This is a genomic window from Stenotrophomonas sp. STEN018 (genome assembly GCF_056760235.1).
Genome location: NZ_JBRREK010000001.1, coordinates 54,098 through 111,768 on the forward strand (window position 1 = coordinate 54,098; position 57,671 = coordinate 111,768).

Genomic DNA, 57,671 nt, shown 5'->3' on the forward strand with positions numbered 1-57,671 from the left:
ACGGGCCGAGTATAGCCCGCGTATTTACCCGTTCGGAACAGGCACTTGGATGCTGCAATGCGGTAGGCGGAAACAAAGGTGCAGGTACCCATGACTTTCGGGGCATGGTGTAGGCGTGGGGTGGTGCAATACTTTGCTACAACACCTGCCTACGCATCCCCAGGGACAAGACGATGTCGCGACTTTTCACTCTGCACGCCCGCACCGGAAGCTGCGCTGCTGCACTCCTGATCACCACTTCCCTATTGCTCGGCGGCTGCAAAGCCGGTGGCGAGGAAGCCAAGGCCAAGACGCCGGATGAGCAGAAGGCCAGCGACGCCGTACCGGTGGAAGTGGCCAAGGCCGAGCGCCGTGCCATTGCCGCCAGCTATGCCGGCACCGCTGCATTGGAGCCGCGTGCTGAATCCCAGGTCGTCGCCAAGACCTCCGGTGTGGCGCTGGCGGTGCTGGTCGAAGAAGGCCAACAGGTACGAGCAGGCCAACCTTTGGTACGGCTGGATCCGGATCGCGCCCGTCTGAGTGTTGCGCAGAGCGAGGCGCAGATGCGCAAGCTCGAGAACAGCTATCACCGCGCCGAGAAGCTGGTGCAGCAGCAATTGGTCAGCGCCGCCGATGTGGACCAGCTGCGCTATGACCTGGAAAATGCGCGGGCGATGTACCGGATGGCGACGCTGGAGTTGTCCTACACCACGGTGGTTGCGCCGATCAGCGGTGTGATCGCTTCGCGTGACATCAAGCCGGGCAACTTCGTGCAGATCAACTCGCCGATCATCCGCATCGTCGACAGTGCCCAGCTCGAAGCTACCCTCAATGTGCCAGAGCGCGAGATCGCCAAGCTCAAGCCGGGCCAGGCGGTGTCGCTGCAGGTTGATGCGCTGCCGGGCAAGCCGTTCACCGGCACGGTGGACCGCGTTGCGCCGGTAGTCGACAACGGCACCGGTACCTTCCGCGTGGTGACTACGTTCACTGGCGAAGACGCATTGCAGGCCGGCATGTTCGGCCGCCTTAGCATCAACTACGACCAGCGCGCCGATGCGCTGGTGGTGCCGCGTACCGCGCTGCTGGAAGATGGCGGCAAGCCGGCAGTCTATGTGGTGCGTGACGGCAAGGCCGTGCGTACCGAGCTTGCCCTGGGTTACGACGATGCCGGCTTCATCGAGGTGCGCAACGGTCTGCAGCACGGCGATGAAGTCGTCATCGCTGGCAAGGCCGCACTGCGCGAAGGCAGTGCGGTACAGGTGATCGGCAAGGAGAAGGCAGTGGCCGCGGCGACCAAGGCGCCGGCAGCTGCACAGGCGACCAAACAATGAGTGATCACGGACCGTCGGCTTCCGGCGGTGGCTTCGATCTGATCGAATTCGCCACCCGCCGCCGCGTCACCATCGCGATGATGACGCTGACCCTGGTGCTGTTTGGCCTGATCTCGCTGTCCAGCTTGAAGGTCGAACTACTGCCGGACCTGAGTTATCCCACACTGACCGTGCGTACCGATTACGAAGGTGCGGCACCGGCCGAGGTGGAAACCCTGATTTCGCAGCCGGCCGAAGAAGCGCTGGGCATCGTCAAGGGCCTGCGTAAGCTCAAATCGATCTCCCGCACCGGTCAGAGCGACGTGGTGCTGGAGTTCGCCTGGGGCACGGACATGCAGCAGGCCGGGCTCGACGTGCGCGACAAGATGGAGACGCTGCAGTTGCCACTGGAGGCCAAGCCGCCGGTACTGCTGCGTTTCAATCCCTCGACCCAGCCGATCATGCGTCTGGCACTGTCATCCAAGCAGGAAGCCGGCAACGACGCCGACGCCGTGCGTCGCTTGATGGAGCTGCGTCGTTACGCCGATGAAGACCTCAAGCGCAAGCTCGAGCCGGTCAGCGGTGTGGCCGCGGTCAAGGTCGGCGGTGGTCTGGAAGACGAGATCCAGGTCGATATCGACCAACGCAAATTGGCCGCGCTCGGTCTGTCGCTGGACACGGTGATCCAGCGACTGCAGCAGGAGAACGTCAACCTGTCCGGCGGTCGCCTGGAAGAAGGTTCGCAGCGCTACCTGGTGCGTACCGTCAACCAGTTCGCCACGGTCGAACAGATGCGCGAGATGCTGCTGACCACGGCCAGTGGCTCCAGTACCGCCAGCTCGGCCGGTGAGAACCGCCAGCTGATGTCGGCCATCCTCGGCAGCAGTGATCCCAATGTGATCGCGGCGATGCGCAGTGATGGCAGTAGCAGTGCGCCCAGCGTGCGCTTGAAGGACGTGGCCGAGGTGCGCCAGGGCTACAAGGAACGCGAGGCGGTGATCCGCGCTGGCGGTCATGAAGCCGTGGAGCTGGCGGTTTACAAGGAAGGCGATGCCAATACGGTTTCCACCGCCGATGCGCTGGAAGCCAAACTCGAGCAGATCCGCAAGGAGATGCCCAAGGACATCGAGATGACCATGGTGGAGGACCAGTCGGTCTTCATCCGCCACGCCATCAAGGACGTCAAGATCGATGCGGTGATCGGCGGCCTGCTGTCGGTGCTGATCATCTTCCTGTTCCTGCGCGATGGCTGGAGCACCTTCGTGATCTCGCTGTCGCTGCCGATCTCGATCATCGCCACGTTCTTCTTCATGGGCCAGCTCGGCCTGAGCTTGAACGTGATGTCGCTGGGCGGCTTGGCACTCGCCACCGGTCTGGTGGTGGATGACTCGATCGTGGTGCTGGAATCGATTGCCAAGGCGCGGGAGCGCGGCATGGGCATTCTGGAAGCCGCGATCAAGGGCACCCGCGAAGTATTCATGGCGGTGGTTGCCTCGACCCTGACCACCATCGCGGTGTTCCTGCCGCTGGTGTTCGTTGATGGCATCGCTGGCCAGTTGTTCCGCGACCAGGCCTTGACCGTGTCGATCGCCATTGCGGTGTCGCTGGTGGTGTCGATGACCCTGATCCCGATGCTGAGCGCGCTGAAGGGCCGTCCGCCATTGGAGTTCCCGGCCGAGGATCCGCGCGAACCGTGGCGTCCCGAGAGCCGTTGGAAGAAACCAGCTGCCTATGCAGGCCGTGGCATCGGCGCGATGTTCCGCTATGGCTTCTATTTCCTGGCCTGGAGCGTGGTGCGGATCTTCCGTGGCATTGCCGCGGTGGTCGGCCCGGTGATGCGCAAGGCAAGCGATCTTGCGATGGCGCCGTATGGCCGCGCTGAAGCTGGCTACCTGCGCGCGCTGCCGGCAGCATTGAAGCGTCCGTGGCCGATTCTGGGTTTTGCGACCCTGGCCTTTGGCCTGACCTTGGCGGCCTTGCCGTTGCTGGGTGTGGACCTGCTGCCGCAGCTGGCCCAGGACCGCTTCGAGATGACTGCCAAGCTGCCGCCCGGCACGCCGCTGGCGCAGACCGATGCATTGGTGCGCGAAGTGCAACGCAAGCATGCCGGCGAAGAAGGCGTGCGCCTGCTGTACGGCGTGTCCGGTACCGGTACGCGGCTGGATGCCAGCCCGACCGAGAGTGGCGAGAACATCGGCAAGCTGTCGGTGGTGATGAACGACACCAAGCTGGAGCCGGCACTGACCGAAAAGCTACGCGAAACCATGAAGGCCTGGCCGTCAGCGCAGGTGGACTTCGCCCGCCCGGAGCTGTTTGCGCTGTCGCCGCCGCTGGAAATCGAGATCGAAGGCAACAACCTCGAGGATATCCGCGTTGCCGGCAATCGCCTGGCCGGCATGCTGCGTGAGAACGCGCACTACGCCGATGTCAAATCGACGGTGGAGCAGGGCTTCCCGGAGATCCAGGTGGTGTTCGACCAGGATCGCGCAGCGGCGTTGGGCCTGACTACGCGGCAGATCGCCGATGCAGTGGTCAACAAGGTCAAGGGCAATGTCGCTACCCGCTACAGCTTCCGTGATCGCAAGATCGACGTGCTGGTGCGTGTGCAGGAATCGGAGCGTTCCTCGGTGAACGACATCCGCCGCTTGATCGTCAACCCGACCGGCGCCAAGGCGATCGAACTGGGCTCGGTGGCTGATGTGATCGCCACCACCGGCCCGAGCGAGATCCACCGCGCAAATCAGCGCCGTGTGGCGATTGTCTCGGCCAATTTGCGCGATATCGATCTGGGCAAGGCCATCACCGAAGTGCAGGACATGGTTGCCAAGAACCCGCTGGGCACCGACGTAGGCATGCACATTGGTGGCCAGGGCCAGGAGCTGGGCGAGTCGATCCGCTCGCTGCTGTTTGCCTTTGCATTGGCGGTGTTTCTGGTCTACCTGGTGATGGCATCGCAGTTCGAATCGCTGCTGCATCCCTTCGTCATTCTGTTCACCATTCCGCTCGCACTGGTTGGTGCAGTGGCGGCCCTTCTGCTGGCACGTTCGCCGGTATCGGTGGTGGTGTTCATCGGCTTGATTCTATTGGTCGGTCTGGTGGTGAAGAACGCCATCATCCTGATCGACAAGGTCAACCAGCTGCGCGAGGAGGGTGTGGCAAAGCGTGAGGCATTGGTGGAAGGCGCACGTTCGCGTCTGCGTCCGATCATGATGACCACGCTGTGCGCGGTGTTTGGCTTCCTGCCGCTGGCCCTGGCCTTCGGTGAAGGTGCCGAAGTGCGCTCGCCGATGGCGATCACGGTGATCGGTGGCCTGCTGGTCTCGACCCTGCTGACTTTGTTGGTAATCCCGGTGGTATACGACCTGCTGGACCGCAAGCCGGACGAGTACTATGCCGAGCGTGGGCGTCGTGCCCGTCAGGCGGCAGCCCAGGCCGGGCAGGTGCTGGCACATGAGCAGGACGCCGTCGGCGGCGTGAGGGACTGACCGGGATGAACATCACTGAGTTGTCCATCCGCCGGCCGGTCACCACCATCATGCTGTTCGTGTCGATGGTGGTGATCGGCCTGATCGCTGCGCTCAAGTTGCCGCTGGAGGCCGAGCCGGAGGCCACCATCCCGTTCTTCTTCGTCTCGCTGCCGTACCCGGGCTCGACCCCGGAAGAGGTGGAGCGCAACGTGCTGCGGCCAGTGGAGGAGGCCATCGCCACGATGCCCGGCATCAAGATGATGAACTCGCGCGCCAATGCCGATGGTGCACAGATCCAGGTCGAGTTCAGTGACTGGAACCGTGACATCGCGATGGCGGCGTCGGAGGCACGCGAGCGCATCGACGCGGTGCGTGACCAGTTGCCCGACGACTTCCGGCGTTATTACGTGCAGCGCTGGAGCACCAGCGACCAGGAGGCCATCAGCCTGCGCCTGAACAGCAAGGAGGACCTGACAACGCGTGCGGACATGATCGAGCGCACCATCAAGCAGGGCCTCGAACGCCTGCCGGGTGTCGCCCGCGTGGAAGTGGAGGGCGTGGCCAAGCAGGAAGTCTTGGTGGCACTGGACAAGGACCGCATCAGCGCCCATGGGGTTGCCCTGAACGAGCTGGTGCAGAAACTGCAGGCAGCCAATTTCGCGGTGTCCGCAGGCCAGATCACCGAGGATGGCCGGCGCCTGCGCGTGCAACCGAAGGGGGAGCTGCTCGAGGTCCAGCAGTTGCGCGACCTGCCGGTCAACAACCGTGGCACCCGCTTGTCCGACATTGCCGAAGTCAGCCTGCAGCCGCAGCGCATGAGCTATGTCCGGCGGATGGATGGCAAGCCCAGCGTGGGCGTGGACATCTACAAGGAACGTTCGGCGAACCTGGTGGATCTTTCGCATGCGGTGGGCGATGAGATCAAGGTGCTGGAGCAGGATCCGGCGATGCGTGGCATCGATATCGAGGTGGCGCATGATTCAGGCCAGGCGGTCACCAGTTCGTTGCTGGCACTGGCCGAGGCCGGCGCGATCGGCCTGCTGCTGTCGGTGATCGTGCTGTATGCCTTCCTGCGTCATTGGCCGTCGACGCTGATGGTGTCAACCGCGATCCCGATCTGTTTCATCATGACCCTGGGCTTCATGTACTTCACCGGCATCAGCCTGAACATCATCTCGATGATGGGCCTGCTGCTGGCGGTGGGCATGCTGGTCGACAACGCCGTGGTGGTGGTGGAAAGCATCTACCAGGAGCGGGAGAAGTTCCCCGGCAAGCCAGAGTTGGCCTCAATCGTCGGCACGCGCCATGTAGCCATCGCCCTGTCGGCCGGTACCTTGTGCCATTGCGTGGTATTCCTGCCGATGATGTTTGGTGAGAAGAACATCATCACCATCTACCTGACCCAGTTGGCGCTGACCATCTCGTTCTCGCTGCTGGCCTCATGGCTGGTGGCGGTAAGCCTGATCCCGATGCTGTCGGCACGGATGAAGACGCCGCCGGCGGTCAAGTCGCCGCTGATCAGCCGGTTGCAGACACGCTATGCCAGCATTCTGCGCTGGACGTTGCAGAACCGCGGCTGGAGCGTGCTGGGCATCGTGCTGGTGTCGCTGGTCAGTGTGTGGCCGATGACCCACACCACCGGTAGTGGTGACGACAACAGTCCGGACGAGGTTCGTATCTTCTACCAGTGGAAGGGCTCCTACTCGAAGGAAGAGATGGGCAGGGAGGTCCAGCGGGTCGAGGACTTCATCAATGCCAACCGTGAGAAGTTCCATGTCAAGCGTATCTATAGCCGCTACGCCGAGCAGGGCTGGGCACAGACTCGTTTGTTCCTGACCATCGACGACCGCGAGCAAAGCAAAAAGATCGAGGAAGAAGTCCGCAAGGGGCTGCCGCAGTCGGCACGCGCCAAGATCGGCATTGGTTGGCCGGGTGGCATGGGCAGTGAGGGGCAGGGCATCCGCTTCAGCCTGGTGGGTGATTCCACCCAGACCCTGCGCGAGTTGGCCGACGACATCGTGCCGATGCTCGCGCGCGATCCCAAGTTGCGCGACGTGCGCGTGGACATCGGGGATGCCAACGCGGAACTGGCGGTGCGGGTGAACCGCGAGCGCGCGGCATCCTATGGATTCAGCGCGCAGCAGGTGGCGCAGTTCGTCGGCATGGCATTGCGTGGTTCGTCGCTACGCGACTTCCACCGCGACGATGTCGAGATTCCCGTCAACGTGCGTTTCGCCGGCTCGGAGGACTATGGCATCGAGGACCTGTCCTCGTTCATGGTGCGCAGTTCCAGCGGCAAGGAGATTCCGTTGCTGGCCATGGTCGACGTCAACGTCAATCCGGCGGCCAACGCGATCCAGCGCCTGAACCGCCAGACCATGCTGCGCGTCGAGGCAGGTCTGGCCAAGGACGTGCCGATGGACCAGGCGCGCAAATCAGTGGAGGCGGCGCTTGATGGCGTGCAGTTCCCGCCGGGTTATGGTTACACGTTCAACGGCGCGAGCTTCAACATCAACTTCGATGGCATGGACCAGATGAAGAATGCCATCCTGATCGCGCTGGTCCTGATGGTGGTGATCATGGCGGCGGTATTCGAGTCGCTGCTGTTCCCGGCCGCGATCATGTCCTGCGTGCTGTTCTCCATCTTCGGCGTGTACTGGCTGTTCTGGCTGACCGGGACCGAGATGAACATCATGGCGGTGATCGGCATCCTGGTGCTGATGGGTGTGGTGGTGAACAACGGCATAGTGATGATCGAGCACATCAACAACCTGCGACGACGAGGGGTCGCCCGTACCGATGCACTGGTGGAAGGTAGCCGCGAACGCTTGCGGCCGATCATGATGACGATGGGTACGGCGATCCTGGCCATGGTCCCCATCGCATTGAATACCGATACCGTCGATGGCATGCCGCCGTACTACCCGATGGCGCGCGCGATCGCGGGCGGACTGGCATTCTCGACGGTGGTCAGCCTGCTGTTCCTGCCGACCATCTACGCGCTGCTCGACGATCTGCGTACCGGCACTGCACGCTTGGTACGTCGTGCACGTGGCCTGCCACCGGCAAGGGAGGCGGAGCCGCTGGTGGTGCAGGAGTAAGTTGTTCCTTGACGCTCCCCGCCATCGTGGCGGGGAGCGAACATTCCAGGAGAACGCGGATGGCCAACGCACTTGTCGACCACAGCCGGCTGCCCGGTTTGTTGTACCTGGTGGTGGTGCTTACCGGTGTGTTCTGCCTGGCGTATGTGCCAGCACAACTGGCCGGCCCCGATGCGCAGGCGGTGCTGGACAGAATAGTCGCCAGCCAGGTGTTGTTCCGCCAAGGTGTGGCGGCCTTCATCGTCGAGCAGGTGGCGTTTCTGCTGTTGGCGCTGGTGTTGTATCGCAGCCTGCGCGAGGTGAGCCGTATCGCTTCGGCGCTGATGCTGGGCTTCGTGGTGGTGGGCGTCCCGCTTGCGTTGGCGGCGGTGTCGCACCGGCTGCAGGCGCTTTCCCTGTTGACCGACATGGACAGTGCGCAACTGCTATCTCTGGAGCAGCGCCAGCAGGCGGCGCATGCGGCGATGAAGGCGTATCGCAGCGGCATGTTGCTGGTGCGTGTGTTCTGGGGGTTGTGGCTGCTGCCACTGGGCTGGTTGGTGCTGCGCTCACGGTGCGTGCCGCGCCTGCTCGGTGTGCTGCTGGTGGTGGGTGGGCTGGGTTATGTGCTGGGTGTGTTCGCGGAGCTGCTGGTGCCCGGCTACGACGACTGGCGGCTGGCGGGCTACATGACGCTGCCGGCCGCACTGGGCGAGATCGGCACCTGTTTGTGGTTGCTGTTGTTCGGCTTGCGCACCGGCAGCCCGGCCGCAAGATCATCCCCTGCCTCCTGAGGTGCTCATGCAGACAAATCCTTCCGACCACCATTTGTGCGATTCGCCGTTGCCGCAGCGTCTGAAGTTGTCCGCGCTCTGGGCCAGCTTGACCTTCTGCTATCTCTACGGCGACTACTTTGGTCTGTACCGGCCCGGAACATTGCAGCACATGCTGGAAGGCGTCGGCCCGATGGGGCCAACCAGCCAGGGCTCGCTGTTGTTCGTTGCACTGCTGCTGGCGGTACCCGGGCTGATGGTGTTCCTGACGCTGGCGTTGCCTGCACGCTTGGTGCGCTGGCTCAATATCGGGCTGGCTGCGTTCTATGCGGTGTTCGTCGGGCTCACCATGCCCGGTGCATGGTGGTTCTACCTGGCCTACAGCAGCATCGAGATCCTGCTGTGCCTGGCTATCGTGCGCGTTGCCTGGGCTTGGCCGCGCGCCCGCTAGTGATTGCGGAAAGGCGGCGTTACACCAGCTTGCCGTACACGCTGAAGCCGGTTAGCCACAGCCCCAGCATGCTGCCCAGATTGGTCAGCATGAAGGTCAGCACGATGCGGGTGACGCGGTTCTTGTACCAGCCCCTCACGTTCTGCGCATCATCACGCAGCTGCAGGAAGTCCTGGTAGGTCGGCTTGCGCAGCCGTGTTTCCACCAATGCTGCAAATGCACCAGTGGGGATGCTGAGGCGGAATGGCTTGAACGGCGCAACCACGATCGCGGTCAGAATGCTCAGCGGATGGCTGGCGGCAAGCAGGGCACCAAGGCCAGCCAATCCGCCGGTAAACATCGCCCAGGTCAGGAGCATGTCGGCACCCATGCCCATGCCGCCCTTCCAGAAGCCAAACCCAATACCACCCAGCACGATGGCCAGAATGCCCAGCGTGATCCACGGGATGTTGCGCTTCTTCGGCACCGACTCCAGCTGCTCGCGCAGCGGGCCGGGGGCATCGGTATCGGTTTCCAGATAGCGGGCCAGGCCGGCAAGGTGACCCGCGCCAACCACCGCCAGCACATTGCGCTGCTCGCTGTTGTGTTCTTCGCGCAGGCGCGTTGCCATGTAACGGTCGCGCTCGCCGATGATGGCCTGATACAGCTCCGGGCTTTCGTTGGCGAACTCGCCGAAGCTCGACTCCAGCATGTCGCCCTGCTTGAGCTTCTCGATTTCTTCTTCGCCCACATCCTCGGAGGAGAACAGGCCGGCGCCCAGACCCATCACCAGCTTCAGCTTGCCGAAGAAGCCCAGGCTCTGCGAGGCGCGGCGGAAGGTCAGGCCGACATCACGGTCTATCAGATGTACCGGCAGATTGTTGGCATTGGCCAGTTCCACCGCGCGCTTCAGTTCGGCACCGGGTTCGATGCCCAGCTGCTCGGCAAGGCGGCGTTGATAGGCGGCCAGGGCGAGGTTGGCGGCAAACAGTGCCACGCGGCCCTTGCGGATTACTTCGACCAGATCCAGCTGGGCAAGTGCATTGGGGTTGGTCAGTGCCTGCAGGCGTTGCGGGTCCAGCTCGACCGCGACCGCGTCGTATTGACCGCTGGCGATGGCCTGCTCGACGGCTTGTACGCTGGCTGCAGAAACGTGGGCGGTGCCCAACAAGGTGTAACGCACGCCATCGCGTTCAACCACGCGCACCGGCTGACCGGCCAGCAGTTCGCCGCCGGTTTCGATAGAGGAGTCAGTCATTGCTTCATTCATTGGAAGGGGCGCTGTCGGCACCGTCGCCGAGTGCGCGTTGCATCTGTACCGTGTCCAGCCAACGCCCGTGCTTGCGGCCAAGGCCGCGGAACACGCCAACCAGCTCGAAGGCGAAACGTTCGTGCAGCTTGATCGAAGCGGTATTGGTCGGCTCGCCGATCACCGCGATCATCTGCCGGTAACCACGCGCGGTGCATTCGTCGATCAAGGCCTGCATCAAGGCCTTGCCAACGCCTTGGCCCTGGAAGCGACCATCAACATAGACCGAGTTCTCCACGGTCCATTGATAGGCGATGCGGGCGCGGTAGCTGTTGGCATAGGCGTAGCCGGCTACTTCGTCGTTGATGGTGGCGACGAGGTAGGGGAAGCCGCGTGCAGTGATGTCCTGCATGCGCTGCGCCATGTCCGCTGCGCTGGGCACCTCGTACTCGTAGGTGTTGACCAGCTCGCGCACCTCCACCGCGTAAATCGCGGTGATGGCCGGGATGTCAGCAGGTGTTGCGGGGCGCAGTTGCAGGCTCATGTCGGGTCCGGTCAGTCGATGTAGCGCTTGAGCAGGTCGCCATACGCATCGATGCGACGATCGCGCAGGAACGGCCAGATGCGACGCACGTGCTCGCTGCGCTGCAGGTCGACTTCGCAGACCAGCAGGGTTGCGTCGGTGCCCGCTTCGGCAATGAACTCACCCTGTGGACCCAGTACGTGGCTGTTGCCCCAGAAGTTGATGCCGGATGCGCCCAGTGGCGAGGCTTCTTGGCCGACGCGGTTGCAGCTCAATACCGGTACGCCGTTGGCGACGGCATGGCCGCGGTGGCTCAGTACCCAGGCATCGCGCTGGCGGTTTTTCTCATCCTGCACGTCGTCCGGGTCCCAGCCGATCGCGGTCGGGTAGAGCAGCAGTTCGGCGCCAGCCAGTGCCATCAGGCGGGCGGCTTCCGGATACCACTGGTCCCAGCAGACCAGCACGCCAAGGCGGCCGACCGAGGTGTCGATCGGCTTGAAGCCGATGTCGCCCGGGGTGAAGTAGAACTTCTCGTAGAAGCCGGGGTCGTCGGGGATGTGCATCTTGCGGTACTTGCCCAGCAAGGTGCCGTCTTTTTCGAAGACCACGGCGGTGTTGTGGTACAGGCCAGCGGCGCGGCGTTCGAACAACGAGCCGACGATGACGACGCCATGCTTCTTGGCCAGCGCGCCGAGGTGTTCGGTGCTGGGGCCCGGGATCGGCTCGGCCAGGTCGAATTCGTCCACCGATTCGTGCTGGCAGAAGTACGCACCGTTATGCAGTTCCTGCAGCAGTACCAGTTTCGCGCCCTGCGCGGCAGCCTCGGCGACGCGTGCGTCGATCACGGCCAGGTTGGCGGCGGCATCACCGTGGTTTTGCTCCTGCACCAGGGCGACGGTAAGAGGGCTGCGCGAGTTCATGCTGCGATCCTGCGGGGGAAAACGCGCATGGTAACGCGGATGCGTGTCGGCAATGCGGTCTGGGCTGAACGGAGGGGGCTGTGGTGTATGCGTACGGCTGCTGGCGATTTTCAGGTAGAGCCGAGCCATGCTCGGCTCTACGGCTTGAGCCCCTCTCCCGCTCGCGGGGGGAGAGAGGCCGCTTGCGAACCATTGGTTCGCGGTCGATCGAGCGCCTTTGCGCCAGCGCAAAGGCCGGGGCGCGGAGCGGGGGTTGGGGTGAGGGTGGCTTTTCGCTCGTAAAGCTTCTGCCGAGCATGGCTCGGCACTACAGGTGCGACGTTTAGTTCTTGAGCAGGCTGGCTGGCAGTTGCATGGTGATGCAGTGCAGGCTGCCGTTCTGCCAGATCAACGAGCGGCAGGGGACCTGCACGATTTCGCGGTCCGGGAAGGCCTGGGCCAGTACGTCGCGCGCCGCATCATCGGCAGCATCGCCATAGGCCGGCATCAGCACCGCATCATTGACGATCAGGAAGTTGGCATACGAGGCTGCCAGTCGGCGGCCTTCGTCCAGCACCGGCTCCGCCCACGGCAAGGGGAACAGGCGGTAGGGCTTGCCCTCGGCGGTGCGCAGGGCGGCCAGTTCGGCGCCCATGGCCTGCAGCTCGGCGTAATGCGAGTCCTGCGGGTCGTCGCAGTTCTGGTAGACGATGCTGTCAACCGAGGCAAAGCGGGCGAGGGTGTCGATGTGGGCGTCGGTGTCGTCGCCTTCCAGGTAGCCGTGGTCCAGCCACAGCACGCGGTCCTGCTGCATCCAGGCGGCCATGTCGGTGCTGAGCGAGTCGCGGTCCCGCTCCGGGTGGCGTTCGTGCAGGCACTTCCAGGTGGTCAGCAAGGTGCCGGCACCGTCGGTGTCGATGGCGCCGCCTTCCAGTGCGAACGGAATACTGCGGACCTGCGCGTTGTTGAATACCTGCGCCTGGTCGAGCACGCCGACCAGCTGGTCATCGAGGCTGGCTTCAAACTTGCCGCCCCAGCCGGTGAAGCGGAAATCCAGCAGCTGGAAGCTGCCGTCGGCACGCTTGAGGGTGATCGGGCCGGAATCGCGCAGCCAGGTGTCGTCGTAAGGCGCGGTGACGAACTGCACGCGCTCCATGTCCACTCGGTTCGAGCGCAGGCGCATTTCCGCGTAGGTCTCGATGTCGTCATCGGCCACGCAGATCAGCACCGGCTGGTAGCGGGTGATGGCGCTGACCAGCGCGATGTAGGTTTCCTCAACCTCGGCCAGGCGTTCGGCCCAGTCGGTGTCGGCGTTTGGCCAGGCGATCAATACGCCGGACTGGGTTTCCCATTCGGCTGGAAAGCGGAGCGTGTCGTTCATTCTTCTCGGATGCGTTCGGCCCGGGTGGGCATTGGGGCAGCAGGGCAGAGCCTGCTGCCTGGAAAGGATTCAGCGGATCGGCGGCTTGGGCCCGACTTCATCCGGGCTGGCCTGACGGGCCACTACGTCGATCACGCGCTGCTTTTCGAAGTACACGGTAAACGCCGGGTAGACCCAGCGGTTGATGGTCGGCCACTGACGCTTCTGGCCGCCGCGCGGGTCCATGCGCTCGCTGGGTGCACCGAAGCGGGCTTCCACCTCGGCCATGCTCTGGCCGCGGGCCGGAATGGCCTGGGCTGGTTTTTCCTGCGCGCGCTCGATCAACAAGGTGTCAGCGTGCACTGCCGGTGCGGTAGCCAGTACGGCGATCAGGCTCAAAATCTTGAATGCGTGCTTCATGGTCACATCTCCCCAGAGGACAGGGTGCGATTACAGCAAAAAATGGCGAGGAAAGTGCAGTCCTGCGTCGGTATTGCTGCACGCACTCAGCAATGCGTCATCACCGCGCTCGGCCCTGTACGCAAAAAGCCGCCCAAGGGCGGCTTTTTGGCGTTGCCCGATCCTTGCGGATCAAGCGCTGGCTTGCGCCAGTTGGCTCAGCGCTGGCGAGCCTTGAAGCGCGGGTTCGACTTGCAGATCACGAAGATCTTGCCGCGACGGCGCACAACTTTGCAATCACGGTGACGGGTCTTCGCCGACTTCAGGGAGGACAGAACTTTCATGACATACCTCGGCGGATACTGGTAAGGAGATCTTAGGAGCGTGGCCGCGGATATGCAGGATAACGCCCGTTCAAGCCCGCCATTCTACTGGGTATTTCTGCGCCAGTTCAAGTGCTTGCGTGCAAGCGGGTGCAGGCAGGACGTTCCGGGGCGTTAGAATAGCCCGATTCTCGTTCCAGACAGGCCTTTAAATGAGCCAGCTGCCCCCCGTTCTCACCATTGATGGCCCATCCGGGGCCGGCAAGGGTACCGTCAGTCGCATCGTTGCCCGCCAGCTGGGCTGGCACTACCTGGACTCCGGTGCGCTGTACCGCGCGGTGGGCGTGGCTGCCAGCTGGGCTGATATCGATACTTCCGACGCCTCTGCACTGGTGCGCTGCACCTTTGATACCAAGGTGCAGTTCGTGGAGCAGGGTGAGAGCCTGCGGGTGCTGGTCAATGGTACCGATGCCACCGATGAGCTGCGCCTGGAGACTACCGGTGCGCTGGCTTCGGCTATTGCAGCCATTCCGGAGGTGCGGGCTGCACTGAAGGAGCGTCAGCGCGCATTCAGGGTTTTGCCCGGGTTGGTGGCCGATGGTCGCGATATGGGCACCGTCATCTTCCCGGATGCCCCATTCAAGGTTTTCCTGACTGCCAGTGCCGAGGAACGGGCCGAGCGGCGGCATAAACAGTTGAAAGAAAAAGGGGTTTCGGTTAACTTTGAAGACCTCCTGCGTGAGATCATGGCCCGCGACGCCCGTGATGCACAGCGCGCAGTGGCGCCCCTGAGGCCGGCCGAAGACGCCATCCTCATCGACACCAGCGGTATTGGCATCGACGACGTCGTTGCCAAGGTGCTGGGTCTGGTTTCGAAGGAAGCCTGATCCTCGCAGCGTTGAGTGCGATCAGTTGATCGATCGCAGTCGTAGCAAAGATGTTGCAACAACCCGCTGCGCAATGGTGCGTGGTGGGCTTTTTCATTCACATTCGGCCGCTGCCATGGGGTCGTCCAACAGGCTGGACAGTACGGGTTTTCGCAACAGATCCGCTGTCCATATGTTCAACTGAGTAAATCTAATGACCGAATCATTTGCAGAACTGTTTGAAGCCAGTCAGGCCAATCTGGCCAAGCTGAAGCCCGGTGCCATCGTTATCGGTACCGTCGTTGAAGTCCGCGGCGACGTGGTCGTGATCAACGCCGGCCTGAAGTCCGAAGGCATCGTGCCGATCGAACAGTTCCGTAACGACGCTGGTGAAATCGATGTGGGCGTGGGCGACCAGGTAAAGGTCGCACTGGACTCGATCGAAAACGGCTTCGGCGAAACCATCCTGTCGCGCGAGAAAGCCAAGCGCGCCATGGTGTGGGACGAGCTGGAAGAAGCGTTGGAAAAGAACGAAACCATCACCGGCCGCATCAGCGGCAAGGTCAAGGGTGGTTTCACCGTGGACATCAAGGATGTCCGCGCATTCCTGCCTGGTTCGCTGGTCGATGTGCGCCCCGTGCGCGACCCGGCCTACCTGGAAGGCAAGGAGCTGGAATTCAAGCTCATCAAGCTGGACCGCAAGCGTAACAACGTGGTCGTGTCGCGTCGTGCAGTTGTCGAGAGCGAGCATTCGGAAGAGCGCGAGCAGCTGATGGACAAGCTGCAGGAAGGCGCAATCCTGAAGGGTGTCGTCAAGAACCTGACCGATTACGGCGCATTCGTGGACCTGGGCGGTATCGACGGCCTGCTGCACATCACCGACATGGCATGGAAGCGCGTGCGCCATCCGTCCGAAGTCGTGAACGTCGGCGACGAGCTGGACGTGCGCGTGCTGAAGTTCGACCGCGAGCGCAACCGCGTTTCGCTGGGCCTGAAGCAGCTGGGCGAAGATCCGTGGGACAACATCGCACGTCGTTACCCGGCCAACAGCCGCGTGTTCGGCAAGGTCTCCAACGTGACCGATTACGGCGCGTTCGTTGAGATCGAGCCGGGCGTGGAAGGCCTGGTGCACGTGTCCGAGATGGATTGGACCAACAAGAACGTCAACCCGTCCAAGGTTGTCCAGGTTGGTGATGAAGTCGAAGTGATGGTGCTGGACGTTGATGAAGAGCGCCGTCGTATCTCGCTGGGCATGAAGCAGGTTGCTGCCAACCCGTGGGAAACCTTCGCCGCCATCTTCAAGAAGGGCGACAAGGTTTCCGGCCAGATCAAGTCGATCACCGATTTCGGTATCTTCATCGGTCTGGACGGCGGCATCGACGGCCTGGTTCACCTGTCGGACATCAGCTGGAACACCACCGGCGAAGACGTGGTTCGCAACTTCAAGAAGGGCGACACCCTGGACGCAGTGGTCCTGGCCGTCGATCCGGAGCGCGAGCGCATCTCGCTGGGCGTCAAGCAGCTTGAGCAGGACCCGTTCGGTCAGTACATGGCTGCCAACCCGAAGGGTTCGAAGGTCGAAGGCGTTGTCAAGGAAGTGGATGCCAAGGGCGCAACCATCGAGCTGGCTGACGGCATCGAAGGCTACGTTTCGGCACGTGACGTTGCCAACGAGCGCGTCGACGACGCGACCCAGTTCCTGAAGGTCGGTGACAAGGTCGAAGCCAAGTTCGTTGGCATGGACCGTAAGGGCCGTACCCTGCAGCTGTCGATCAAGGCCAAGGATGATGCCGAAATGCGCGAAGTGCTGGAGGAATACCAGTCCTCTTCGGCATCCAGCGGCACCACCCAGCTGGGCGCGCTGCTGCGTGCACAGCTGAACGGCAACAAGTCCGAGTAATCGGCTTCCTGTTGTAGATTTGACCTGGCGGCCCGGACATCAGTCCGGGCCGTTTCAGGGTAAGACCCTGCCATTGACGAGTACGCAATGACCAAATCCGAATTGATCGAAATCCTCGCGCGCCACCAGGCGCACCTGAAGGCTGATGATGTCGATCTGGCGGTGAAGTCGTTGCTGGAAATGATGGGTGGGGCGCTGTCCTCCGGTGACCGCATCGAGATCCGCGGTTTCGGTAGTTTCTCCCTGCATTACCGCCCGCCGCGTCTGGGCCGTAACCCGAAGACGGGTGAGTCGGTCGCGCTGCCCGGTAAGCATGTTCCGCATTTCAAGCCGGGCAAGGAGCTGCGCGAGCGCGTGAGCTCGGTGGTGCCGCTGGAAAGCGACCCTGCCTGAGTGGTTCTGGCTGGATGTTGCGCAGCAGATTGACTGCTGCCATTTCTTCCGCTGAACGGTAAGCTACGGGCTCTTGTAACAGGAGTAAGCCGGCGCATGAAGACCGTTCGATTAGTGATTCTGCTGGCGGTGTTGATAGGTGGCCTGGTGATCGGCTCGCTCAACTCGCAGCCCATCGAAATCAGCCTTGCGTTCTGGGTGCTCAAAACCACCTCGGGTATCGCAATCATTGCATCGCTGTTGCTCGGCGCCCTGGTAGGCGGTGGCATGGTGATGGCGGCCCTTGTGGTGCCGATGTATGCCAAGCTGCGCCGCGCCAATAAAGCCGCCGGCACAACGGCATCCGAGCCTGCTGCGCCTGTCGCACAGACACCTTCTCCTTTTGACGGACGCTGAGCAACGATGGCCTTCATCAGTGAGTGGTTCTGGTTTTTCCTGTGCCTGCCGGTTGCCGCGATCGCCGGCTGGGTGATTGGTCGTCGCAGTGGTCAGCGTCACAGCGAGAATCAGGTCACTCGTCTTTCCAGCACCTATTTCCGTGGTTTGAACTATCTGCTCAACGAGCAGCCGGACAAGGCCATCGAGTTGTTCCTGCACATTGCAGAACTGGACAAGGAAACTTTCGAGACACAGGTTGCGCTGGGGCATCTGTTCCGCCGTCGTGGCGAAGTGGATCGGGCTATCCGCCTGCATCAAGGCCTGGTCAATCGCAACGATCTGAGTGACGCGCAGCGCGTGCAGGCATTGCTTGCGCTGGGCGAGGATTACATGAAGTCCGGGCTGCTGGATCGCGCCGAAACGGTATTCACCGAGTTGGCGCAGCTCGACCAGCGAGCGCCGCAGGCCTTGAAACACCTGATCGGGATCTATCAGGCCGAGCGCGATTGGGAAAAAGCCATCGAGAACGCGACCCGCTACGAGGCGGTCACCGACGAGCCGATGGGCAAGTTGATTGGTCAGTTCGAGTGCGAATTGGCCGAACGTTACCGCGCAGCAGGGCGATTGGACGATGCGCGTGCAGCGATCAATCGAGCCAATGCCGCCGATGCGATGAGCGTGCGTGCGGGCATTATTGAAGGCCGCCTGGAAAGCGATTTCGGCAATGACGAAGCGGCGGTGCGTGCGTTTGAGCGAGCGGCACGCAACGACCCGGACTACCTGCCCGAGATCCTGCCGCAGCTGCTGAAGAACTACCGCAATGTCGGTGATCTCGCCGGTGCGCGCGCGTTCCTGGCTGAAATGACCGAGCACTACCGCGGCATCGCGCCGGTACTGGCGCTGACCCGTTTGATGGAAGAACAGGAGGGGCCGGCGCCTGCGCGTGCCTATCTGGGGCGACAGCTCAAGGATAGGCCATCGGTACGCGGCGAGTCCGCCTTGATCGACTTGACCTTGGCTGAAGGTGCCGATCCGGTTGCGACTTTGCAGGACCTGAAGCACATCACCGATCAGTTGCTGGTTCGCAACCCGGCTTATCGCTGCACGCGTTGCGGCTTTGGCGCACGCACGCACCACTGGCAGTGCCCGAGCTGCAAGGAGTGGGGTACGGTCAAGCCGCTATTGAATTTCGCGGTGCTCTGAGTGCTGGAGCCGTATTACTGGGTGGTGCTGCTGGTGCTGGCCACCGCGGCGGTGGTGACCTGGCTGGCGATCCGCTATGCGCGCTGGCAGCAGTTGATCGATCAGCCGGGCGAGCGGCGCAGTCACTGTGTGTCGACGCCGCGCGGAGGCGGCATTGGCATCGTGGTCTCGCAATTGCTGGCCTGCGTGCTGGGCGCTGTGCTGATACCGGACTATGCAGTTGTACTGCTCGTGTTCGGGCTGGGCCTGTTGCTGGTGGCGGGGATTGGCTGGTGGGACGATCACCGCTCGCTGCCCGCGTTGCCGCGTCTATGTGTTCATCTTTTGGCCGGGCTGATGCTCGCGGCCTTGGTGTGGTCGGGCAGTGGTAGCCTGATAAAGGCTGTGTTCTGTTTTGGGTTGGCCGTGTCGCTGGTGAACATCTGGAATTTCATGGATGGCATCAATGGACTTGCCAGCACCCAGGCCATTCTGGTTGGAGTAGGTGCCGCGTGGTTGCTGCCAGCTCATTATGCGTTGGCGGGCTGGGTGCTGGCGGCTGGCTGCGCGGGGTTTTTGCCGTTCAACTTCCCCCAGGCTCGGATCTTCATGGGCGACGTCGGCAGCGGCGCGCTCGGGTATCTGGTGGCGGGCCTGCTGGCGCTCGGGCTGAGTGTTACCGATACCGTACCGGTACTGTGGCTGATGCTGCCCGCCGCGTTTCTGGCTGATTCGGGTTTCACGCTGCTATCACGAATACTCAAGGGTGAGCCTTGGATGCAGCCGCATACCCAGCACCTTTATCAGCGCTTCGTGAAACGTGAATACAGTCACGCGGTTGTTACGCTGGGCTATTCGCTCTTCGGCCTTGTGGGGCTTACACTTGCAGCGCAATTTTCAAGGCTTCCCCTAGGTTGGGGGTGGGCAGGGGGCGTTACCTGGCTGGCTGCTACGGCAGTGGCCTGGATGTTCCTGCGTGCTAGGGCACTTAATTAAGGACAGAATTTTCTATGGCGTCTTGGTTCGCGCGCTTTGTAGGCGGTGGTCCCCGCTACGCGGTGATGCTGCACGACCTGGTCATGGTGTGGTTGTGCTGGCAGTTGCTGCTGATGGCGCGCTTTGCGCTATTGGATGCCGGCCCGGTTCATCCTTGGTTCTCGCTTGATGTTGCGATTGTCGTCGCAATTCAGGCACTGGCATTCTGGAAGGTTGGGTTGTACCGGGGGCTGTGGCGATTCGCTTCGGTTGCCGATCTGATCAATATCTTCAAGGCCAGTTTCATTGGGCTGCTTGCGATAGTTGTGGTTTTCTCCTATCGCCGACTCGAAGGCATTCCTATTTCCGTACTTGTGGTCTACCCGTTTGCGCTGTCCGCGCTGTTGGGTGGTCCACGGTTGCTTTACCGTGCCTGGAAGGATTATCAGGCCCAGCACTCGGACGCCCGGGCGCGGCGCGTGCTGGTGCTTGGGGCGGGCCAAGCCGCCGAATCGCTGATCAAGGATCTGCGCCGTTCTGGAGACTATGAACCGGTGGGTTTGCTGGATGACTCACCGCATCTGCAGGGTGCCTGGTTGCATGGTGCCGCGATTCTCGGGACCTTGGACGAGGTTGCGGTTGTTGCCAGAGAGACGAGCGCCAAGTTGCTGGTCATTGCCATTCCCACGCTGGATGCGGCAGGAATGCAGCGTGTGGTCGGTTTGTGTGAAAGCACCGGCCTGCCATTTCGCACGGTACCGCGCCTGACCGACATCCTGGAGGGCAGCTCGCTACCCGGCCAACTCAAGGAAGTGGCGATCGAAGACCTGCTTGGCCGTAAGCCGATCCTGCCGGACTGGGAGTTGCTACGCAGTTGGTTGCGTGGGCGTACCGTGTTGGTTACTGGTGGTGGTGGCTCGATTGGCTCGGAACTGTGCCGGCAGTGCGCGCGGCATGGCATATCACGCATTGTGGTGCTGGAGATCAGCGAATTGCTGATGATCAACATTCAATCTGAGTTGCGCCGGAGCTTTCCAGATCTTGAGGTTCATGGGGTGTTGGGCGATTGTGGTGATCCGGCGGTGATTCGTCACGCGCTGCGCAGCTACAAGCCGGACACCGTATTTCATGCGGCGGCCTACAAGCAGGTCCCGTTGCTGGAGGCGCAGTTGCGCGAAGCCGTGCGCAACAACACGTTGTCGACGGAGTGCGTCGCTACTGCCTGTATCGAATCGGGTGTTGAGAACTTCGTTTTCATCTCCACCGACAAGGCGGTTGACCCGGCCAATGCCCTGGGCGCGACCAAGCGCTATGCCGAGATGATCTGTCAAAGCCTGAACCGGCGCAGCGCCAATACGCGCTTTGTAACCGTAAGGTTCGGCAATGTGCTGGGATCGGTGGGTAGCGTCGTGCCGATGTTTCGTGAGCAGATCCGAAAAGGTGGCCCGATCACCGTCACCCATCCTGACGTGAGTCGTTATTTCATGACGATTCCTGAAGCCTGCCTATTGATTCTGCAGGCTGCAGCTTCGTCCTCGCGAGGTGCGATCTACATGTTGGACATGGGCGAGCCGGTGTTCATCCGCCACCTTGCCGAGCAGATGATCCGGCTTGCAGGCAAGCAGCCGGGGATCGATATTCCGATTATCTACACCGGCCTGCGTCCGGGTGAAAAGTTGCACGAAAGCCTGTTCTACGCTGATGAGAATTGCCAGCCAACCGCGCACCCGAAGGTGATGGCCGCTGGCGTTCGCGAGTTCTCTCCCGATCTGGTATTGAATAATGTGGCAGCACTCAGGAAAGCCGTTGCCGCCTACGACGTAGAGACGATGCGCAACATCTTGGGGGCGACCATTCCTGAATTCATGCCTGCCAAGGATGTGGCGGCGCAGACGGGTACAGCTAACATCGTACCGTTCCCCACCTCCAAAGAAGCTGGAAGAAGTCACTGATGCAAGGTCGAATCAAAAAGGCAGTATTTCCCGTCGCTGGCCTTGGAACACGCTTCCTGCCTGCGACCAAGACCGTGCCGAAGGAAATGCTGCCGATCATTGATCGTCCGCTGATCCAGTACGCGGTGGATGAGGCGATCGAGGCGGGCTGCGACACCCTGATCTTCATCACCAACCGCTACAAGCATGCAGTGGCCGACTACTTCGACAAGGCCTACGAGCTGGAGCAGAAGCTCGAGCGCGCGGGCAAGCTGGAACAGTTGGAGCTGATCCGCCATGTGCTGCCCAAGGGCGTGCGTGCTGTATTCGTGACCCAGACCGAGGCGCTTGGGCTTGGTCACGCCGTGCTTTGTGCCAGGGCGATTGTCGGCGACGAGCCGTTTGCGGTGCTGCTGCCGGACGACCTGATCTGGAATCGCGGCGAAGGCGCGCTCAAGCAGATGGCTGACCTGAGCGAAATCAGTGGTGGCAGCGTCATCGCAGTGGAAGACGTACCGCATGACAAGACCGGCAGCTATGGCATCGTTGCGACCGACAAGTTCGATGGTCGCAAAGGGCATATCACCCAGATCGTCGAGAAGCCCAAGCCGGAGGACGCGCCCAGCGATCTGGCGGTGGTAGGGCGCTACGTTCTCAGTCCGAAGATCTTCGAATTGCTGGAAGCTACAGGCACAGGTGCAGGTGGCGAAATCCAGCTGACCGATGCGATCGCGCAGTTGCTCAAGAGCGAGCAGGTGGATGCGTATCGTTTCGAAGGTACGCGTTTTGACTGCGGTACCCACCTTGGTCTGGTTGAGGCGACCGTGCGCTTCGCGTTGGAGAACGAGAAGCTGGCCGGACCGGCGCGCGAGATGATGCAGAAGATGCTGGCCGAGTAGGCGGCGGGAAGCATTCTGGAAGTTGACGTTAATTTGTCGGCGATGTGGATTTGAAGGGCAGCCGGAAGGCTGCCTTTCTGTTTCTGGATTACCTGTGCGAGAGCTATCTGCTGCTCCGGGTGAGCCGGTTTTTGTAGAGCGCCGCCTTGCTGCGCTGGGGCGTTATCGGGAATGCCCCTGCCGAGCATGGCTCGGCACTACATGCTCCAGTCGTGGCTGTTGGAATTGAGCAACAAAGAAGGCGGCCTTGCGGCCGCCTTCTTCAATCAAGGTTGTGACGAACCGCTTACAGCGATTCGAAGATACCTGCAGCGCCCATGCCGGTACCGATGCACATGGTGACCATACCGTACTTCTGCTGGCGACGGCGCAGACCGTGCAGCAGGGTTGCGGTACGGATTGCGCCGGTGGCGCCCAGCGGGTGGCCGAGAGCGATGGCACCGCCCAGCGGGTTCACCTTGGACGGGTCCAGGCCGCAATCGCGGATCACTGCCAGCGACTGCGCGGCGAAGGCTTCGTTGAGCTCGATCCAGTCCAGCTGGTCCTGGCTCAGGCCGGCTTGCTTCAGCGCCTTCGGGATTGCCGCGATCGGGCCGATGCCCATCACTTCCGGGCGCACGCCGGCGACCGAGAAGCTGACGAAGCGGGCCAGCGGGGTCAGGCCGTAATCCTTGATAGCCTGCTCCGAGGCCAGCAGCACTGCACCGGCGCCATCGCTCATCTGCGAAGAGTTGCCGGCGGTGACCGAGCCGCCGAACTGGCCGTTGCGGAACACCGGGCGCAACTTGGCCAGGCCTTCTGCGGACGAATCCAGGCGCGGGCCTTCGTCGGTATCGGCGAGCTTGTTGCGGGTGATGATGCGCTTGCCATCGGCAAGGTCAGGCAGGTGCGAGACGATGTCGTAGGGGCTGATCTCGTCCTTGAAATCGCCGTTCTGGATCGCAGCGATTGCCTTCTGGTGCGAGGCCAAGGCGAACGCGTCCTGTTCTTCGCGCGAGACCTTCCACTCCTCGGCGACCTTCTCGGCGGTGATGCCCATGCCGTAGGCAATGGCGACGTGGTCGTTGTCGAACACGCTCGGTGCCATCGCGATCTTGTTGCCCATCATTGGCACCATCGACATCGACTCGGTGCCGCCGGCCAGCATCAGGTCGCTGTTGCCCAGGCGGATCTGGTCAGCGGCCATTGCCACGGCCTGCAGGCCGGACGAGCAGAAGCGGTTCACCGTCTGCGCGGCGATGGTGTTGGGCAGGCCGGCCAGCAGCACGCCGATGCGTGCCACGTTCATGCCTTGCTCGGCTTCAGGCATAGCGCAGCCGATGATGGCGTCGTCGATGCGGTTGACGTCCACGCCCGGGGCCTGCGCGACCACGGAGCGGAGCACATGGGCGAGCATGTCGTCCGGACGGGTGTTGCGGAACATGCCCTTGGGCGCCTTGCCAACCGGGGTGCGGGTGGCGGCGACGATGTAGGCGTCCTGGATTTGCTTGGTCATTGCAGTGATCTCTTCAATAGGTGTGAGCGTGAGGGCGGGCGAGGGCGGCGCTGGCAGCGCCACCCCGAAGCACGCTCACTCAGTTCCGCAGCGGCTTGCCGGTGGTCAGCATGTGCGCGATGCGGGCCTGGGTTTTTTCCTGCTGGGCCAGTTCGACGAAGTGCTTGCGCTCCAGGGTCAGCAGCCACTCTTCGTCGACCACGGTGTTGCGGTCGACCTTGCCGCCGCACAGCACGGTGGCGATGCGCTCGGCGATCTCGTAGTCGTACGGGCTGATGAAACGGCCTTCCAGCATGTTGACCAGCATCATCTTGAAGGTGGCGATGCCGACGTCGCCGGCCACGCGGATGCGGCGTGCAGGCATCGGCGGACGGTAGCCGCCTTCAGCCAGTGCGGTGACTTCGGCCTTGGCGATGTGCAGCAGCTCGAAGCTGTTGAACACGACCTTGTCGGTGCCGCGCATCAGGCCCAGTTCCTTGGCGTTGACAGCCGAGTTGGAGACCTTGGCCATGGCAACGGTTTCGAAGGTCTTCTTCAGTTCGGCGAACACGTCGCCGTCCGGACCGGCCGCCTGCGAGGCACGCACGGCGATTTCCTTCAGGCCACCACCGGCCGGCAGCAGGCCGACGCCGGCTTCAACCAGGCCGATATAGCTTTCCAGTGCCGCAACCGACTTGGCTGCATGCATCTGGAACTCACAACCGCCGCCCAGCGCCAGGCCGCGCACCGCGGTGACAACAGGAACGGTGGCGTACTTGATGCGTTGGCTGGTGCGCTGGAAGTTGGCAACCATCGCCTCGAACTCGGCGAACTTGCCAGCCTTCAGTGCGCCCAATGCGCCAGACAGATCGGCACCGGCGGAGAAGGGCTCCTTGTTCTGCCAGATCACCACGCCCTTGAACTGCTTTTCGGACAAGGCAATCGCGTGTTGGATGCCGTCCAGCACCTGGTCGGACACGGTGTTCATCTTGGTCTTGAAGCTGATGACGCCGATGCCGTCACCGTCGGTCCACAGGCGGATGCCGTCGTTCTCGAACACGGTTTCGCCCTGCGCGAACTTCTCGCCCAGCAGTGCGTCCGGGAAGCGCTGGCGCTGGTATACCGGCAACGACGAGCGCGGCACCAGTGCGTTCTGCGACGGGCTGTAGCTGCCTTCGGCGGCGTGCACGCCGTCACGGCCGTCCAGCACCCACGCCGGCAACGGCGCATTGCTCATGCTCTTGCCAGCGGCGATGTCGTCGGCAATCCACTGTGCCACCTGCTTCCAACCGGCAGCCTGCCAGGTCTCGAACGGGCCCAGCGACCAGCCGTAGCCCCAGCGGATGGCGAGGTCGACGTCGCGCGCGGTTTCGGCGATGTCGGCCAGGTGGTAAGCGCTGTAATGGAACAGGTCGCGGAAGGTCGCCCACAGGAACTGCGCGTGCGGGTGCTGGCTTTCGCGCAGTTTGGCGAACTTCTCGGCCGGGTTCTTGATCTTCAGGATCTCGACCACTTCCGGTGCGGCAACGCGGTCAGCAGGACGGTAGTCCTGCTTTTCCAGATCGACGACCATGATGTCCTTGCCGACCTTGCGGAAGATGCCGGCGCCGGTCTTCTGGCCCAATGCACCCTTGCCGATCAGCGCGCCCAGCCATGCCGGTGCGTTGAAATACTTGTGCCACGGGTCATCAGGCAGGGTGTCGCCCATGGTCTTGATGACGTGGGCCATGGTGTCCAGGCCGACCACGTCGGAGGTGCGGTAGGTCGCCGACTTTGGGCGGCCGACCAGCGGGCCGGTCAGGCCGTCCACTTCGTCAAAGCCCAGGCGGAACTGCTGGGTGTGGTGGATGGTCGACAGGATCGAGAACACACCGATGCGGTTGCCGATGAAGTTCGGGGTGTCCTTGGCGTAGACCACGCCCTTGCCAAGATTGGTGGTCAGGAAGGTTTCCAGGCCTTCCAGCACCGACTTGTCGGTGGTCTTGGCCGGGATCAGCTCGGCCAGGTGCATGTAGCGCGGCGGATTGAAGAAATGCACGCCGCTGAAGCGGTGGCGCAGTTGTTCCGGCAGCACGTCGGCCAGCTTGTTGATGCCCAGGCCCGAAGTGTTGGAGGCCAGTACCGCGTGCTCGTTCACGAACGGGGCGATCTTCTTGTACAGGTCCTGCTTCCAGTCCATCCGTTCGGCGATGGCTTCGATGATCAGGTCGCAGTCGCGCAGCTGCTCCAGGCCGGAGTCATAGTTGGCCGGGGTGATGGCTTCAGCCAGCGCCTTGCTGGCCAGCGGGGCCGGACTCAGCTTGCCGAGATTGGCAATGGCCTTGAGCACGATGCCGTCGGCAGGACCTTCCTTGGCGGCGAGGTCGAACAGTACGGTGTCGACGCCAGCATTGGTCAGGTGGGCGGCGATCTGCGCACCCATGACGCCTGCGCCAAGAACGGCGGCGCGGCGGACAAGCAGGGAATTGGACATATCGATAAACCTTTGGTCTGCGATGACGGTTGGATCAGGGAACGGCGGGGGAGGTCGGATTACGCACGCTGGCGCGGAACCCGGCTTCGGCGAAATGGATCAATTCCTGCGCGGCCTTGCTGCGGTGCTCGGCCTCGCTGATGTTGTGCGGGCGCTTGATCAGCCCGAAGTCGGCCATGGCGTAGGTCAGCGAGCCAGCCAGGAAATCCAGCCGCCAGTACAGCTCTTCCTTGCTCAGGCCAGGGATGCAGGCATCGATGGCCTTGCCGAACTCGCGCAGCACGTGGCCGTAGTGGTCGGACAGGAACTTGCGCAGGTTGTCGTTCTTCTCGGCGTAGGCGCGGGCGATGACGCGGACAAAGGCGCCGCCACTCTGGCGGTCCTGGGCCAGGGCCAGCGCCGGTTCGACGAAGGCGGCCAGAACTGCGCGCAGATCGCCGGGGTGGGCGCTGCGGGCCTGCTCCAGCTGGCCGAGGCGGGCGGCAGTCATTTCGTCCATGCGGCGGCGGAACACTTCATTGACCAGGTTGTCCTTGGACCCGAAGTGGTAGTTGACCGCAGCAATGTTTACATCGGCGTGACTGGTTACCTGGCGCAGTGAAGTGCCGGCAAAGCCGTACTGGGCGAACAGTTCCTCGGCCGCGCCGAGGATGCGGTCCTTGGTGGAGAAGCTGGCGGGTTTGCCCATGGCTGGTTCAATCAATCAAACGATTGTTTGGATGCTACGCCCGGCTGGTCGTTCAGGTCATGCTGCGCCGCAGCATCATTCATCTGCCGCTGTGCAAATGCCGGGGTCACCCGGTAGAATTGGCCACCGCAATTCAGGCTAAGCCCGCGTCCGCACGCGGGTTTTTTCATGTACCCTCGGGCCGACCGGCCCAAATACCGGAGAATTCCCATGGCGCTCGAGCGCACTCTTTCCATCATCAAGCCCGACGCCGTTGCCAAGAACGTGATCGGCGAAATCTACGCCCGCTTCGAAAAGGCCGGCCTGAAGGTTGTTGCTGCCAAGTACAAGCAGCTGTCGCGCCGTGAAGCCGAAGGCTTCTACGCCGTGCACCGCGAGCGTCCGTTCTTCAACGCGCTGGTCGAGTTCATGATCTCCGGCCCGGTGATGATCCAGGCTCTGGAAGGCGAGAACGCCGTTCTGGCCCACCGCGACCTGCTGGGCGCCACCAATCCGAAGGACGCAGCGCCGGGCACCATCCGCGCTGATTTCGCAGATTCGATCGATGCCAACGCCGCCCACGGTTCGGATTCGGTCGAGAACGCAGCCAACGAAGTGGCTTACTTCTTTGCTGCTACCGAAGTTGTTTCGCGTTAATTAGAGGTTGAAGTCGTGAACGAGGTCGTACAGACACCCGCCATCCAGCCGTTGCCGAAAACGGCAGCCAAAGCTGGCAAGCAGAACCTGCTCGACCTTGATCGCGCGGGCCTGGAGCATTTCTTCGTCGATATCCTCGGCGAGCAGAAATTCCGTGCCCATCAGGTGATGAAGTGGATCCACCATCGCTACGTCACCGATTTCGATCAGATGACCGACCTCGGCAAGTCGCTGCGCGCCAAGCTGCAGCAGCATGCCGAGGTCGTCGTCCCGAACATCGTGTTCGACAAGCCCTCGGTCGATGGCACCCACAAGTGGTTGCTGGCGATGGGCGTGGATGGCAAGAACGCCATCGAAACCGTCTACATCCCCGACAAGACCCGCGGCACGCTGTGCGTGTCCTCGCAGGTTGGCTGCGGTTTGAACTGCACCTTCTGTTCAACCGCCACCCAGGGTTTCAACCGCAACCTGAGCACCGCCGAGATCATCGGTCAGGTGTGGATCGCTGCGCGTCACCTGGGCAATGTGCCGCACCAGATGCGTCGTCTCACCAACGTGGTGATGATGGGCATGGGCGAGCCGCTGATGAATTTTGACAACGTCATCCGCGCGATGAGCATCATGCGCGATGACCTTGGTTATGGCCTGGCCAACAAACGCGTGACCTTGTCCACCTCGGGCCTGGTGCCGCAGATCGATCGCCTCTCGGTTGAGAGCGATGTGTCGCTGGCAGTGTCGCTGCATGCGCCCAACGATGAGCTGCGCGAGACGCTGGTGCCGCTCAACAAGAAATACCCGATTGCCGAATTGATGGCTTCCTGCGCGCGTTACCTGCGCGGCAACAAGAAGCGCGATTCGGTGACCTTCGAATACACCTTGATGAAGGGCATCAACGACCAGCCCGAGCACGCCCGCCAGTTGGCGCGATTGATGCGCCAGTTCGACAACGCAGTGCAGGCCAAGGATTCGGGCAAGGTCAATCTGATTCCGTTCAACCCGTTCCCAGGCACCCGCTACGAGCGCTCGGACGAGGAGCAGATCCGCGCCTTCCAGAAAATCCTACTGGATTCGCAGGTGCTGACCATGGTGCGGCGTACCCGCGGCGATGACATCGATGCCGCCTGTGGCCAGCTCAAGGGCCAGGTGATGGACCGTACCCGTCGCCAGGCCGAGTTCAATCGCCTGCTGCAGGAACAGGAAGGCGGGGATGCGGTCGCCTGATCGCTGGCTGCTGCTGTTGGTCCTGCTCCCGCTTATTGCGGGGTGCGGGCGGGACAATCTCAAAATCGGTCGCCCGCAGATAGTGGCGCCGGACTACAGCATCAAGCAGGACAAAACCGCCCACAAGCGGATGCGTTACCAGGAGTTCCTGCGGCTTTCGGGTGATCGCTTCGGTCGCGGCCAGCTGGACGAGGCGCTGCAGTTTGCGCGCTCGGCACAGAAGCTGGAGCCGGGATTGCCTGACGCCTACACCATGCAGGCGGTGATCGAGGGGCATAAAGGGCAGGCTGAAGCAGCCGGTGCGCTGTACCGCAAGGCAGCCGAATTGGCGCCTCAGCAAGGTGACGTGCTTAACAATTACGGTGCCTGGTTGTGTGGCAGCGGTCATCCGGCAGAGGCCTTGGTTTGGTTTGACCGTGCCTTGGCCGACCCGGACTACGAGGGGCGTGCCGATGCCTTGGCCAACGCCGGCGGCTGTGCATTGGATGCCGGTCAACTCGAGCGGGCCGAAGACAATCTTCGCCAGGCGCTGGTGTTGGCGCCGGATAATGCCTATGCGCTGGAGGCCATGACCCGCAATGAAGTGCTGCATGGCCGCTATTTTGAGGCCAGGGCCTTCTACCAGCGGCGTTTGGCGGCTGCGCCGGCCACGGTTTCCGTGTTACAACTTGCCATTCAGATTGAAGAGCGACTCGGCGACAGGATGGCTGCCGGTCGGTTCCAACAGCGGTTGCGCGAAGAGTTTCCTTCGCCAGCAACCTCGAATCCCCAAGGCTGACGCATTGTGATCAATGATCCGGGTGTAAATGCTTTAGATGGTGTAGTGGGTTGCGGTGAGCAGCTGCGCAGGGCGCGCGAGGCCGCCGGGTTGTCCTTGGATCAGGTCGCCGCTCAGTTGCGCATGCCGCAACAGGTAGTTGCCGCGCTGGAAGCGGAGCAATGGTCGCGCCTGGGTGCGGCGGTATTTGTGCGTGGTCAGCTGCGCAGTTATGCGCGCTTGCTGAAGGTGGATCTGGGGGGCTTGCTGGAACAGGCGCGGATCGCGCCGGTCGAGCCGCCCAAGCTGGTCAGCCATACCCATACCCCGCGACTGCGGCGGGCGGCTGAGAATATCGGGCGCCGCGCGGTCTATGTGGTGATCACCGCAGTGCTGGCGGTGCCGGTCTGGTATGTGATCAGTGGCAATTCCAATAGCGCCCCGCCCAGCACGGCTTCGTTGGACGTGGTGCCAGCGCCGGCGCCGGCAGTTGCCGGGCAGTCGGGCGCGCCTGTTCAGGCGGCGGCTGCAGCGCCAGTCGCAGATGCCGGCCCTTACATCGCATCGATGGCGCCGATGGCGCGTCCGGCCGCTGTTCCGTCGGCTTTGACCCTGAGTTTCAAGGGTGACAGCTGGGTGGACATCACCGCTCCAGACGGTACGACCGTCGAAAAAGCCCTGATACGCGCCGGTGAAAGCCGTAGCTTCTCAGCAGGTCAGGTGGGGCGCATGGTGCTGGGCAATGCGGCCGAGGTTGAGGTTCAGCAGGCGGCGGGTAACGTCGACCTGGCTCCGTACAAGCGCGGCAATGTGGCCCGCTTTACGGTATCCTCTGAAGGCTCCGTGGCGCCGGTTTCACACTGAAACCAGGCGTCTGACAAAACAACAAGGCTCCCCGCCAGGGTGAGCGAGAGTACGCATGGCGATTGACGACCTGCTCGACGAGCACGAACAAAGCGAACGTGTCCGCACGTGGCTGCGCAAGAATGGCGCCGGAATTCTCGGCGGAGTAGTTCTCGGCATTGGCGCTATTGCCGGTTGGCAGTGGTGGCAGAAAGAGCAGGTCGGCAAACTTGCCGAGGCCAACGTCCGTTACGAAGCCGTCTCTCGCAGCCTGCAGTCCAAGAATCTGGACGAGGCGGCCAAAGAGGTTGCGGCGCTGGGCGGAAGCAAGGCCAGCATCTATGCCGATCTGGCATCGCTGGAGCTGGCCAAGGCCCAGGTCGAAGCGGGCAAGTACGATGAGGCGATCAAGACCTTGCGTGCGCTCAAGACCGAGGGTGAGTTCAAGGCCTTGATTGACCAGCGCATTGCACGCCTGATGATTGAAACCGGCAAGCCGCAGGACGCAGCCACCCTGTTGGGCAAGGCTGACGACAGCGCGGGTCTGGAAATCCGTGCTGACGCCTTGATGGCGCAGAACAAGCGTGATGAAGCGCGCGAGCTGTACACCCAAGCGCTGGCCAAGCTGGACGTGGCTGCACCGCAGCGCCGCTTGCTGGAAACCAAATTGATGGACGCCGGCGGCACCGTGGCTGATCCTGCAGCGGAGAAGAATTGATGAAGTTCAAGCAAGTTGCAGGCATTGCCTTGATGGCAGTGGCATTGACCGGCTGTTCCACCGTCAAGGGTTGGTTTGCAGGCAAGGACGCAGCGGCCAAGAAGGCGCTGGAGCCGGCTGAGCTCACCAAGTTCGAGCCGAGTGCCAAGGTCAACAAGATCTGGTCGGCAAATGTTGGCAAGGGCGAAGGCCGTATCGGCCTGCGCCAGGCGCCGGTGGTTGCCGATGGTCGCGTATACGCGGCGGCGGTGCAGGGCGGCGTGCATGCGCTGGACCTGCAGACCGGCAAGGAAATCTGGGAATACAGCCCGGCCAAGGAAAAGAAGAAGCCCAAGCTGCGTCTTTCCGGTGGTCCGGGCGTTGGCGATGGTCTGGTGGTGATCGGTACGCTGGACGGCCAGGTGATTGCGCTGGACGCGGCCAATGGCAGCGAAAAGTGGAAGTCCAAGGTCACCGGCGAAGTGATTGCCGCTCCGGCCGTTGGCCAGGGCTTGGTGTTCGTGCGCAGCAACGATGGCCGCACCACTGCACTGGACGCAACCACGGGCGAGCGGCGTTGGTTCAATTCGCAGGAACTGCCGTCCTTGACCGTGCGTGGCAACGCGCCGGTCGTGACTGGTCCTGGCGTATTGTTCATCGGCAACGACGACGGCACCGTCGCCGCACTGTCGATGCAGGATGGTCGCCCGCTGTGGGAACAGATGGTGGGTACACCGGAAGGCCGTACCGAACTGGAGCGCATGGCTGACATCGATGGCGCGCCGGTGCTGGAAGGCAATACGCTGTTTGTAACCAGCTTCAAGAACGAAACCATGGCCATTGAAGGCCCGACCGGTCGTCCGATGTGGTCGCGTGACCACGGCGGTGGCGGTGGTGTTGCGGTGTCCTCGGGTAATGTCGTGGTCACCGATGGCAAGGGTGTGGTGTACGGGCTGGACAAGACCTCCGGCTCGGCAATGTGGTCACAGCAGGCGCTGGCGCGCCGCTCGCTGACCGGTGCCGCTATCCAGGGCGACTATGCCGTGGTGGGGGACTACAAGGGATATCTGCATTGGCTGCGGTTGAGCGATGGCGAATTGGCAGCGCGTGAGAAGAGCGGTGGTGATGCTCTGCTGGCGCAGCCGGTCGTCGCTGACGGCATCCTGCTGGTGCAGAACGTTGATGGAAAGCTGACCGCATTCCGGTTGGCCCAATAAGGAGTTATAGCGATGCTGCCTTTGGTCGCCCTGGTTGGACGACCGAACGTCGGTAAGTCCACCATTTTCAATCTGTTGACCCGTACGCGCGATGCGCTGGTGCATGACCAGCCGGGTGTTACCCGCGATCGCAATTACGGTGTTTGCCGTCTAGATGAGGACAATCCCTTCCTGATCGTCGATACCGGTGGTATCGCCGGTGAAGAGGAAGGGCTGGCTGGCGCCACTGCGCGCCAAGCCCGTGCCGCCGCCGGTGAGGCGGATCTGATCGTATTTGTTGTTGACGCGCGTGATGGCACGTCGGCCCTGGATGACGAGATCCTGTCTTGGCTGCGCAAACTTGCGCGGCCCACCCTGCTGTTGATCAACAAGATCGACGGTACGGACGAACATGCCGTTCGTTCCGAGTTTTCCCGTTACGGCTTCAGCGAGATGCTGACTGTCTCTGCTGCGCACCGGCAGGGCATCGATGATCTGGTTGAAGAGGTTGTCGGCCGCCTGCCGGAAGAAGGCACCGCCGAGACCCTGGACAACGATCCGAATCGCATCCGCATCGCCTTCGTTGGCCGCCCCAACGTGGGCAAGTCGACGCTGGTGAACCGCATCCTCGGTGAGGAGCGGATGATCGCCTCGGAAGTGCCCGGCACCACCCGCGATTCGATCGCGGTGGATCTGGAACGCGACGACCAGCTGTACCGTTTGATCGATACCGCTGGTCTGCGCCGCAAGTCGCGCGTGGACGAAGTGGTCGAGAAGTTCAGCGTGGTCAAGACGCTGCGCTCGATCGAGCAGTGCCAGGTGGCGGTGCTGATGCTGGACGCCCATGAAGGCGTGACCGATCAGGACGCCAGCGTGCTGGGTGCGGTGCTGGATGCCGGTCGCGCCTTGGTCATTGCGATCAACAAGTGGGACGGTTTGAGCGAGTATGACAAGCAGCAGGCTGAAACCCTGCTGTCGCTGAAGTTGGGCTTCGTGCCGTGGGCCGAGAACGTGCGGATTTCCGCGCTGCATGGCTCGGGCCTGCGCGAGTTGTTCAAGGCGATTCACCGGGCGCATGCCTCGGCGACGCATGAGTTCAGCACGTCCGAGGTCAACAAGGCGCTGGAAGTGGCGTACGAGACCAATCCGCCGCCGAGCATCCGTGGTCACGTCTCCAAGCTGCGTTATGTGCATCCGGGCGGCAGCAACCCGCCGACCTTCATCGTGCACGGTACGCGCCTGAAGGAACTGCCGGATTCGTATAAGCGTTACCTGGAAAACTTCTTCCGCAAGCGTTTCAAACTGGTGGGTACACCGGTGACCTTCCTGTTCCGTGAGGGTGCTAACCCGTACGAGGGCAAGAAGAACGTATTGACGGACCGCCAGGTCAAGGCCAAGCGGCGCCTGATGAAGCACGTCAAGGGCAGGAAGTGATTCGAGCCCGGGACGCTGTTCAAGCGGACTAAGTGATACAGACAAAAGCGGCCGAAAGGCCGCTTTTGTTTTTGCTTGGATTTGTTTCCTGGTATTCGGGTGCCAGGCTTGGTGTTTGGTGCTTGATAGTTGGTGCTTGGGAATTGCGTGGTTTTCCGGCATTGAAAAAAAATGATTTCGTCATTCCCGCCTGCGTGGGAATGGCGAGACTAAAAAACCCAAAGCAGTTCCTCCCTTGGCCCACGTTTGGCCGATAATCCAAGCATGAGCATCCGCGAACTGACCCCGGAACAGGCCCGTGCCCGCCACGCAGAAGGCGCATTGCTGATCGATGTGCGCGAGGCGCACGAGCGCGCAGGCGGCATGGCTGAAGGTGCGATCGGCATCGCGAAGGCGGAGCTACTCGTCAGCCCCGCGCAGCACCTGCCGCCCCCCGAACGCGAAATCCTGTTGATCTGCCAAAGCGGCAAACGCTCGGCCGACGCCGCACTGGCACTACAGGACGCCGGCTACACCAACCTGTCTTCGGTGAGTGGCGGCACGGTTGCCTGGCGGTCAGCGGGTTTGCCCTTGGTCCAGCCCTTGCTGGATGCTGGCGAGCGCGACTTCTACGACCGCTACTCGCGCCATCTGCTATTGCCCCAAGTGGGCGAGGCTGGCCAGCGCCGCTTGCAGCAATCCAGGGTGTTGGTGCTGGGTGTCGGTGGGCTTGGTGCTCCGGCAGCTTTCTATCTCGCCGCAGCGGGTGTGGGCAGGCTGCGTATCGTCGATGACGACGTGGTCGAACGCAGCAATCTGCAGCGGCAGATCATCCATGCCGAAGCGGCCTTGGGCACTGCCAAGGTGGACTCGGCGCGAGAGCGCCTGTTGGCCTTGAATCCGCATATCGACGTCGAAGCGGTTGCCGAGCGGGTCACCTCGGCCAATATCGATGTCCTGCTGCAGGACGTGGATGTGGTGCTGGATGGCTCGGATAACTTCCCGTTGCGCTACCTGCTCAACGATGCATGCATCAAGCACGCCAAGCCCTTGGTCTACGCCGCCATCGAGCGCTTCGACGGGCAGGTCAGTGTGTTCGATGCGGGCCGCCAGCGCGGTGTGGCACCGTGTTACCGCTGCCTGTTCCCGGAGCCGCCGCCGCCTGAATTCGCTCCCAACTGTTCCGAGGCCGGCGTGCTGGGTGTGTTGCCCGGGTTGGCCGGGGTGATGCAGGCGACCGAGGTGTTGAAGCTGTTGCTGGATATCGGCGAGCCATTGACCGGGCGTTTGCTGCGTTTCGATGCCCTGCAGATGCGCTTCCGCGAGACCCGCGTGCATGCCGATCCGGCCTGCCCGTTGTGCGCGCCCGGCGTTCCATTCCCCGGATATATCGATTACGCGGCGTTCTGTTCGCATTCGCCATGAGTTGAAAAGCCGCAGGCGCTGACCGGTTCTGCACGTTTTTTGCTTTATCGTGCACCTGGACGATTACAAGGTGGTGCGGCATGGCAGCGGAATCCTCGCAGGAACTGGTAAAGGTAGTTGCCCTGCTGGGCGCTGCGGTGGTGGCCGTGCCCTTGTTCAGGCGGCTCGGTCTGGGCTCGGTGCTGGGCTATTTTGTCGCCGGCTTGGCGATCGGTCCGTTCGGCTTCGGTTGGTTCTCCGATCCGCAGGCGATCCTGCATGTCGCCGAGCTCGGCGTGGTGATGTTCCTGTTCGTGATCGGGCTGGAAATGCGGCCGTCGCACCTATGGAGCCTGCGCGGCGAAATCTTTGGCCTGGGCACGGCGCAGATTGTTACCTGTGCCGTGGTCCTTACCGGCGTCGCAATCCTGTTTGGCTACCGCCCGCAGATCGCCTTCATTGCCGCCGCTGGTTTCGTGCTGACTTCGACCGCAGTGGTGATGCAGCTGCTGGGTGAACGTGGCGACCTGACCTTGCCTTCCGGGCAGAAGATAGTTTCCATCCTGTTGTTTGAAGACCTGTTGATCGTGCCGTTGCTGGCGGTGGTGGCGTGGATGGCGCCGGCGCAGATTGGTGCGCACGAAGGCTCGCGCTGGACAAGCATCGCCATCGGTGCGGGCGCCATCGTTGGCCTGGTGCTGGTCGGGCGCTATCTGCTCAATCCTTTGTTCCGCATCCTCGCCGCCGCCAAGGCGCGCGAGGTGATGACCGCAGCTGCATTGCTGGTGGTGCTTGGCGCAGCGCTGCTGATGCAGCTGGGTGGCTTGTCGATGGCGATGGGCGCGTTCCTGGCTGGCGTGCTGCTGTCTGAATCCACCTTCCGCCATCAGATCGAAGCCGATATCGAGCCGTTCCGCGGCATCCTGCTTGGTTTGTTCTTCCTCAGTGTTGGCATGGCGCTGGATCTGTCGGTGGTCGCGGCCAACTGGAAAGTGATCGCGCTGCTGGTGCCGGCGATGATGCTGGCCAAGGCGGTCTGCATCTACGGCGTAGCGCGGGTGATGGGCAGTGATCATCGTCAGGCGCTAGATCGCGGTGTGCTGATGGCGCAGGGCGGCGAGTTCGCCTTCGTGCTGTTTGCCGCCGCTGCCACCACCGGCGTGATCGATGCCAAGGTCAACGCCAACCTCACCGCCGTTGTTGTGCTGTCGATGGCACTGACGCCGCTGTGCATGCTGGTTTACCGGCTGTTGGTGAAGGAGGGGCAGGTCTCCACCGATGGCGTGGATGCTGCCGATGGGCTCACCGGCAGTGTGTTGGTTATTGGTTTTGGTCGATTCGGGCAGGTGTCCAGTCAGTCGCTGCTGGCGCGCGATGTGGACGTGACCATCATCGACAACGACATCGACATGATCCGCAGTGCGGCCCGTTTCGGCTTCAAGATCTACTACGGCGACGGCACCCGGCTCGACGTGCTGCGTGCTTCCGGCGCCGAAACCGCGCGCGCCATTGCGGTCTGCGTGGATGACCGCGCTGCTGCCGATCGCATTGTCGAACTGGTGCGGCATGAGTTCCCGCTGGCCAAGCTGCTGGTGCGTTCGTTTGACCGCGAACATTCGCTGTCCTTGATACACGCAGGGGTGGATTTCCAGATCCGCGAGACCTTCGAGTCGGCGGTGGAATTCGGCCGCGCGGCACTGATGCAGCTGGGCGTGGATGAAGACGAGGCCGATGTGGTCGCGCGCGAAATCCGCCGTCGCGATGCTGAGCGCTTCGAGCTGGAAATGGCCGGTGGCGGGCTGCAGGCCGACACCGGCCTGATGTACCGCAATACGCCAGGAGCACCGACGCCGACACCGTTCACCACGCCGCGGCGTGAAGCGCGTCCGCTCAATCCTGATGCCATTGCCGGGGCAGGGGAGCCCGCCGCTGCCGATTCAGGCGGGGCGGCGGGGCCATGACAAGGTGTGGCGTTGGCCGGAATCAGGGACAATAGCCGCCCCCGTGTTCACCGCCATACCCCATGACTGTCCTCGCCGACGCCTCCACCCAGACCTCCCGCATCCTTGATGGCCGCCGCATCGCCGAGGAACTGCTCGACGATTTGAAGGTGCGCGTCGACGCCCGCCTGGCCGCTGGCGGTACCCGCCCTGGTCTGGCGGTGGTGCTGGTGGGCGGCGACCCGGCGTCTTCGGTGTACGTGCGCAACAAGCGCCGTGCTGCCGAAAAGGTCGGCATCGAGGCGTTTGACTACGACTTGCCGGAAGGCACCAGCGAGGCCCAGCTGCTGGAGCTGATCGACCAGCTCAATGCTGATCCGAAGATCCACGGCATCCTCATCCAGCTGCCGCTGCCGGGCATCCCTGATGCCAATCGGCTGATCCAGCGCATTGACCCGCGCAAGGACGTGGATGGCTTCCATCCGCAGAACGTTGGTCATCTGGTGCTGCGCGAGTTCGGCCTGCGCCCGTGCACGCCGCGCGGCATCACCACGCTGCTCGGCCACACCGACCAGCCGGTACGCGGCCGCAATGCCACCATCGTCGGCGTCAGTAATCATGTCGGCCGGCCGATGGGGCTGGAGCTGTTGATTGCCGGTTGCACGGTGACCAGCTGCCACAAGTTCACCCCCAAGGACGTGCTGGAACAGGCCGTGCGCAACGCCGACATCCTGGTCGTCGCGGTGGGCATTCCGCAGCTGATTCCGGGTGAATGGGTGAAGCCGGGCGCGGTGGTGATCGACGTCGGTATCAACCGTCTGGACGATGGTCGCCTGGTAGGCGATGTCGGCTTTGAAGCCGCAGCGCAGCGGGCCAGCTGGATCACCCCGGTGCCGGGCGGCGTTGGCCCGATGACCGTGGCCACGCTGATGCAGAACACGATCGAAGCGGCCGAGGCCAGCGCCGAAGGCTTGAAGTTCTAAGGCCCTGTAGTGCCGAGCCATGCTCGGCAGAGGCTTTCCCAGCACAGCATCAATGTAGTGCCGAGCCATGCTCGGCAGAAGCTTTCCCAGCACAGCATCAATGTAGTGGGGGGGGGGGGGGGGGGGGGGGGGGGGGGGGGGGGGGGGGGGGCGGGGGGGGGCGGGCGGGCCACGGCGGCGGGGGGGCGGGCGCCCCCCCCCACAACCCCCCCCACCCCATCTCAACCCCCGCCCCCCAGCGGGCGCGCCGCGGGGTCCCCCCGCTCCCCGCCCCCCCCCCCCCCCCCCCCCCCACTACAGGCCGTGGTCCCTGAACACCTCCCCGCCAGCGCGACACTGCGTCGCACTTGCCCCCTGACATCGGCGGGCAAATAAGGGTAAAATGTCGCGCTTCCCCACATCTACCGGGCACGCCGATGCTGCGCATCCAGGCTGAAGCACTAACGTACGATGACGTTTCTCTCGTCCCCGCTCACTCCATCGTTCTGCCTAAGGACGTTGACCTCGGCACGCGGCTGACGCGCGACCTGCGGTTGAAGTTGCCGATTGTCTCGGCCGCCATGGATACCGTCACTGAAGCTCGCCTGGCCATCGCCATGGCCCAGATCGGCGGCATTGGCATTCTGCACAAGAACCTGACCGTCGAGCAGCAAGCTGCCGAAGTTGCCAAGGTCAAGAAGTTCGAATCCGGCGTCATCCGCGACCCGATCACCGTTGGTCCGGAAACCACGATCCGTGATGTGTTGGCCCTGACCCAGGCGCACAACATCTCCGGCGTGCCGGTGGTGGGCAACGACGGCCAGCTGGCCGGCATCGTCACCCACCGTGACATGCGCTTTGAAACCGAGCTGGACGATCCGGTCCGCCACATCATGACCAAGAAGGATCGCCTGATCACGGTCAAGGAAGGCGCGGCCTCGGACGAAGTCCTGTCGCTGCTGCACAAGAACCGCATCGAAAAAGTGCTGGTGGTCAACGACGCGTTTGAACTGCGCGGCCTGATCACGGTCAAGGACATCCAGAAGAAGAGCGACAACCCCAACGCTGCCAAGGACGCTGCAACGCGTCTGCTGGTTGGCGCTGCGGTCGGCGTTGGTGGTGACACCGATCGCCGCGTCGAAGCACTGGTTGCTGCCGGCGTTGACGTGCTGGTGGTGGACACCGCGCACGGCCATTCGCAGGGCGTGCTGGACCGCGTGCGCTGGGTGAAGAAGAACTTCCCGAACGTACAGGTCATCGGCGGCAACATCTGCACCGGCGACGCCGCACTGGCATTGCTGGATTGCGGCGCCGATGCAGTCAAGGTTGGTATCGGCCCGGGCTCGATCTGCACCACGCGCGTTGTCGCTGGTGTCGGCGTGCCGCAGATCACCGCGATCGACCTGGTTGCCGAAGCGTTGCAGGATCGCATCCCGCTGATCGCCGATGGTGGCATCCGTTACTCCGGTGATATCGGTAAGGCGTTGGCCGCCGGTGCGTCGACGGTGATGATCGGCGGCCTGCTGGCCGGTACCGAGGAATCGCCGGGCGAAACCGAACTGTTCCAGGGCCGCTCCTACAAGAGCTACCGTGGCATGGGTTCGCTGGCTGCGATGGAAAAGGGTTCCAAGGACCGTTACTTCCAGGACGCCGCCACTGCCGACAAGCTGGTGCCGGAAGGCATCGAAGGCCGCGTGCCGTATCGTGGCCCGGTTGGCGGCATCATCCATCAGCTCATCGGTGGCCTGCGCGCGACCATGGGTTATGTGGGTTGCGCCACCATCGAAGAAATGCGTACCAAGCCGAACTTCGTCAAGATCAGCGGTGCCGGCCAGCGTGAGAGCCACGTCCACGACGTGCAGATCACCAAAGAGCCGCCGAACTACCGCGCTTGATGCGGTAAGCAGAAGAGGAACGTGGACCTGGTCCCGTTCCTCTTTCTCTATCCGCCATTCGTTTTGCATCGACTCCCGTTTTCATTGATCACTTGCCGGGCTTTATGACCAACATCCATAACGACAAGATCCTCATCCTCGATTTCGGCGCACAGTACACGCAGCTGATCGCGCGTCGCATCCGCGAGTTCGGTGTGTACTGCGAAGTCTGGGCCTGGGACCACGATCCGGCCGAGATCGCCAGCTTTGGTGCCAAGGGCATCATCCTGTCCGGCGGCCCGGAAACCACCACGCTGCCCGGCGCGCCGGCTGCTCCGCAGGAAGTGTTCGACAGCGGCCTGCCGCTGCTGGGCATCTGCTACGGCCTGCAGACCATGGCCAAGCAGTTGGGCGGTGGTACTGAAGCCGCTGACCAGCGCGAGTTCGGCCATGCCGAGGTCAAGCTGCTCGGCAACGACGCGCTGCTGGGCGGCCTGTCCGACCATAACGGCGAGCCGCGCCTGGATGTGTGGATGAGCCACGGTGACCACGTCACCCACGTGCCGCCGGGCTTTGCCATCACTGCCGTTACCGATCGCATTCCGGTGGCCGCGATGGCCAACGAAGACAAGCGCTGGTACGGCGTGCAGTTCCACCCGGAAGTGACCCACACCAAGCAGGGCTCTGCACTGCTGAAGCGTTTCGTCACCGACATCTGTGGTTGCGACACGCTGTGGACCGCAGCCAACATCATCGACGACCAGATCGCCCGCGTGCGCGAGCAGGTTGGCAGCGATGAAGTGATCCTCGGCCTGTCCGGCGGCGTTGATTCCTCGGTGGTTGCAGCACTGCTGCACAAGGCCATCGGCGAGCAGCTGACCTGCGTGTTCGTCGACACCGGCCTGCTGCGCTTCCAGGAAGGCGACCAGGTCATGAAGATGATGGCCGACAACATGGGCGTCAAGGTCGTGCGCGTGAATGCCGCTGACCGTTACTTCAAGGCACTGGAAGGCGTCAGCGATCCGGAAGCCAAGCGCAAGGTCATCGGCAACCTGTTCGTCGAGATCTTCGATGAAGAGTCCAACAAGCTGAGCAATGCCAAGTGGCTGGCGCAGGGCACGATCTATCCGGACGTGATCGAGTCGGCCGGCAGCAAGACCGGCAAGGCGCACGTCATCAAGAGCCACCACAACGTGGGCGGCCTGCCGGAAGACATGAAGCTCAAGCTGGTTGAGCCGCTGCGCGAACTGTTCAAGGACGAAGTGCGCCGCCTCGGCGTCGAACTCGGCCTGCCGCGTGCGATGGTTTACCGCCATCCGTTCCCGGGTCCGGGTCTGGGTGTGCGCATCCTCGGCGAGGTGAAGCGTGAGTACGCCGAACTGCTGGGCAAGGCCGATGCGATCTTCATCGAAGAACTGCGTGCTGCTGATCTGTACGACAAAACCAGCCAGGCCTTCGCCGTGTTCCTGCCGGTCAAGTCGGTGGGCGTGGTTGGCGATGCACGTGCGTATGAGTGGGTGATCGCACTGCGCGCAGTGGAGACCATCGACTTCATGACCGCGCATTGGGCGCACCTGCCGTACGACTTCCTCGGCCGCGTCTCCAACCGCATCATCAACGAACTGCGCGGCGTCTCGCGCGTGGTCTACGACATCTCCGGCAAGCCGCCGGCGACGATCGAGTGGGAGTGATCGGGCGTCTGGCAAGGCGCGGTAGCAACTGGCGGTAACAAGCCAAAAAGCTCGCTTAGCGCATGATGCTGTCCGGTTGATTGTTTGAGTTGCACAGAATCCGATGCCAGACCTCTGGCATCGGATTTTTGTTTTGTGGGAGCGGCGTCAGCCGCGAAGCGCGCATATCATCAGATGGCGGGGGGCTCGGGCAGGGATAGAGCAAGGTCAGCTTCGCGGCTTACGCCGCTCCCACATACAAGCGCCAAGCCTGCGCATCACCTGCTTCGCTGAAGTAAGCCGTATGACTCGCAATGAGGGAGTTTGCTTTACTCAGGGCGAGCCTGATTGGGCCTGCGACCCTTCACTGCATTGGCAAGCGCGCGACAGGTGATACGCCCATCAGCATCCACCGGCAGACGAGTGCTGACGCTAGCCTTGAGCAACGCACACTCCTCGGCTGCCATCGCGCCAAGCGTCGTTCCGACGCTTGGCGCGCCGAACGCGGTGGACCAGAAATCTTCGAAATCGACAAAGGTACGGGATACCTCGATTTCGCGCGTTTCAATCGCCTCCAAACCAGCGTCGCTCCACAACTCCTGCAACACCTCGATTCGTGAGGCTTCAGGACTGGGCGGTGACGGAACTGCATGGCCAAGCCTACGCATCTCGGCCAGCAGGATCTCATAGGGAAATCCGCCACCCAGCATGTCCCAGGCGTATGCGGCGACGATGCCGCCTGGGCGAACCACGCGCGCCATTTCTGCCACGCCGCGGACGGGCTCGGGGACAAAGAAAATCACCAGCGGCATCACCGCGACATCGAAGGCAGCATCGGGGTAGGGCAGAGCCATCGCATCACCTTGCTCAAACACTGCCGCCTGCAGCGCTGGCTGCGCGTGTGCATAGGCGAGCTGTTCGCGGGATGGGTCCACACCATGCATTGAGCTCGGCGCGCAGCGGCCGATCACCATCCCGGTAAAGGCACCGTTGCCGCAGCCGACGTCCAGCCATTGCTGACGCGGTGCTGGAGCTAGCCAATCGAGGAACTCATCGCCAACAAGCTGGCTCCACACGCCCATGTAGCGCTCATAGGCAGCGCCGTCGCGAAAGCGGATTTCATTGGTCGTCATATCAAGCCTCACAGAACACGATCAGCGTAGCCGAAAGATAGAGCCCCAACCCGAACACCGTATGCGTAGCCAAGCTACGCAGGCAGTTCTTCAACGGCGTTGGCGTCTTTGATGCCATGGACCCAGCGCCCATTGCCGGTTGCATGACGAACAGCGGTGCGACGACGGTTGCCGCGCCCACGACCAAGGCCGGCAGCAGGGAGGGATGGTGCAACCAGGACCAGCCTGCAACTGACACCAACAGCGCCGCGAAAGCGATGCCGATGGCGTAGTGGATGACCCAGCCAAGCAGCCTCTCGCGTGGTATTGCTGCAGCCTGCCTGATGCTGGCGTGTGCGAACGTGCCACGGCCCAGGTGCCCTGCCCAGCGCCCGACCAGTGCGTAGTCGAGCGTGGCGGCGCCCAGCCGCTTGAGGGTCTGTGTCCAGACATCCATCACCGCTGTCGCCCCGATTCCAACCAGTACCAGCCGCAACACTTCCATCCACGTCATGTCGGTTCCTTTGCAATCGATTCATCTGCTGACATCGGCATGGTAAAAGTTGAAGTCAACTTCAAGTCAAGGGGCTGCGATGGACATTGCCGAAGTCGCCAAGCGCACGGGGTTGGCGTCCTCCACGCTGCGCTATTACGAAAACAAGGGCCTGATCGTGGCGAGCCGCGCCGCTGGTGGTCGTCGGCACTTTGCCGCTGACGTGCTCGACCAGTTGGACTTGATCGCCTTGGGCCAGGCCGGCGGGCTGTCGCTGGACGAGATCCAGGCCATGCTCTCGCCGCAGGGGGCTCCGCGCGTGGATCGGGCGCTGCTGCTGGCCAAGGCCGATGAGATCGACGCGACCGTGAAGCGCTTGCGAGCCATGAGTGAGGGCCTGCGCCATGCCGCCGCATGCCCTGCTGAAAATCACGTGGAATGCCCGACCTTCCAGCGCCTGCTCAAGGCCGCGGGCGCTGGCCGGTTGAAGCAGGACGTAGCCAAATTGAAAGCGGTGAGGCGCAGTACCAGGGCTGGCGGCTGAGTCGGCGCTTATCGAACTTATGCATACATCTGCAGGGCGCTTTCACTCATGGCGCCAGCCCTTCCAGTTCGCGGTAGATCTGCTCCAGTGCCTTCAGCTCGCCCGCGTAGTCGAAGTTTGCATCCTCGCGTTCCTTCACAAGTTCCAGCACGTCGAAGTCGAGCCCGTCTGCGCCGCTGCGGTTCCACTCAGCTTGCAGCACGCGGTCGGCGTACTTGCCCATGCCCAGCTCGAAGCGCGCACGATTCAGCGCCGCGGGCACATTGCGGCTTGCGCCGAGCACGCGATAGCCGCTGGATCGGTCGCGGATGGTGTAGATGCCCATCGGCGGGAAGGCGTCACGTGCCTGTCGTGCGAGCATCCGTCGTGCTTGACGCGAGGTGTGGCTGAGGGGCGCATCCATCTTTCTTCTCCTTGTGGCGGTAGTAGAGGCTGTGCAGTACGAGCATGGTCAGGAATGCGACAGGGCAGGCCCAGAACACGCCGGGCAGGCCGAAGTGCGCTTCCAGCACCACGGCAACCGGCCATTCGACGCCACCGATTGCAAGCATGCTCAGCAGTGCCGGCAGCAACGCCGCACCACTCGCACGCATCGAGCCCACCAGGACGTTGCTCCATCCGAGCAACAGCACACTCCAGGCGACGGTGCGCACGATGCTGACTGACAGATCAAGTACGGGCCCGGGCTCCAGGAATACACGCAGGGCGAGGGGTGCCAGCAGATGTGCAGCCAACACGAACAATGCGGTGACCACGGCGTTCAAGCGCAGTCCCATAGCCACGATCGCTGATAGCCTTTCGCGTCGTCCCGCGCCAACTGCGTGCGCGCTGAAGATCGTTGCGGCAATGCCCAGGCCCATCGCCGGGAACTGCACCCAGCTCAGAACCTGCGTAGCCGCTCCATAGGCTGCGGTTGCGGTCGAGCCGTGACGGTTTACCAGACCGAGCAACACGATCTCAGCAAGCGCCAGTGCCAGCATCTGCAATGCAGCCGGCAGGCCGATGCGCAGTATGCGTTTGGCGATGGCTGCACTTGGTTTGCAGTCCTGCCACCCCGAGCCGGGGGCCAGCGGATGGCCGTGCTGACGCCAGCGCCGGATCAAGACGGTGAGTGCCGTCAGCTGCGCGAAAAGCGTTGAGACCGCCACGCCAGCCGCTCCCAATGGCGTACCAGCGACGAACAGTGGCATGCACACCGCGCCCATCAGTGTCGCGGCCAGCAATGCCCACATCGGCGAAAGCGCGTCGCCGGTGCCGCGGCTCAGGGACAGTCCCGTCCACGTGACAAACACGAAAGGCATCACCAGCAACATGGCGCGTGCATACAGGACTGCTGCCGGCAGAATGTCTTGCGGTGTGCCCAGTGCTTGCATCAACCACGGTGCAGACCACGCCCCGGCCACCGCGACTGCAAGTCCGACGCCAAGCGCGGCGACGAAGGCTGTCGCAGCCACACGCCGCAGCTGTGCCGGATCACCGGCGCCGCATGCCTGTCCCGCAAGGATGGTCGCACCTGCGCCCAGACCGATGATCAGCGAAAGCAGCAGGAAGAACACGGGAAAGAACGATGCGGCCGTTGCTATGCCGCGCATGCCCAGCAGGCTTCCCAGCCAGAAGCCATCGAGCAGTCCTCCCGCGCTTTGCAGTGCGTGGGTCAGTAACAAGGGTGTCAGCAGTGCCAGGTAATGCATGCGCAGCGTTGGCGCCGGCTTTGCGATAGAGGGGGTTTCTGGCGTGCTCATGTGGGCTCTCATGGATCGCGGGCGTGCGTGTGCCCGCAGCGCTGCGGGCCAAAGCCGCGCACTGGTTACAAGAACAACAGGAAGAGGTCGGACTTAGCCGGGGGATGGTTCGGCGAGCTGCAGTACGTAGGCCCGCACGTCTTCCGGCCATGCAGTCATCTGCGCCACCAGTCGCTCGTGGTCACCGGCAAACAGCGCACGCGCTGCTTCCTCGAAACCGGCCAGATCGCCGGCCAGCGTGGACATGGCGTGATACGCGCGGTCGCGCGCTTCGCGCATCTGGTCCAAACCGCCGCCTTTGCGTCGTGCTTCGTGCACAAGCTTGCGCAAGGCCACGGAGGCGCCGCCGGGCTGCGCTGCGAGCCAGTCCCAGTGTTCCGGCAGCAGGGTCACTTCGCGTGCGACCACGCCGAGTTTGGGGCGACCACGGCCTTTGGGCGGGTGGACCGGAGCAGGCACGGTGTAGCGTGCAGCGATGGCGTCCTCGCCGCCGCGCAGGTCGAGGTCAGCACACTGGCCGGTAGCATTGCTGAACACCAATGGGTGCGCGTCGGGCTGCTTCTGCTGCGCCCGCAGTGCAGCCACGGCAACCTCGTGCAATGGGCCTGCACTGAGGCGTCGCCCGTTCAGGAAAGCGGTGTAGGTGATTGGCGGGTTCTGGTCCATGCGCTGAATATTACCCGGGTTAAATATTCTCATCAATAAAATCCGGGTAAAAATATAGATGGCCGGCGGAGGGGCAGTAGACAAGCACCTGGCGGTTGCTGTTCGCGATAGATTGGCCCGATGTTCAAGTACGACCTGTTGGAACTGTCTTGAGTGGAGCCATGAATTCAACCCGCTTCTGGCGCGACCCGGCAATGCCCTACGTAGAGAGTCGGCTGGGCTGCGACTCGCGCGCCTGCTATCGGCCGCATAGCCATCCGACGTTTTCGATTGGCGCGGTCGACAAGGGCAGCAGTGTGTTCACCGGTGCTGCTGATGGACCGGTAGCGCTGCATCCTGGATCGTTGGTGTTTGTGCCGCCGATGCGTGTGCACGCGTGCAATCCGCAGGCCGGGCGCGCCTGGAGTTACCAGATGCTGCATCTGGATGCGCGTTGGTTGGATGTCGTGCGGCAGGAAGGCGGCAGCCAGCAGGATGATGTGGCAATGGCTGTTGTTCGGATCAGCTCAAGACCGTCCCTCTATGCGCGGTTCTGCCAACTCAATGCGTTGTTGTTCTCCAGCGCTGGGACGGAGGAGAAGGAAACCGCGCTGATCGAGTTTGTCGGCGATTGGGATGATGCGGACGCGCAGCAGATATCAGCCGCGCCTGAAGCGGCGGAGTACTGTCGGCAACTGCGGCCGGTGCTGGACAGGTTGCTTCAGCAAAGCGGCGATCTGCAGTCGCTCACCGAACTGGCGCAGATGGCGGGCATGAGCCGTTATCACCTGATCCGGGCATTTCGCGCAGCAACAGGGCTTACCCCGCACGCCTGGCAGTTGAACCAGCGTGTAAATCAGGCACGCGGGCAGCTGCAGGCCGGGGCCGACCTGGCTGACATCGCGTATCGCTTGGGTTTTGCCGATCAGAGCCATTTCCAGCGCGCATTCAAGGCGCATGCTGGGGTGACTCCGGGCCGCTATCGGGCCTAGCCAACAGCAATTTCGTTCAATACACGGGACGGAAGGCAACACCACACTTGCGGGACTGACTTTCCGCGAAGTGCGCCCCGTATGCAGCAGTTTTTGCTGATTGCCGCAGCCCATTTTCTGGCGCTGCTATCCCCCGGCCCTGATTTCTTTCTTATTGCCCGCAGCTCCGCTGCGTCGGGCTGGCGTGTCGCGAGCGGGGCATGCCTGGGCATCGCGTTGGCGAATGCGGTCTTCATTGTTGCTGCGTTTGCCGGCTTCTCAGCGTTGCGCCCGGGAAGCGTGCTTTTCATAAGCCTGCAGCTTGCCGGCTGCCTGTATCTGCTCTATCTGGGCGGGTTGTTCCTCCGCCATGCGGGCGCGAACTCCTTGCAAGTCATTCCGAACGGATCTACGCAGCGCTCTGCAAGTGCTGCCGCGTCGTCGTGGTTGCGCGCTGCCGGAATGGGCTTTGTTTCCGGCGTTCTCAATCCGAAGAATGCCCTGTTCTACGCCAGTCTGGCGGCCATGCTGACCGGCACGCATGCCAATACGGGATGGAAGATCATCTATGGCGCATGGATGTTCAGTGTGGTGCTGCTGTGGGATTTGCTGGTGGCGGTGCTGATCGGCAACCACGCGGTACTGCGTCGCTTTTCCAAGGTGCTGCCATGGCTGGAGAGAATCTCTGGCGTGGTACTGATCCTGTTGGCACTCGGCGTCATCGTGGCGCTGGCGTTGGGATGATGTGTTTGCGGCGCGACGATGGAGCAAGAGCGTCGAAGTCTATCGACGCCCTTGTTGCTGCTACCGCGACATCAACGGAATGTCACGTTGACGGTCGCGGTTGCCGAGAACGGGCCAAGCTTGGCGGTGTCTTCGGTCCAGATCAGCGAGGCGAGGAAGTCATAGTTCATCAGCGCGTTGTTGACCGGGCCCAGTGGGATGGATTTTTTGAGCTGGATGAAGTGCGCCGGTGTATCCGCCGCGGATATCGCAATGCCGTAGCCACCGTTGATCTTGGGAATGATGATGCTGCCATCCTTGACCACGTTCAGTGTACTGATCGAGGCGACCAGCATTCGGTTGCTGCATTCATTGCCCGCGCCTGGGTGGGTCATGTCGACCTGGATCTGGAAGGGTACCTGCGACTGGATCGCTCCCTTGTTGATGTCGGCAATCGGGATGCGGCCGAAGTTCACCGTGCTTCCAGAGTTTCCAATAACCGATATGTTCGGGCTGCAGGCGATGAAGTGGATCTGCCCGAGGCCTGATACGCCTGCGCGGAAGTTTGAATTTGGCGCGGTATTCAAGCCGCCTTCTCCATCTACCTGGAACAGGTCGTAGACACCGTAGTTGTTGATATGCCCGTTCTGCGGTGGTGGGCTGCCAGTTGCCTTGATGTAGATGGAGAAGGTGACGTTCAACGCCATCGAGGTGGCGCACTTTTTTGCCTTGGAGTTGTTCCAGTACATCTTGCAGTTCTGGCGGTTTGCCGGTGGCGCAGTTCCCCGGCCAGCGAGTATTCGTGGGTTTCCACCGTTGATCTTGTAGTCAATATGTTTCATGGTCACGCCAATCTCAATGGATGGATGAATCTGCGCGACGGTTCGATCCGGATCCCAGTAGAAGTACGCGTCTTCGCCCTGCGGTGCACCCTGAGCGTCCACGCAGCGGAAGCTAACCGTGTAGTCGTCTGAGCGCCACAGCAACCTGCCGCGGACCGCATCACCTTTTGAAATGATGATCTCATCCAGCAGCGGAATCACCTGGTTGACAGATTCGGTCATGGCGTCCTTGCAGGACAGTGCCCAAGCGGCGTTCGGCAAGGCCAGTAGAAATAGCAGTGCCGCAAGTACCTGGATAAATGGTTTCTTCATCTTCAAATTTTTTGTGATTGGCCTGGTGGAGTGCAGTGCAGTTCAACGCGACGGTAGCCGGGCAGGGTTCGGTTGGACGTAGCTGGCAACGATTGGTTGAGTTGCATTTCGCAGCGCTGATCCGGCTTGCTGCCCCAGCGGACCGAGAGGCGTTCACCCAGGTGCACGCCACTGACGAATATTTCGCCGTTCGGGCCAGCAATGCCTCGACTCAGTCCATCGTCGCCGAACACTGTCGCTCCCAGCGGTACTCGAATGTCTTCGACCAGAATCGGCTGGATCATCACGCTGATGCCGCGGCGGGTTTCGAAGTCAATACGCGCCAACGCACCACGTGTGGGGACAACGTTCCTGGAAACCTTGCTGGCGTCGATGTCAGCGCCCAGATCGTCGGTGCGCAGCGCAACGCGGTTGCTGCGATAGGCGCTGATCCCGCTGAGCAATCCGTAGCCACGTCGGTCCAGACGGACCCCAGGCTGGTTCTCCAGGCCAAGACCTGCACCGTCCTGTGCATGCACCAGCACATTGGTCCTGTGCAGTGATTGCGCGAATGTCAGGCCGTTGCGGTGCAGTACCCAGCCGCCGCGTATTCCCCAACTGATCTGCGAGTAAGCATCTGCATGCGTAGCGCCGATGGTCGCCACACCTTTGCTGCCCATGTAACGCAGGTTTGCCGAGCCGGTATTGCCGCTGTCGGTTTTGCCGATATTGAGGCCATAGCTGAGCCGGTCGCGGTCGAGCAGTGAGCCATTGATACCGGTTTGGTAGCTGGCGCCGCTTTGCCGGGAGTGGCTGTAGGATGCGGAGCCGCTGCCGTGGCGCAGGCCCAAGCGATCCAGGGGGAGCGACAAGGTCAGGCCGAACGAGCGGTCCGCGTCGCGATAACGGCCTTGGCTATGGCGAAGGAAAACACCGTAGTTGACGGCTCCAATATGGCCATTCAAGCCCAGCTGCAACTCGCGTTCGCGCTCACCGGCACCCCAGTAGTTCTGGTTGTTGTAACTGGCGTTGAGCGAATAGCCGTCCGAGATGCGTTGGTTCAACGCGATTTCCAAGCGGTTGCGTTTGTTGTGGTAACGCTGGCTGCGGATTAGTTGTTGCTGCGGCTGCGCCCACGGTGTGGCGTGGTCGTTAGGTTCGAATTGGTCGTCGTAGCGGGTCTCGTAGTAGCCGTGACGCCACTGTGCGCGTTCCGCGGACGCGTCGTTGAAATCGTAGTAGCCGGAGGTGGAGTAGCGATGGCCGACCAGGCGGAACTCAGTGCCATGTGCATTCAGAGATTTTGAGTACAGGAATCGATAGCTCTGGCCGTTGCTGACTCTGCCTTGGGCAAGTCGGGTGCGGGCGTGGACTATATCGATGGAGGCCGAGCCAAGCTGGCCGAGGCTTTGTGCCGCGCCAACCGCTATTGCGCTGTAGTTCTCGGACAAAAGAAGGCCCGCATAAGGCGTGGTGTCCGATGCCAGGCCTCGCGCTGCTGTGGCCTGTACAAAGCGCGGCTGGTAGCGGTCGTAGCCGGCGCGCAGTTCGCCAGCGCTGAGCTCATAGTGCAATAGGCCGGGGCGTAGCATTGTTTCGACTGCGGAAAAGGACTGTTTGTAACGTTGCAACGAGCCATCCGCTTCGACGATGGAAACCTCCAGCTCGCCGCTCAACCGGTTGGGGACGATGTCGTCGATCTGAAATGCGCCCGGGGCAACGTTCAATGCATAAATCAGGCTTCCGTCCTGACGGATCTCAATGCGTGCATTGCTGGTGGCGATACCGCGTACAACCGGCGCGTAGCTACGCTGGCTGTAAGGCAGCATTTCATCATCGTTGGATATCTGCACGCCGCGGAAGCGAACGCTGTCAAAGACACCGTACGCGGTGTATGTATCGCCAAGTGTCAATCTGCTGTGCGACGAGCCCAGATCGGTTTCTGCACGAAAGCCCTGCGTGCTCCAATGCGTTCCCCGGTCACTGTTTGATCGGCTGCCACTGGCGGTATGCCGGAAGCGCCACATGCCCGCATTGAGCGTGCTGTTGATGGACGCAAAAAAATAGTCATCGCGGCGTTGTCTTGCGTGGTCGTTGTGTGCGCCATTGAATGCATAGTCGACCAATAACGCATTGATACCCTGGTCACGCAGCGCCTGCGGAATATGGCCGCGTGGCAGGTTGAGGAGATGCACCTGCGGAATACGCAGATCCAGCCGCTGTTGGTTGCCGTTGTAGCTTACTCCCGCTTCGGGGATAGTAGTGACAAGTGCGACACAGTCAGATACGTCGGCTGCTCCGTTATTCAGGCTCTCCAGGCGGATGCCCCAATGCTCGAGGCGGGTGCGCCGTAGGCAGGGCTCGGTCTGACCGATCCGGGATACCGCAAATGCGATATCTTCGCGGGCTACCTCATTGCCATTGAGATAGATGGCGAAGGGATAGGTGCCTGGGAGGATGGCACCGGGGCTGGATAGGGCAGCGACATCGCTGTGGCTGGCATCGCTGCGCAGGAAGTCCAGATTGAAGTTTGATGCGGCAACCGCGGTGCCGACGCACATTGCGTTGAGGGCGACTGCGAGCGGTGCCAAGCGAGGGGCAGCACTGCCCCTCCGCAGCTTTACACGGATTCTGCGAAGCATGATGGAAATCGCGAAGTGGATCGGGGATTTACTTAAGATCGCAGTGACACGTCGTTGACATCGCTGATGCCGCCGTAGTCGTTGATGTAGCCAAAGCTCAATGAGTTGGTGCTGTTGAGCTTGAGCTTGGACAGCGGGACCGAGAGCGTCTGGCCCGGTGCAATCATGTCCAGGTCGATTTCGTTTCCGATACCGGCGGTTGCCACTCCTTGCAGGTGCGAGAAGGTGATATGCAACGGGCTGCTGTTGTGAACCTCCAGCCTCTGGCCGTCTATACGCCACTGCAAGCTGCGTGCGGCTTCATCCAGGGTCTTGTGGAGGTCAAGCGGGCGGTAGAACAGCTTGATGCGGGTACGGATGGCTACCTGCAGGACGTTGTCGGTTTCTGCGCTGGGCGGGATCTCCTGCACGTTGATCCACAGCAGCGATTCCTTGTCGTCTGGAAGTCCGCTGCCAGCGTAGATCGTTCGAACAACGGCCTGTTCGCCTGGTGCCAGCTGCATCAGCGGTGGAGTGATCACCATTGGCAGCTCGTGTTGAACAACTGAATCGTTGCCAGTGTCCAGCCAGGTCTGAACCATGTAAGGAAGGGTGCTTTTGTTGGAGAGCGTCACCGCAGCGGACGCGGACCTGGCGTCATAGATCACGCGTGTGGCCTGCACCTGCACTGCCGCATGCGCAGCATCAGACAATGACAAGGAGAGCAGCATGATCAAGGCAAGAGGCCATCTCGCTACATGGTGGAACGGGGCGTGCATGGAGGTCATTCGGCTTGCCATGATGTTTGGTGATGGGAGCGAGTGCTCAAGCGCAGGGCCGCGGGGCCGCCAACGGCGATACGTTGCTGGCGGCCCCGCGGAGAAATTAGCGGTACTCGATCGAGAACGTCGAGTTGGCGTCGGCGGCGCCTGCGCCAACGTCCTTCTCAAAGGACTTGTAGCGCGCCTTCAGATTGACGGTGGCCTTGCCATTGGCAGCGACCGTTACCAGTGCCGGGTCAGTCAGGTCCTGGTTGATCGGGAATACCTTGTCGTTGTTGTCCAGAACTTCGATGCCAACGCCTGTTGCCTTGTTGACCGCAAGCAGTTCCGGATGACCCGTCGGCGTGGTGCCGTCAAAGCGGAGCGTATAGGTGCCTGCTTCGCAGTTCTCCATGTTGATATCGAAGCTCTTTGGCGAGGACACATCGCCGGCTTCCTTGAACAGGGTGGTCGGGAAGGTGCCGATGGTGACCGTCTGGTCGACGCTGGCCGTGCTTACGTCGCAGGTGGATTGGACGATCTCGCCCTTGAAGGTGATGGAGCCTGAAGCTGCCTGGGCTGCCGGTGCTACCAGGCAGGACAGTGCGAGGGCCAGTGCAGAGGTCTTGAGAATGTTGCGGGTAGTGGAGCTCATCTGGTTTTCCTATTCGTTGAGGGGGCGCCGGCGCTGTTTTTGGTGCCGCAGGCGTTTCGATCAAGAGCGTCAGTGGCTGTGGAGCGCGTCATGTTGGCTCCGGATCGCGTGCAGCACTGATCGCGGCCCTGTTGTCAGGGTTTGCGCGTCACTGTTGCGAGCGCGCTGGTTGGGTCATGCGGTCTGTGCATGATTGGGTGGAAAGGACTCGCTGCCATGAAGGCAAGCAAGCGCGGTGGTGAAGCAGGTTTTTGAAGGTGCGCGATTTGGATGGCGAGATTGGCAGCGCCAGCTGCTGTTCAATGTTGCTGTTGATTGACTTTCATCGCTTTGGTTTTCACCGACGACGCAGCGCTTGATCGGCAACGGCGTCCTTGGGATCCGATTGCTGAGCGATGTACTTCATCAGCCAGCTGTGGAGAGCGCTTCTACGCTTCCTGCAAGCAATTAGTGGCGAGTATCCAACTGCCGCAGACCCTCGGCGGATCCCACTTGGATGGCGACGTGCATCGTAGGAAACTGCGGCCGGGCACGGCGGTTGATACTTCGATTGCATGCTGGCGCGTTGTATTTGAGATTTATCGATAGGTCTTGAAGCTTCGAATTGAGCCGAGAAGGTTATGTTGCGCGACTGAATTCGGCTGTAGGTATTTCCCAGATGGCCGGCGGCGGGAAGTGATGGTGCTGATGGAAATTATTGGCAATTGATGTGCGGCTTACGCGTGCCGATTTCTGCTTGGTGAGCGCGAGCACTGCACGGGCATCGGCGGCGAGACCTCGCGGTAGCGCGCTGTGCAATTGGATGAACGCACGCGAGCGCGCCCGCTTACTGTTTTTATGACGCTGGTTGCTCGCCGCACTTGTGCAGCGATTCGTCGGGATAGTTCGAATTCGCTGGTCGTCTTTTTCGCGCTCGCGCCGGCCATCTTTATTTTCTTTTTCGCCAGGCGATGGGGGCCGAGTGCGAAAAATCCCTATCGTGTCTATTCACCAAGGTTCTTACAGGCGCCCAAGCGTGAGATCGAGGTGAGGATGAATCGGCTTCGTATTAGAAGCGACACGCGGCTATTCAGAACGGGCCGAGGGACAGTATCGGCGGCTCACCTGGGTCCTCTAGGCTATGTTGTGGTTGCCTGGCCCTCCAGACGCTAGCTGATGGGGCGTCTGCTGTTGGGTAGGTTCTTGATGCGGCCCTGGTAAAAGTGTGAACTCGCGAGGGGATGGGGCTGCCAGCCGCCGCGAAGGGACGAAGCAGGGCGGGGATAGGTAGTTTTCTTACGACGTGTCACGCGGCTGTAATCGATTTCGGCGTTTGCGGTGCACACGCGGTCTTCACTTCTTTCAGGTCTTCCGTCCTGCATGATGTCCCCGCTCCTTGTTCGATACGGGCAGTGCATCAGGGGGAAGTGCAATGCGTTGGGATGAGGCTGTTCAGCCGTCACCAGGGAGGGCGCGATTGGCTGATCTATATGTGCAGTTGCAGGCGGTGTTGGACGCATTGCCGCAGATGGCGGCGATGGTTCACGATGGTGTGCCTGTGCAAGCCAATCTGCGTTGGCGTGAGTTCTTTGGCAACGATGCTGCGCTGGGCAGTTCACGTGACTGGCTGGAGCGTGTGCACGCCGATGAGCGTGTGCAGGCGATAGCGGCTTGGCGTGAGTTTCTGCTGCGTGGGCATGCGCCGGCGTTTGAATGCCGTTTGCAGGATGAAGCGGGCCTCGAGCATTGGTTTGAGGTACGTCTGGGGAGCCCGGGCGCAGAGGTGCCGTTGCAGGCTGTGACGATGACGGACGTCAGTGCAAGGCGCCATCTACGTCATTCCCTGGAGCAGAGCCTTGATCTGCAGCACCGCATGCTGGACGCCAGCATGGATTGCATCCAGGTGATCAACATCGATGGCACGGTGCGGCATATGAATCGGTCCGGCTGCCTGGTCTCCGGGTTGGCGCAGGATGCGCATGAGTTCGGGATGCCGTGGACGGATCTGTTGCCAGCGGCGTTTCGCAAGAAGGGACGCCGCGCATTGGCTCAGGCGGCGAGTGGGCGGGCGGCAAGGTTTGCGGGACAGACTGGCAGTGAAGGCACGCAGTCGCAGTTCTGGGACAATATTCTTACCCCGATGTTTGATGGGCAAGGACAGGTGAACGGCGTCCTGTGTGTATCGCGTGATGTCAGTGGGCAACAGCAGGCCGAGCAGCGGCTGCGTATCGCCTGCGAGATCGATGAACTGACCGGCTTACCCAATCGACGCTCGTTCAACCGCAGGTTGCGAATAAGCTTGCAGCGGCATCGTGAGCGCAACGGCACCTTGGGCTTGATGATCATCGATCTGGATCATTTCAAGCACGTAAACGACACGCTGGGTCACCCGGCCGGCGATCATCTGCTGCGTGTGTTGGCCAAGCGTGTGGCCGGACAGCTGCCCGACACGGCATTGGTGACGCGCTTGGGTGGCGATGAATTTGCCGTTGTCCTCGAAGACACCAGCGGTGAAGTCGAGTTGCTGCAGGTTGCAGAACGTATCAGTTTGCTGGCGGAAAGCTCGGTGACTTACGCAGGGCAAGTGATCAACACCGGAATGAGTATTGGCTGTGCGCTGTATCCGCGCGATGCGCGTGATCCCGCAGAGCTGTTGAAAGCCGCCGACACCGCATTGAATGATCTGAAAGCCAATGGGCGCGGAGGCGTGCGCTTGTACAGCCGCCGGTTGATGGCCATAGCCGAGCTGGCGGCGAATCAGCGGCTGATGGCGCGCCAGTTGGTGCGCGATGGTGGCGTGGTGCCGCACTATCAGCCGAAGGTGAACCTGCAGGATGGTCGCGTGGTTGGCTACGAGGCGCTGCTGCGTTGGCCTTGCGGTGAAAGCCGGGAAATGGGCGAAGACTGTCAGCTCGACGAGGCCTTTCGCGACTATGACCTGGCGTCACGTTTGGCAGAGTCCATGCATCAGCAGGTATTGGCTGATATCTGTGCCTGGCAGGCGCAGGGCCTGGAGGTGCTGCCGATCGCGATCAATGCAGCGCCGGTGGAGTTTCTCCGTGATGACTTTGCTGAAACCCTGCTGGAGAAATTGCAGCGCTTCGATGTTGATCCGGTGTTGATTGAGTTGGAGGTAACCGAGCAGGTGCTGACCGATCGTGGCTCTGCATTTGTCGCCCGTGCATTGGGTTTGCTGAAGGAAGCAGGCATGCGGATCGCACTGGATGACTTTGGTACCGGGCATTCCTCGTTGGCACATCTGCGCGACTACCCGATTGATGTACTCAAGATCGATCGCAGCTTTGTCGCACGCATGGTGGATGAGCCGTCGATCCGCGCGATAGTCGAAGCGGTCGGCAAGCTTGGGCCGAGCCTGCGTCTGGATCTGGTCGCCGAGGGGGTGGAGAACGCCAGTCAACGGCAGATCCTGATCGAGGCCGGTTACCGGATTGGTCAGGGCTTTCTGTATGACCGCGCGGTAGATGCTGCGCAGGTGGCGCAGCGCTTGCAGGGGCCGCGGAAGATGTCGACGGCCTGAGTCTCAATCGGCTTGGTTGTGCTGTGCTTCCACCAGCCGTAGCCATGCCTGCGCCGCGGTGGACAGATAGCCGCCGCGACGCCAGGCCAACACCATTTTCCAGTCCAGTTCCGGCTCATCCAGTGGCACGATCACCACATCTGCACGTGGGCGGGCGTTGGCGATCATGCGTGGCAGCAGGGCCACGCCCAGGCCGGCTGCGACCAGCGCGACGATGAAGTCAGGTTGCCCACTGCGGGTGACTTCGCGCGGGCTGAAGCCACGTGCCTGGCAGGCCTGGATGATGTGCCGGTTCAGCAGGAAACCCTTCTCGAACAGCACAAAGGGGACGTCGGCCAGGTCCTGCAGCTGCAGGCTGGCCGCACCGGCCAGTGGATGCTGCCGCGGCAGCAGGGCAACCAGTGGCTCGGTGCGCACGGCTTGCCATTGCAGGTCATCGGCAACCGGCAGCAGACTGGCGGCCAGTTCGATTTCACCTGCACGCAGGCTTTCCTCCAGTGCTTCGCTGCCGCGTTCGAGTACGCGCAGCTCGATCTGCGGGTAGAGCTGGCGGAAGCGGGCAAATACCGGCGCGAACAGGATGTCGCTGCCGAGCGAAGCCAGGCCGAGATGCAGTTCGCCGCGCTGCAGGTCGCGCAGTTCTTCCAGCTCACGCAGCATGTCCTCGCGCTCGCCTAGCAGGGCCAAAGCACGCCGATAGACGATCTGCCCGGCCGGGGTCAGCCGCACACCATTGCGGGAGCGCTGCAGCAGCACTTCACCCAGCTCGTCCTCCAGCTGGCGGATCGCCTTGCTGATGGTTGGCTGGGTTGCGAACACCGCCTCGGCGGCCGCTGAAAAGCCGTCATGGCGGACCACTTCCACCAGCATGCGTAGCTGTCTGATGTCCATTCTTAGATGGAATCCATTGGATGCAATGAATTCATTTTATTTATAGATCAGCCCGGCGTACATAGGGGGGAATGGAAACCTTGATGTCGTCTTTGCGCCGCGGCCAACTGGGCCTGCGGCGTGGCTTACGCCGTAGCGCCTGCTTGCAGATCGGCGTTCTGGTGGTGATCTGGCTGCTCGCTCAGACGTCGATGCAGCGCTTGGCTGTGCCCGTGCCAGCTGGCATCGTTGGCTTGCTGGTGCTGCTGCTGGCCTTCGCCATGCGTTGGTTGTCACCACGCTCGTTCACGCGCGGTGCG

Annotated in this window: 49 protein-coding genes (1 of these 49 cut by a window edge); 30 read left to right on the forward strand and 19 right to left on the reverse strand. The window is 62.2% G+C overall.

The features are described from left to right. Nucleotides 1-173 precede the first annotated feature (173 nt). From ACVOMB_RS00310 to ACVOMB_RS00330, 5 genes are read left to right on the forward strand one after another with little or no spacing between them, the layout of a single operon-like run. Entirely contained in the window at nt 174-1,310 is a 1,137-nt protein-coding gene (locus tag ACVOMB_RS00310; RefSeq protein ID WP_481529403.1) for an efflux RND transporter periplasmic adaptor subunit, read from the forward strand. Continuing rightward, nucleotides 1,307-4,774 carry an efflux RND transporter permease subunit gene (locus ACVOMB_RS00315; RefSeq protein ID WP_481529404.1) on the forward strand — a complete coding sequence of 1,156 codons (3,468 nt, stop codon included), beginning with the start codon at nt 1,307-1,309 and terminating at the stop codon, nt 4,772-4,774. Before ACVOMB_RS00310 ends, ACVOMB_RS00315 begins: the two co-directional genes overlap by 4 nt. Before the next feature lie 5 nt (nt 4,775-4,779). After that, the gene (locus ACVOMB_RS00320; protein ID WP_481529405.1) at nt 4,780-7,857 is read left to right on the forward strand and encodes an efflux RND transporter permease subunit; all 3,078 of its coding nucleotides are present in this window, start codon (nt 4,780-4,782) and stop codon (nt 7,855-7,857) included. Between the two features lie 59 nt (nt 7,858-7,916). Continuing rightward, nucleotides 7,917-8,630, forward strand: coding sequence for a DUF4386 domain-containing protein (locus tag ACVOMB_RS00325; protein ID WP_481529406.1), 714 nt, complete (start codon nt 7,917-7,919; stop codon nt 8,628-8,630). A 7-nt stretch (nt 8,631-8,637) separates the two neighbouring features. Continuing rightward, the gene (locus ACVOMB_RS00330; protein WP_481529407.1) at nt 8,638-9,060 is read left to right on the forward strand and encodes a DUF6326 family protein; all 423 of its coding nucleotides are present in this window, start codon (nt 8,638-8,640) and stop codon (nt 9,058-9,060) included. Nucleotides 9,061-9,079: 19 nt separating this feature from the next. Here ACVOMB_RS00330 and ACVOMB_RS00335 read toward each other — a convergent pair whose 3' ends face one another. The 6 genes from ACVOMB_RS00335 to ykgO all read right to left on the reverse strand — a co-directional run bounded on the left by ACVOMB_RS00335 (nt 9,080) and on the right by ykgO (nt 13,813). Then, the gene (locus ACVOMB_RS00335) at nt 9,080-10,309 is read right to left on the reverse strand and encodes a TraB/GumN family protein (protein WP_481529408.1); all 1,230 of its coding nucleotides are present in this window, start codon (nt 10,307-10,309) and stop codon (nt 9,080-9,082) included. Then, on the reverse strand, nt 10,302-10,832 hold the full coding sequence (locus tag ACVOMB_RS00340; RefSeq protein ID WP_481529409.1) for an N-acetyltransferase family protein: 531 nt from the start codon (nt 10,830-10,832) through the stop codon (nt 10,302-10,304). The genes ACVOMB_RS00335 and ACVOMB_RS00340 overlap by 8 nt, the downstream gene beginning before the upstream one ends. Before the next feature lie 11 nt (nt 10,833-10,843). Further along, the gene (locus ACVOMB_RS00345) at nt 10,844-11,731 is read right to left on the reverse strand and encodes a carbon-nitrogen hydrolase (protein WP_481529410.1); all 888 of its coding nucleotides are present in this window, start codon (nt 11,729-11,731) and stop codon (nt 10,844-10,846) included. 322 nt (nt 11,732-12,053) lie between these two features. Then, nucleotides 12,054-13,091, reverse strand: a complete 1,038-nt coding sequence (locus ACVOMB_RS00350) for an agmatine deiminase family protein (RefSeq protein WP_481529411.1) — start codon at nt 13,089-13,091, stop codon at nt 12,054-12,056. Nucleotides 13,092-13,160: 69 nt separating this feature from the next. Next, on the reverse strand, nt 13,161-13,490 hold the full coding sequence (locus ACVOMB_RS00355; RefSeq protein ID WP_481529412.1) for a hypothetical protein: 330 nt from the start codon (nt 13,488-13,490) through the stop codon (nt 13,161-13,163). A gap of 197 nt (nt 13,491-13,687) precedes the next feature. Continuing rightward, nucleotides 13,688-13,813 (reverse strand): type B 50S ribosomal protein L36, encoded by a 126-nt coding sequence (gene ykgO, locus ACVOMB_RS00360; RefSeq protein ID WP_057628212.1) that lies wholly within the window; start codon nt 13,811-13,813, stop codon nt 13,688-13,690. Between the two features lie 191 nt (nt 13,814-14,004). On the opposite strand from ykgO, the gene cmk reads away from it, so the two are divergent. The 8 genes from cmk to galU all read left to right on the forward strand — a co-directional run bounded on the left by cmk (nt 14,005) and on the right by galU (nt 22,316). Beyond that, entirely contained in the window at nt 14,005-14,679 is a 675-nt protein-coding gene (cmk, locus tag ACVOMB_RS00365) for a (d)CMP kinase (protein WP_062167947.1), read from the forward strand. Between the two features lie 193 nt (nt 14,680-14,872). Next, entirely contained in the window at nt 14,873-16,558 is a 1,686-nt protein-coding gene (gene rpsA / locus ACVOMB_RS00370) for a 30S ribosomal protein S1 (protein ID WP_481508286.1), read from the forward strand. Nucleotides 16,559-16,645: 87 nt separating this feature from the next. Next, a complete protein-coding gene (locus ACVOMB_RS00375) occupies nt 16,646-16,951 on the forward strand; it encodes an integration host factor subunit beta (RefSeq protein WP_057628209.1) in 306 nt (101 codons plus the stop codon). 96 nt (nt 16,952-17,047) lie between these two features. Then, nucleotides 17,048-17,347: a lipopolysaccharide assembly protein LapA domain-containing protein gene (locus tag ACVOMB_RS00380; protein WP_481529413.1), complete on the forward strand. Its 300-nt coding sequence runs from the start codon at nt 17,048-17,050 to the stop codon at nt 17,345-17,347. Between the two features lie 6 nt (nt 17,348-17,353). Next, on the forward strand, nt 17,354-18,532 hold the full coding sequence (gene lapB, locus ACVOMB_RS00385; protein WP_481529414.1) for a lipopolysaccharide assembly protein LapB: 1,179 nt from the start codon (nt 17,354-17,356) through the stop codon (nt 18,530-18,532). Next, nucleotides 18,533-19,507 carry an MraY family glycosyltransferase gene (locus tag ACVOMB_RS00390; protein ID WP_481529415.1) on the forward strand — a complete coding sequence of 325 codons (975 nt, stop codon included), beginning with the start codon at nt 18,533-18,535 and terminating at the stop codon, nt 19,505-19,507. A 14-nt stretch (nt 19,508-19,521) separates the two neighbouring features. Beyond that, nucleotides 19,522-21,438 carry a polysaccharide biosynthesis protein gene (locus tag ACVOMB_RS00395; RefSeq protein WP_481529416.1) on the forward strand — a complete coding sequence of 639 codons (1,917 nt, stop codon included), beginning with the start codon at nt 19,522-19,524 and terminating at the stop codon, nt 21,436-21,438. Next, nucleotides 21,438-22,316 carry a UTP--glucose-1-phosphate uridylyltransferase GalU gene (galU, locus tag ACVOMB_RS00400; protein ID WP_481529417.1) on the forward strand — a complete coding sequence of 293 codons (879 nt, stop codon included), beginning with the start codon at nt 21,438-21,440 and terminating at the stop codon, nt 22,314-22,316. Before ACVOMB_RS00395 ends, galU begins: the two co-directional genes overlap by 1 nt. A gap of 286 nt (nt 22,317-22,602) precedes the next feature. Here galU and ACVOMB_RS00405 read toward each other — a convergent pair whose 3' ends face one another. The 3 genes from ACVOMB_RS00405 to ACVOMB_RS00415 form a co-directional block, all read right to left on the reverse strand. Beyond that, nucleotides 22,603-23,811, reverse strand: a complete 1,209-nt coding sequence (locus ACVOMB_RS00405) for an acetyl-CoA C-acyltransferase (protein WP_481529418.1) — start codon at nt 23,809-23,811, stop codon at nt 22,603-22,605. Between the two features lie 79 nt (nt 23,812-23,890). Next, nucleotides 23,891-26,263 carry a 3-hydroxyacyl-CoA dehydrogenase/enoyl-CoA hydratase family protein gene (locus ACVOMB_RS00410; RefSeq protein ID WP_481529419.1) on the reverse strand — a complete coding sequence of 791 codons (2,373 nt, stop codon included), beginning with the start codon at nt 26,261-26,263 and terminating at the stop codon, nt 23,891-23,893. 34 nt (nt 26,264-26,297) lie between these two features. Further along, a complete protein-coding gene (locus ACVOMB_RS00415) occupies nt 26,298-26,951 on the reverse strand; it encodes a TetR/AcrR family transcriptional regulator (protein ID WP_481529420.1) in 654 nt (217 codons plus the stop codon). 210 nt (nt 26,952-27,161) lie between these two features. Here ACVOMB_RS00415 and ndk point away from each other — a divergent pair, with 210 nt between their 5' ends. The 12 genes from ndk to guaA all read left to right on the forward strand — a co-directional run bounded on the left by ndk (nt 27,162) and on the right by guaA (nt 41,585). Beyond that, nucleotides 27,162-27,587, forward strand: a complete 426-nt coding sequence (gene ndk, locus ACVOMB_RS00420) for a nucleoside-diphosphate kinase (RefSeq protein ID WP_057628193.1) — start codon at nt 27,162-27,164, stop codon at nt 27,585-27,587. 15 nt (nt 27,588-27,602) lie between these two features. Beyond that, nucleotides 27,603-28,808, forward strand: a complete 1,206-nt coding sequence (gene rlmN, locus ACVOMB_RS00425) for a dual-specificity RNA methyltransferase RlmN (protein WP_481513688.1) — start codon at nt 27,603-27,605, stop codon at nt 28,806-28,808. Next, on the forward strand, nt 28,795-29,586 hold the full coding sequence (gene pilW, locus ACVOMB_RS00430; protein WP_481529421.1) for a type IV pilus biogenesis/stability protein PilW: 792 nt from the start codon (nt 28,795-28,797) through the stop codon (nt 29,584-29,586). Before rlmN ends, pilW begins: the two co-directional genes overlap by 14 nt. 6 nt (nt 29,587-29,592) lie before the next feature. Further along, nucleotides 29,593-30,429, forward strand: a complete 837-nt coding sequence (locus ACVOMB_RS00435) for a helix-turn-helix domain-containing protein (protein WP_481529422.1) — start codon at nt 29,593-29,595, stop codon at nt 30,427-30,429. A 55-nt stretch (nt 30,430-30,484) separates the two neighbouring features. After that, on the forward strand, nt 30,485-31,126 hold the full coding sequence (locus ACVOMB_RS00440; protein WP_481529423.1) for a YfgM family protein: 642 nt from the start codon (nt 30,485-30,487) through the stop codon (nt 31,124-31,126). Beyond that, a complete protein-coding gene (bamB, locus tag ACVOMB_RS00445; protein ID WP_481529424.1) occupies nt 31,126-32,322 on the forward strand; it encodes an outer membrane protein assembly factor BamB in 1,197 nt (398 codons plus the stop codon). Before ACVOMB_RS00440 ends, bamB begins: the two co-directional genes overlap by 1 nt. A 12-nt stretch (nt 32,323-32,334) precedes the next feature. Next, a complete protein-coding gene (der, locus tag ACVOMB_RS00450) occupies nt 32,335-33,735 on the forward strand; it encodes a ribosome biogenesis GTPase Der (RefSeq protein ID WP_481513684.1) in 1,401 nt (466 codons plus the stop codon). A gap of 264 nt (nt 33,736-33,999) precedes the next feature. Then, a complete protein-coding gene (moeB, locus tag ACVOMB_RS00455; RefSeq protein WP_481529425.1) occupies nt 34,000-35,139 on the forward strand; it encodes a molybdopterin-synthase adenylyltransferase MoeB in 1,140 nt (379 codons plus the stop codon). 80 nt (nt 35,140-35,219) lie between these two features. Then, on the forward strand, nt 35,220-37,079 hold the full coding sequence (locus ACVOMB_RS00460) for a monovalent cation:proton antiporter-2 (CPA2) family protein (protein WP_481529426.1): 1,860 nt from the start codon (nt 35,220-35,222) through the stop codon (nt 37,077-37,079). A 62-nt stretch (nt 37,080-37,141) separates the two neighbouring features. Then, a complete protein-coding gene (gene folD, locus ACVOMB_RS00465) occupies nt 37,142-38,041 on the forward strand; it encodes a bifunctional methylenetetrahydrofolate dehydrogenase/methenyltetrahydrofolate cyclohydrolase FolD (RefSeq protein WP_481529427.1) in 900 nt (299 codons plus the stop codon). A gap of 416 nt (nt 38,042-38,457) precedes the next feature. Next, entirely contained in the window at nt 38,458-39,915 is a 1,458-nt protein-coding gene (gene guaB / locus ACVOMB_RS00470) for an IMP dehydrogenase (protein WP_481513301.1), read from the forward strand. Between the two features lie 104 nt (nt 39,916-40,019). Continuing rightward, a complete protein-coding gene (gene guaA, locus ACVOMB_RS00475) occupies nt 40,020-41,585 on the forward strand; it encodes a glutamine-hydrolyzing GMP synthase (RefSeq protein ID WP_481529428.1) in 1,566 nt (521 codons plus the stop codon). A gap of 308 nt (nt 41,586-41,893) precedes the next feature. On the opposite strand, the gene ACVOMB_RS00480 is transcribed toward guaA, so the two are convergent. Both ACVOMB_RS00480 and ACVOMB_RS00485 read right to left on the reverse strand, forming a co-directional pair. Beyond that, nucleotides 41,894-42,697 (reverse strand): class I SAM-dependent methyltransferase, encoded by an 804-nt coding sequence (locus ACVOMB_RS00480; RefSeq protein ID WP_481529429.1) that lies wholly within the window; start codon nt 42,695-42,697, stop codon nt 41,894-41,896. A gap of 1 nt (nt 42,698) precedes the next feature. Continuing rightward, a complete protein-coding gene (locus tag ACVOMB_RS00485; RefSeq protein ID WP_481529430.1) occupies nt 42,699-43,190 on the reverse strand; it encodes a DUF2938 domain-containing protein in 492 nt (163 codons plus the stop codon). A 79-nt stretch (nt 43,191-43,269) separates the two neighbouring features. Here ACVOMB_RS00485 and ACVOMB_RS00490 point away from each other — a divergent pair, with 79 nt between their 5' ends. Next, on the forward strand, nt 43,270-43,713 hold the full coding sequence (locus ACVOMB_RS00490; RefSeq protein ID WP_481529431.1) for a helix-turn-helix domain-containing protein: 444 nt from the start codon (nt 43,270-43,272) through the stop codon (nt 43,711-43,713). Between the two features lie 46 nt (nt 43,714-43,759). On the opposite strand, the gene ACVOMB_RS00495 is transcribed toward ACVOMB_RS00490, so the two are convergent. The 3 genes from ACVOMB_RS00495 to ACVOMB_RS00505 form a co-directional block, all read right to left on the reverse strand. After that, on the reverse strand, nt 43,760-44,116 hold the full coding sequence (locus ACVOMB_RS00495; RefSeq protein ID WP_481529432.1) for a GIY-YIG nuclease family protein: 357 nt from the start codon (nt 44,114-44,116) through the stop codon (nt 43,760-43,762). Then, nucleotides 44,052-45,455, reverse strand: coding sequence for an MATE family efflux transporter (locus tag ACVOMB_RS00500; protein WP_481529433.1), 1,404 nt, complete (start codon nt 45,453-45,455; stop codon nt 44,052-44,054). The genes ACVOMB_RS00495 and ACVOMB_RS00500 overlap by 65 nt, the downstream gene beginning before the upstream one ends. Before the next feature lie 93 nt (nt 45,456-45,548). Beyond that, nucleotides 45,549-46,154 (reverse strand): DUF2239 family protein, encoded by a 606-nt coding sequence (locus ACVOMB_RS00505; protein WP_481529434.1) that lies wholly within the window; start codon nt 46,152-46,154, stop codon nt 45,549-45,551. A gap of 128 nt (nt 46,155-46,282) precedes the next feature. Between ACVOMB_RS00505 and ACVOMB_RS00510 the strand changes: the two genes are divergently transcribed. After that, entirely contained in the window at nt 46,283-47,092 is an 810-nt protein-coding gene (locus ACVOMB_RS00510; RefSeq protein WP_481529435.1) for an AraC family transcriptional regulator, read from the forward strand. 81 nt (nt 47,093-47,173) lie between these two features. Next, nucleotides 47,174-47,815, forward strand: a complete 642-nt coding sequence (locus tag ACVOMB_RS00515) for a LysE family translocator (RefSeq protein WP_481529436.1) — start codon at nt 47,174-47,176, stop codon at nt 47,813-47,815. Nucleotides 47,816-47,886: 71 nt separating this feature from the next. On the opposite strand, the gene ACVOMB_RS00520 is transcribed toward ACVOMB_RS00515, so the two are convergent. From ACVOMB_RS00520 to ACVOMB_RS00535, 4 genes are all read right to left on the reverse strand, one after another. Beyond that, entirely contained in the window at nt 47,887-48,948 is a 1,062-nt protein-coding gene (locus tag ACVOMB_RS00520) for a fimbrial protein (RefSeq protein ID WP_481529437.1), read from the reverse strand. Nucleotides 48,949-48,950: 2 nt separating this feature from the next. Next, on the reverse strand, nt 48,951-51,518 hold the full coding sequence (locus tag ACVOMB_RS00525; protein WP_481529438.1) for a fimbria/pilus outer membrane usher protein: 2,568 nt from the start codon (nt 51,516-51,518) through the stop codon (nt 48,951-48,953). An 83-nt stretch (nt 51,519-51,601) separates the two neighbouring features. Then, nucleotides 51,602-52,267 (reverse strand): fimbrial biogenesis chaperone, encoded by a 666-nt coding sequence (locus ACVOMB_RS00530; protein ID WP_481529439.1) that lies wholly within the window; start codon nt 52,265-52,267, stop codon nt 51,602-51,604. Nucleotides 52,268-52,433: 166 nt separating this feature from the next. Beyond that, nucleotides 52,434-52,964, reverse strand: coding sequence for a fimbrial protein (locus tag ACVOMB_RS00535; protein ID WP_481529440.1), 531 nt, complete (start codon nt 52,962-52,964; stop codon nt 52,434-52,436). A gap of 1,456 nt (nt 52,965-54,420) precedes the next feature. Between ACVOMB_RS00535 and ACVOMB_RS00540 the strand changes: the two genes are divergently transcribed. Beyond that, nucleotides 54,421-56,481 carry a putative bifunctional diguanylate cyclase/phosphodiesterase gene (locus ACVOMB_RS00540; protein ID WP_481529441.1) on the forward strand — a complete coding sequence of 687 codons (2,061 nt, stop codon included), beginning with the start codon at nt 54,421-54,423 and terminating at the stop codon, nt 56,479-56,481. A gap of 3 nt (nt 56,482-56,484) precedes the next feature. Here the strand turns inward: ACVOMB_RS00540 and ACVOMB_RS00545 are convergent, their stop codons facing one another. Next, nucleotides 56,485-57,372: a LysR family transcriptional regulator gene (locus ACVOMB_RS00545; protein ID WP_481529442.1), complete on the reverse strand. Its 888-nt coding sequence runs from the start codon at nt 57,370-57,372 to the stop codon at nt 56,485-56,487. An 83-nt stretch (nt 57,373-57,455) separates the two neighbouring features. Here ACVOMB_RS00545 and ACVOMB_RS00550 point away from each other — a divergent pair, with 83 nt between their 5' ends. After that, nucleotides 57,456-57,671, forward strand: the 5' portion of a protein-coding gene (locus ACVOMB_RS00550; protein WP_481529443.1) for a CidA/LrgA family protein. The gene runs 192 nt beyond the window's last position; the window shows 216 of its 408 coding nt (coding positions 1-216); the start codon lies at nt 57,456-57,458; its stop codon lies beyond the right edge, outside the window.

Bases quoted from the DNA above. Each gene is read 5' to 3' on its own strand.
- ACVOMB_RS00310 (WP_481529403.1), top strand. From the start codon at position 174: ATGTCGCGACTTTTCACTCTGCACGCCCGCACCGGAAGCTGCGCTGCT.
- ACVOMB_RS00315 (WP_481529404.1), top strand. From the start codon at position 1,307: ATGAGTGATCACGGACCGTCGGCTTCCGGCGGTGGCTTCGATCTGATC.
- ACVOMB_RS00320 (WP_481529405.1), top strand. From the start codon at position 4,780: ATGAACATCACTGAGTTGTCCATCCGCCGGCCGGTCACCACCATCATG.
- ACVOMB_RS00325 (WP_481529406.1), top strand. From the start codon at position 7,917: ATGGCCAACGCACTTGTCGACCACAGCCGGCTGCCCGGTTTGTTGTAC.
- ACVOMB_RS00330 (WP_481529407.1), top strand. From the start codon at position 8,638: ATGCAGACAAATCCTTCCGACCACCATTTGTGCGATTCGCCGTTGCCG.
- ACVOMB_RS00335 (WP_481529408.1), bottom strand. From the start codon at position 10,309: ATGAATGAAGCAATGACTGACTCCTCTATCGAAACCGGCGGCGAACTG.
- ACVOMB_RS00340 (WP_481529409.1), bottom strand. From the start codon at position 10,832: ATGAGCCTGCAACTGCGCCCCGCAACACCTGCTGACATCCCGGCCATC.
- ACVOMB_RS00345 (WP_481529410.1), bottom strand. From the start codon at position 11,731: ATGAACTCGCGCAGCCCTCTTACCGTCGCCCTGGTGCAGGAGCAAAAC.
- ACVOMB_RS00350 (WP_481529411.1), bottom strand. From the start codon at position 13,091: ATGAACGACACGCTCCGCTTTCCAGCCGAATGGGAAACCCAGTCCGGC.
- ACVOMB_RS00355 (WP_481529412.1), bottom strand. From the start codon at position 13,490: ATGAAGCACGCATTCAAGATTTTGAGCCTGATCGCCGTACTGGCTACC.
- ykgO (WP_057628212.1), bottom strand. From the start codon at position 13,813: ATGAAAGTTCTGTCCTCCCTGAAGTCGGCGAAGACCCGTCACCGTGAT.
- cmk (WP_062167947.1), top strand. From the start codon at position 14,005: ATGAGCCAGCTGCCCCCCGTTCTCACCATTGATGGCCCATCCGGGGCC.
- rpsA (WP_481508286.1), top strand. From the start codon at position 14,873: ATGACCGAATCATTTGCAGAACTGTTTGAAGCCAGTCAGGCCAATCTG.
- ACVOMB_RS00375 (WP_057628209.1), top strand. From the start codon at position 16,646: ATGACCAAATCCGAATTGATCGAAATCCTCGCGCGCCACCAGGCGCAC.
- ACVOMB_RS00380 (WP_481529413.1), top strand. From the start codon at position 17,048: ATGAAGACCGTTCGATTAGTGATTCTGCTGGCGGTGTTGATAGGTGGC.
- lapB (WP_481529414.1), top strand. From the start codon at position 17,354: ATGGCCTTCATCAGTGAGTGGTTCTGGTTTTTCCTGTGCCTGCCGGTT.
- ACVOMB_RS00395 (WP_481529416.1), top strand. From the start codon at position 19,522: ATGGCGTCTTGGTTCGCGCGCTTTGTAGGCGGTGGTCCCCGCTACGCG.
- galU (WP_481529417.1), top strand. From the start codon at position 21,438: ATGCAAGGTCGAATCAAAAAGGCAGTATTTCCCGTCGCTGGCCTTGGA.
- ACVOMB_RS00405 (WP_481529418.1), bottom strand. From the start codon at position 23,811: ATGACCAAGCAAATCCAGGACGCCTACATCGTCGCCGCCACCCGCACC.
- ACVOMB_RS00410 (WP_481529419.1), bottom strand. From the start codon at position 26,263: ATGTCCAATTCCCTGCTTGTCCGCCGCGCCGCCGTTCTTGGCGCAGGC.
- ACVOMB_RS00415 (WP_481529420.1), bottom strand. From the start codon at position 26,951: ATGGGCAAACCCGCCAGCTTCTCCACCAAGGACCGCATCCTCGGCGCG.
- ndk (WP_057628193.1), top strand. From the start codon at position 27,162: ATGGCGCTCGAGCGCACTCTTTCCATCATCAAGCCCGACGCCGTTGCC.
- pilW (WP_481529421.1), top strand. From the start codon at position 28,795: ATGCGGTCGCCTGATCGCTGGCTGCTGCTGTTGGTCCTGCTCCCGCTT.
- ACVOMB_RS00440 (WP_481529423.1), top strand. From the start codon at position 30,485: ATGGCGATTGACGACCTGCTCGACGAGCACGAACAAAGCGAACGTGTC.
- bamB (WP_481529424.1), top strand. From the start codon at position 31,126: ATGAAGTTCAAGCAAGTTGCAGGCATTGCCTTGATGGCAGTGGCATTG.
- der (WP_481513684.1), top strand. From the start codon at position 32,335: ATGCTGCCTTTGGTCGCCCTGGTTGGACGACCGAACGTCGGTAAGTCC.
- moeB (WP_481529425.1), top strand. From the start codon at position 34,000: ATGAGCATCCGCGAACTGACCCCGGAACAGGCCCGTGCCCGCCACGCA.
- ACVOMB_RS00460 (WP_481529426.1), top strand. From the start codon at position 35,220: ATGGCAGCGGAATCCTCGCAGGAACTGGTAAAGGTAGTTGCCCTGCTG.
- folD (WP_481529427.1), top strand. From the start codon at position 37,142: ATGACTGTCCTCGCCGACGCCTCCACCCAGACCTCCCGCATCCTTGAT.
- guaB (WP_481513301.1), top strand. From the start codon at position 38,458: ATGCTGCGCATCCAGGCTGAAGCACTAACGTACGATGACGTTTCTCTC.
- guaA (WP_481529428.1), top strand. From the start codon at position 40,020: ATGACCAACATCCATAACGACAAGATCCTCATCCTCGATTTCGGCGCA.
- ACVOMB_RS00480 (WP_481529429.1), bottom strand. From the start codon at position 42,697: ATGACGACCAATGAAATCCGCTTTCGCGACGGCGCTGCCTATGAGCGC.
- ACVOMB_RS00485 (WP_481529430.1), bottom strand. From the start codon at position 43,190: ATGACGTGGATGGAAGTGTTGCGGCTGGTACTGGTTGGAATCGGGGCG.
- ACVOMB_RS00490 (WP_481529431.1), top strand. From the start codon at position 43,270: ATGGACATTGCCGAAGTCGCCAAGCGCACGGGGTTGGCGTCCTCCACG.
- ACVOMB_RS00495 (WP_481529432.1), bottom strand. From the start codon at position 44,116: ATGGATGCGCCCCTCAGCCACACCTCGCGTCAAGCACGACGGATGCTC.
- ACVOMB_RS00500 (WP_481529433.1), bottom strand. From the start codon at position 45,455: ATGAGCACGCCAGAAACCCCCTCTATCGCAAAGCCGGCGCCAACGCTG.
- ACVOMB_RS00505 (WP_481529434.1), bottom strand. From the start codon at position 46,154: ATGAGAATATTTAACCCGGGTAATATTCAGCGCATGGACCAGAACCCG.
- ACVOMB_RS00510 (WP_481529435.1), top strand. From the start codon at position 46,283: ATGAATTCAACCCGCTTCTGGCGCGACCCGGCAATGCCCTACGTAGAG.
- ACVOMB_RS00515 (WP_481529436.1), top strand. From the start codon at position 47,174: ATGCAGCAGTTTTTGCTGATTGCCGCAGCCCATTTTCTGGCGCTGCTA.
- ACVOMB_RS00520 (WP_481529437.1), bottom strand. From the start codon at position 48,948: ATGAAGAAACCATTTATCCAGGTACTTGCGGCACTGCTATTTCTACTG.
- ACVOMB_RS00535 (WP_481529440.1), bottom strand. From the start codon at position 52,964: ATGAGCTCCACTACCCGCAACATTCTCAAGACCTCTGCACTGGCCCTC.
- ACVOMB_RS00545 (WP_481529442.1), bottom strand. From the start codon at position 57,372: ATGGACATCAGACAGCTACGCATGCTGGTGGAAGTGGTCCGCCATGAC.